50 protein-coding genes and 4 pseudogenes (1 of these 54 cut by a window edge) are annotated in these 56,755 nt (G+C 66.8%); 29 read left to right on the top strand and 25 right to left on the bottom strand.

Annotated features, from left to right (window positions below):
- Both ABD378_RS25560 and ABD378_RS25555 read right to left on the bottom strand, forming a co-directional pair.
- Positions 1 to 443, bottom strand: the 5' portion of a protein-coding gene (locus ABD378_RS25560) for an SMI1/KNR4 family protein (protein ID WP_344524158.1). 151 nt of this gene lie to the left of the window's left edge; only the first 443 of its 594 coding nucleotides appear in the window; the start codon lies at positions 441 to 443; its stop codon lies off the left edge, out of view.
- Between the two features lie 73 nt (positions 444 to 516).
- Complete coding sequence (locus ABD378_RS25555; protein ID WP_344524156.1) at positions 517 to 2,526, bottom strand: NucA/NucB deoxyribonuclease domain-containing protein; 2,010 nt, start codon at positions 2,524 to 2,526, stop codon at positions 517 to 519.
- A 2,252-nt stretch (positions 2,527 to 4,778) separates the two neighbouring features.
- Here ABD378_RS25555 and ABD378_RS25550 point away from each other — a divergent pair.
- The 3 genes from ABD378_RS25550 (at position 4,779) to ABD378_RS25540 (ending at position 7,173) form a co-directional block, all read left to right on the top strand.
- A complete protein-coding gene (locus ABD378_RS25550) occupies positions 4,779 to 5,075 on the top strand; it encodes a hypothetical protein (protein ID WP_344524154.1) in 297 nt (98 codons plus the stop codon).
- Entirely contained in the window at positions 5,072 to 5,527 is a 456-nt protein-coding gene (locus ABD378_RS25545; protein ID WP_344524152.1) for a hypothetical protein, read from the top strand. The genes ABD378_RS25550 and ABD378_RS25545 overlap by 4 nt, the downstream gene beginning before the upstream one ends.
- Positions 5,528 to 6,084: 557 nt before the next feature.
- On the top strand, positions 6,085 to 7,173 hold the full coding sequence (locus ABD378_RS25540; protein ID WP_386543058.1) for an IS630 family transposase: 1,089 nt from the start codon (positions 6,085 to 6,087) through the stop codon (positions 7,171 to 7,173).
- A 143-nt stretch (positions 7,174 to 7,316) separates the two neighbouring features.
- Here ABD378_RS25540 and ABD378_RS25535 read toward each other — a convergent pair whose 3' ends face one another.
- Complete coding sequence (locus tag ABD378_RS25535) at positions 7,317 to 7,901, bottom strand: hypothetical protein (protein ID WP_344524150.1); 585 nt, start codon at positions 7,899 to 7,901, stop codon at positions 7,317 to 7,319.
- Positions 7,902 to 7,948: 47 nt separating this feature from the next.
- On the opposite strand from ABD378_RS25535, the gene ABD378_RS25530 reads away from it, so the two are divergent.
- Together ABD378_RS25530 and ABD378_RS25525 are read left to right on the top strand one after the other, a co-directional pair.
- Complete coding sequence (locus ABD378_RS25530) at positions 7,949 to 8,131, top strand: hypothetical protein (protein ID WP_344524148.1); 183 nt, start codon at positions 7,949 to 7,951, stop codon at positions 8,129 to 8,131.
- Complete coding sequence (locus ABD378_RS25525) at positions 8,128 to 8,484, top strand: hypothetical protein (protein WP_344524146.1); 357 nt, start codon at positions 8,128 to 8,130, stop codon at positions 8,482 to 8,484. The genes ABD378_RS25530 and ABD378_RS25525 overlap by 4 nt, the downstream gene beginning before the upstream one ends.
- On the opposite strand, the gene ABD378_RS25520 is transcribed toward ABD378_RS25525, so the two are convergent.
- Complete coding sequence (locus ABD378_RS25520) at positions 8,481 to 9,026, bottom strand: HNH endonuclease (protein WP_344524144.1); 546 nt, start codon at positions 9,024 to 9,026, stop codon at positions 8,481 to 8,483. The two genes, ABD378_RS25525 and ABD378_RS25520, sit on opposite strands and share 4 nt — an antisense overlap.
- A gap of 38 nt (positions 9,027 to 9,064) precedes the next feature.
- Here ABD378_RS25520 and ABD378_RS25515 point away from each other — a divergent pair, with 38 nt between their 5' ends.
- From ABD378_RS25515 to ABD378_RS25500, 4 genes and pseudogenes are all read left to right on the top strand, one after another.
- On the top strand, positions 9,065 to 9,193 hold the full coding sequence (locus ABD378_RS25515) for a hypothetical protein (protein ID WP_344524142.1): 129 nt from the start codon (positions 9,065 to 9,067) through the stop codon (positions 9,191 to 9,193).
- Positions 9,194 to 9,201: 8 nt separating this feature from the next.
- Positions 9,202 to 9,486: a minor capsid protein gene (locus tag ABD378_RS25510; RefSeq protein ID WP_344524140.1), complete on the top strand. Its 285-nt coding sequence runs from the start codon at positions 9,202 to 9,204 to the stop codon at positions 9,484 to 9,486.
- A 19-nt stretch (positions 9,487 to 9,505) separates the two neighbouring features.
- A pseudogene (locus ABD378_RS25505) lies at positions 9,506 to 10,127 on the top strand (transposase family protein); the annotation flags it as partial.
- A gap of 236 nt (positions 10,128 to 10,363) precedes the next feature.
- The gene (locus ABD378_RS25500) at positions 10,364 to 14,263 is read left to right on the top strand and encodes a hypothetical protein (protein WP_344524138.1); all 3,900 of its coding nucleotides are present in this window, start codon (positions 10,364 to 10,366) and stop codon (positions 14,261 to 14,263) included.
- Between the two features lie 650 nt (positions 14,264 to 14,913).
- Here ABD378_RS25500 and ABD378_RS25495 read toward each other — a convergent pair.
- The 5 genes from ABD378_RS25495 to ABD378_RS25475 form a co-directional block, all read right to left on the bottom strand.
- Positions 14,914 to 15,753 carry a DUF3800 domain-containing protein gene (locus ABD378_RS25495; RefSeq protein WP_344524136.1) on the bottom strand — a complete coding sequence of 280 codons (840 nt, stop codon included), beginning with the start codon at positions 15,751 to 15,753 and terminating at the stop codon, positions 14,914 to 14,916.
- 734 nt (positions 15,754 to 16,487) lie between these two features.
- The gene (locus tag ABD378_RS25490; RefSeq protein WP_344524134.1) at positions 16,488 to 17,321 is read right to left on the bottom strand and encodes an amino acid ABC transporter ATP-binding protein; all 834 of its coding nucleotides are present in this window, start codon (positions 17,319 to 17,321) and stop codon (positions 16,488 to 16,490) included.
- A 5-nt stretch (positions 17,322 to 17,326) separates the two neighbouring features.
- Complete coding sequence (locus ABD378_RS25485; protein ID WP_344524132.1) at positions 17,327 to 18,112, bottom strand: amino acid ABC transporter permease; 786 nt, start codon at positions 18,110 to 18,112, stop codon at positions 17,327 to 17,329.
- A 41-nt stretch (positions 18,113 to 18,153) separates the two neighbouring features.
- Positions 18,154 to 18,909 carry an ABC transporter substrate-binding protein gene (locus ABD378_RS25480; RefSeq protein ID WP_344524233.1) on the bottom strand — a complete coding sequence of 252 codons (756 nt, stop codon included), beginning with the start codon at positions 18,907 to 18,909 and terminating at the stop codon, positions 18,154 to 18,156.
- Between the two features lie 231 nt (positions 18,910 to 19,140).
- Complete coding sequence (locus ABD378_RS25475) at positions 19,141 to 20,184, bottom strand: helix-turn-helix domain-containing protein (protein WP_344524130.1); 1,044 nt, start codon at positions 20,182 to 20,184, stop codon at positions 19,141 to 19,143.
- Positions 20,185 to 20,372: 188 nt separating this feature from the next.
- Between ABD378_RS25475 and ABD378_RS25470 the strand changes: the two genes are divergently transcribed.
- Positions 20,373 to 20,828 (top strand): hypothetical protein, encoded by a 456-nt coding sequence (locus ABD378_RS25470; RefSeq protein ID WP_344524128.1) that lies wholly within the window; start codon positions 20,373 to 20,375, stop codon positions 20,826 to 20,828.
- A 182-nt stretch (positions 20,829 to 21,010) separates the two neighbouring features.
- Positions 21,011 to 21,406, top strand: a complete 396-nt coding sequence (locus ABD378_RS25465; RefSeq protein ID WP_344524126.1) for a hypothetical protein — start codon at positions 21,011 to 21,013, stop codon at positions 21,404 to 21,406.
- Positions 21,407 to 21,458: 52 nt separating this feature from the next.
- Here ABD378_RS25465 and ABD378_RS25460 read toward each other — a convergent pair whose 3' ends face one another.
- The 4 genes from ABD378_RS25460 to ABD378_RS25445 all read right to left on the bottom strand — a co-directional run bounded on the left by ABD378_RS25460 (position 21,459) and on the right by ABD378_RS25445 (position 26,292).
- Complete coding sequence (locus ABD378_RS25460) at positions 21,459 to 22,166, bottom strand: VWA domain-containing protein (RefSeq protein WP_344524124.1); 708 nt, start codon at positions 22,164 to 22,166, stop codon at positions 21,459 to 21,461.
- Positions 22,167 to 22,245: 79 nt separating this feature from the next.
- Complete coding sequence (locus ABD378_RS25455; protein ID WP_344524122.1) at positions 22,246 to 22,539, bottom strand: putative quinol monooxygenase; 294 nt, start codon at positions 22,537 to 22,539, stop codon at positions 22,246 to 22,248.
- A gap of 35 nt (positions 22,540 to 22,574) precedes the next feature.
- Positions 22,575 to 25,136 (bottom strand): GH32 C-terminal domain-containing protein, encoded by a 2,562-nt coding sequence (locus tag ABD378_RS25450; RefSeq protein ID WP_344524120.1) that lies wholly within the window; start codon positions 25,134 to 25,136, stop codon positions 22,575 to 22,577.
- Between the two features lie 181 nt (positions 25,137 to 25,317).
- Positions 25,318 to 26,292 (bottom strand): carbohydrate kinase family protein, encoded by a 975-nt coding sequence (locus tag ABD378_RS25445; protein WP_344524118.1) that lies wholly within the window; start codon positions 26,290 to 26,292, stop codon positions 25,318 to 25,320.
- Between the two features lie 289 nt (positions 26,293 to 26,581).
- Here ABD378_RS25445 and ABD378_RS25440 point away from each other — a divergent pair, with 289 nt between their 5' ends.
- The 4 genes from ABD378_RS25440 (at position 26,582) to ABD378_RS25425 (ending at position 30,705) form a co-directional block, all read left to right on the top strand.
- On the top strand, positions 26,582 to 27,604 hold the full coding sequence (locus ABD378_RS25440) for a sugar ABC transporter substrate-binding protein (RefSeq protein WP_344524116.1): 1,023 nt from the start codon (positions 26,582 to 26,584) through the stop codon (positions 27,602 to 27,604).
- Between the two features lie 147 nt (positions 27,605 to 27,751).
- Positions 27,752 to 28,765, top strand: coding sequence for an ABC transporter permease (locus ABD378_RS25435; RefSeq protein ID WP_344524114.1), 1,014 nt, complete (start codon positions 27,752 to 27,754; stop codon positions 28,763 to 28,765).
- The gene (locus ABD378_RS25430; protein WP_344524112.1) at positions 28,762 to 29,601 is read left to right on the top strand and encodes an ATP-binding cassette domain-containing protein; all 840 of its coding nucleotides are present in this window, start codon (positions 28,762 to 28,764) and stop codon (positions 29,599 to 29,601) included. Before ABD378_RS25435 ends, ABD378_RS25430 begins: the two co-directional genes overlap by 4 nt.
- A 75-nt stretch (positions 29,602 to 29,676) precedes the next feature.
- On the top strand, positions 29,677 to 30,705 hold the full coding sequence (locus tag ABD378_RS25425; protein ID WP_344524110.1) for a LacI family DNA-binding transcriptional regulator: 1,029 nt from the start codon (positions 29,677 to 29,679) through the stop codon (positions 30,703 to 30,705).
- A gap of 366 nt (positions 30,706 to 31,071) precedes the next feature.
- Here the strand turns inward: ABD378_RS25425 and ABD378_RS25420 are convergent, their stop codons facing one another.
- Positions 31,072 to 32,121, bottom strand: a complete 1,050-nt coding sequence (locus ABD378_RS25420; protein WP_344524108.1) for a zinc-binding dehydrogenase — start codon at positions 32,119 to 32,121, stop codon at positions 31,072 to 31,074.
- A 92-nt stretch (positions 32,122 to 32,213) separates the two neighbouring features.
- Between ABD378_RS25420 and ABD378_RS25415 the strand changes: the two genes are divergently transcribed.
- Together ABD378_RS25415 and ABD378_RS25410 are read left to right on the top strand one after the other, a co-directional pair.
- Positions 32,214 to 32,822, top strand: coding sequence for a TetR/AcrR family transcriptional regulator (locus tag ABD378_RS25415; RefSeq protein WP_344524106.1), 609 nt, complete (start codon positions 32,214 to 32,216; stop codon positions 32,820 to 32,822).
- Positions 32,762 to 32,977 (top strand): annotated as a pseudogene (locus tag ABD378_RS25410) (amidohydrolase family protein); the annotation flags it as partial. The gene ABD378_RS25415 and the pseudogene ABD378_RS25410, both read left to right, overlap by 61 nt.
- Positions 32,978 to 33,047: 70 nt before the next feature.
- Here the strand turns inward: ABD378_RS25410 and ABD378_RS25405 are convergent.
- Positions 33,048 to 33,920 (bottom strand): helix-turn-helix transcriptional regulator, encoded by an 873-nt coding sequence (locus tag ABD378_RS25405; RefSeq protein WP_344524104.1) that lies wholly within the window; start codon positions 33,918 to 33,920, stop codon positions 33,048 to 33,050.
- A 68-nt stretch (positions 33,921 to 33,988) separates the two neighbouring features.
- On the opposite strand from ABD378_RS25405, the gene ABD378_RS25400 reads away from it, so the two are divergent.
- From ABD378_RS25400 to ABD378_RS25390, 3 genes and pseudogenes are all read left to right on the top strand, one after another.
- Entirely contained in the window at positions 33,989 to 34,273 is a 285-nt protein-coding gene (locus ABD378_RS25400) for an Atu4866 domain-containing protein (protein WP_344524102.1), read from the top strand.
- Positions 34,254 to 34,527, top strand: a pseudogene (locus tag ABD378_RS25395) (SDR family NAD(P)-dependent oxidoreductase); the annotation flags it as partial. The gene ABD378_RS25400 and the pseudogene ABD378_RS25395, both read left to right, overlap by 20 nt.
- 153 nt (positions 34,528 to 34,680) lie before the next feature.
- Positions 34,681 to 35,457 (top strand): SDR family NAD(P)-dependent oxidoreductase, encoded by a 777-nt coding sequence (locus ABD378_RS25390; protein WP_344524231.1) that lies wholly within the window; start codon positions 34,681 to 34,683, stop codon positions 35,455 to 35,457.
- A 252-nt stretch (positions 35,458 to 35,709) separates the two neighbouring features.
- Here ABD378_RS25390 and ABD378_RS25385 read toward each other — a convergent pair whose 3' ends face one another.
- From ABD378_RS25385 to ABD378_RS25365, 5 genes are all read right to left on the bottom strand, one after another.
- Positions 35,710 to 36,915 carry an acyl-CoA dehydrogenase family protein gene (locus ABD378_RS25385; protein ID WP_344524100.1) on the bottom strand — a complete coding sequence of 402 codons (1,206 nt, stop codon included), beginning with the start codon at positions 36,913 to 36,915 and terminating at the stop codon, positions 35,710 to 35,712.
- A gap of 15 nt (positions 36,916 to 36,930) precedes the next feature.
- Positions 36,931 to 37,968 (bottom strand): methyltransferase, encoded by a 1,038-nt coding sequence (locus tag ABD378_RS25380; protein WP_344524098.1) that lies wholly within the window; start codon positions 37,966 to 37,968, stop codon positions 36,931 to 36,933.
- A gap of 3 nt (positions 37,969 to 37,971) precedes the next feature.
- Positions 37,972 to 38,676, bottom strand: a complete 705-nt coding sequence (locus ABD378_RS25375; protein WP_344524096.1) for a hypothetical protein — start codon at positions 38,674 to 38,676, stop codon at positions 37,972 to 37,974.
- A gap of 41 nt (positions 38,677 to 38,717) precedes the next feature.
- The gene (locus tag ABD378_RS25370) at positions 38,718 to 39,377 is read right to left on the bottom strand and encodes an iron-containing redox enzyme family protein (RefSeq protein ID WP_344524094.1); all 660 of its coding nucleotides are present in this window, start codon (positions 39,375 to 39,377) and stop codon (positions 38,718 to 38,720) included.
- A 136-nt stretch (positions 39,378 to 39,513) separates the two neighbouring features.
- Entirely contained in the window at positions 39,514 to 40,005 is a 492-nt protein-coding gene (locus ABD378_RS25365; RefSeq protein WP_344524092.1) for a PaaI family thioesterase, read from the bottom strand.
- A gap of 400 nt (positions 40,006 to 40,405) precedes the next feature.
- On the opposite strand from ABD378_RS25365, the gene ABD378_RS25360 reads away from it, so the two are divergent.
- From ABD378_RS25360 to ABD378_RS25350, 3 genes are all read left to right on the top strand, one after another.
- The gene (locus tag ABD378_RS25360; RefSeq protein WP_344524090.1) at positions 40,406 to 41,524 is read left to right on the top strand and encodes a ferritin-like domain-containing protein; all 1,119 of its coding nucleotides are present in this window, start codon (positions 40,406 to 40,408) and stop codon (positions 41,522 to 41,524) included.
- An 11-nt stretch (positions 41,525 to 41,535) separates the two neighbouring features.
- Positions 41,536 to 41,985, top strand: coding sequence for a PaaI family thioesterase (locus ABD378_RS25355; RefSeq protein ID WP_344524088.1), 450 nt, complete (start codon positions 41,536 to 41,538; stop codon positions 41,983 to 41,985).
- A gap of 178 nt (positions 41,986 to 42,163) precedes the next feature.
- Positions 42,164 to 43,819 carry a glycine/sarcosine N-methyltransferase gene (locus ABD378_RS25350; RefSeq protein WP_344524086.1) on the top strand — a complete coding sequence of 552 codons (1,656 nt, stop codon included), beginning with the start codon at positions 42,164 to 42,166 and terminating at the stop codon, positions 43,817 to 43,819.
- Positions 43,820 to 43,930: 111 nt separating this feature from the next.
- Here ABD378_RS25350 and ABD378_RS25345 read toward each other — a convergent pair whose 3' ends face one another.
- Positions 43,931 to 45,820, bottom strand: coding sequence for an ABC transporter ATP-binding protein (locus ABD378_RS25345; protein ID WP_344524084.1), 1,890 nt, complete (start codon positions 45,818 to 45,820; stop codon positions 43,931 to 43,933).
- Between the two features lie 180 nt (positions 45,821 to 46,000).
- On the opposite strand from ABD378_RS25345, the gene ABD378_RS25340 reads away from it, so the two are divergent.
- Positions 46,001 to 48,283: a glycoside hydrolase family 3 N-terminal domain-containing protein gene (locus tag ABD378_RS25340; RefSeq protein WP_344524082.1), complete on the top strand. Its 2,283-nt coding sequence runs from the start codon at positions 46,001 to 46,003 to the stop codon at positions 48,281 to 48,283.
- Between the two features lie 73 nt (positions 48,284 to 48,356).
- Here the strand turns inward: ABD378_RS25340 and ABD378_RS25335 are convergent, their stop codons facing one another.
- A complete protein-coding gene (locus ABD378_RS25335) occupies positions 48,357 to 49,214 on the bottom strand; it encodes a GNAT family N-acetyltransferase (RefSeq protein ID WP_344524080.1) in 858 nt (285 codons plus the stop codon).
- A gap of 333 nt (positions 49,215 to 49,547) precedes the next feature.
- Between ABD378_RS25335 and ABD378_RS25330 the strand changes: the two genes are divergently transcribed.
- Positions 49,548 to 50,936 (top strand): family 2B encapsulin nanocompartment shell protein, encoded by a 1,389-nt coding sequence (locus ABD378_RS25330; RefSeq protein WP_344524078.1) that lies wholly within the window; start codon positions 49,548 to 49,550, stop codon positions 50,934 to 50,936.
- Positions 50,923 to 52,329: a SufS family cysteine desulfurase gene (locus ABD378_RS25325; RefSeq protein ID WP_344524076.1), complete on the top strand. Its 1,407-nt coding sequence runs from the start codon at positions 50,923 to 50,925 to the stop codon at positions 52,327 to 52,329. The genes ABD378_RS25330 and ABD378_RS25325 overlap by 14 nt, the downstream gene beginning before the upstream one ends.
- A gap of 120 nt (positions 52,330 to 52,449) precedes the next feature.
- On the opposite strand, the gene ABD378_RS25320 is transcribed toward ABD378_RS25325, so the two are convergent.
- Positions 52,450 to 52,701 carry a DUF6059 family protein gene (locus ABD378_RS25320; RefSeq protein WP_344524074.1) on the bottom strand — a complete coding sequence of 84 codons (252 nt, stop codon included), beginning with the start codon at positions 52,699 to 52,701 and terminating at the stop codon, positions 52,450 to 52,452.
- 170 nt (positions 52,702 to 52,871) lie between these two features.
- Here ABD378_RS25320 and ABD378_RS25315 point away from each other — a divergent pair, with 170 nt between their 5' ends.
- Positions 52,872 to 54,407, top strand: a complete 1,536-nt coding sequence (locus ABD378_RS25315) for an AMP-binding protein (RefSeq protein WP_344524072.1) — start codon at positions 52,872 to 52,874, stop codon at positions 54,405 to 54,407.
- 26 nt (positions 54,408 to 54,433) lie between these two features.
- Here ABD378_RS25315 and ABD378_RS25310 read toward each other — a convergent pair whose 3' ends face one another.
- Positions 54,434 to 54,763, bottom strand: coding sequence for a Zn-ribbon domain-containing OB-fold protein (locus ABD378_RS25310; RefSeq protein ID WP_344524229.1), 330 nt, complete (start codon positions 54,761 to 54,763; stop codon positions 54,434 to 54,436).
- A 182-nt stretch (positions 54,764 to 54,945) separates the two neighbouring features.
- A complete protein-coding gene (locus tag ABD378_RS25305) occupies positions 54,946 to 55,653 on the bottom strand; it encodes a TetR family transcriptional regulator (RefSeq protein WP_344524070.1) in 708 nt (235 codons plus the stop codon).
- Positions 55,654 to 55,761: 108 nt separating this feature from the next.
- Between ABD378_RS25305 and ABD378_RS25300 the strand changes: the two genes are divergently transcribed.
- Together ABD378_RS25300 and ABD378_RS25295 are read left to right on the top strand one after the other, a co-directional pair.
- Positions 55,762 to 56,547, top strand: coding sequence for an electron transfer flavoprotein subunit beta/FixA family protein (locus ABD378_RS25300; protein WP_344524068.1), 786 nt, complete (start codon positions 55,762 to 55,764; stop codon positions 56,545 to 56,547).
- A gap of 62 nt (positions 56,548 to 56,609) precedes the next feature.
- Positions 56,610 to 56,755, top strand: a pseudogene (locus tag ABD378_RS25295) (electron transfer flavoprotein subunit alpha/FixB family protein); the annotation flags it as partial.

Raw genomic sequence — 56,755 nt, 5'->3', positions numbered from 1 at the left:
ATTTCATCCCGTTTGCCCACCCGCCCTTGTTGCACGCCGGGTTGGGCATCAAGGACGAGATAGCCGCCCCCGTCGTCGCTGGCGCAGGGCACCCATCCCGGGTGCCAGCGTGCGTACTGGCCATCGATTTCGAGCGGGATGTCATTTGCGAGGTACTCCGCCTTTGTCTCGTCCTCGATTTCGGCCTGCAGCCGCTGATGTTCGACGATCGCCTCTGTACTCAACAGCGTGTACACCGGGGGAAGGCGCAACTGGGCGCTGCCATCGTGACAGAGCAGGGACTCGGTCAACTGCTCAGGAAAGCTGAGCCCAAGGCGCTTCTCTGCTGCAAGGATTTCCGCGTGGGTGGCGGGTGGCGGCAGGGCCTCGTACGTGCCTGGCACGCAGTCGCGGAGCCAGGAGTCGATGCGCTGCCAGGAGTGGCTAACGGGTTCGGGTGCCATGCGGTCTCCGTTGGAACTCGCGAGTCGACGGTGGTGCCTCACATGATGGCTGAGGCACCACCGAGTGTCATGGCTACTGGAGCTTGAACTGCCTACTCATGCGCGAGGCACCGGATGCTGGCACCAGCCGGAATGACACGAACCGTGGCTTGTAGATGCTCGTATCGCGGAATAGTGCGCCTTCCGAGGTCCACCGGTTGTCGAAGCTGTTCACGTTGTAGGACATCGTCCAGCGGTCCCCAGATTGCAAAGTGGGGTGGGCGTGAGCGTTGTAGGCGAAGATCTTTGGGTCTCTATAACTCCCATACGGGCCAGTTTCAGGCATTCGGTAGACCTCGTCGTGACCTACCCAGGAGCCGAATACACCGTATGGATCACATCCCGACCAGATGCGGACCTTGTTGCTGAACGCCTGTGTGCTGTCCTGACTGATCACGACGAACTGCCCGTTCCATGGTGTGACGCTGTACTCGTTCGCAATCCCCTCGAGGTACTCGTTCCCCTCCTTCTCTCCTTGCATCCAATTATTGTCCCCAGTTGCGCTCGAATTGAAGAACTGCCAATCGTCCACCTTTGACAAGTCGCTTCCCTTGACACGAGCTATCCGCATCTTCTTGTTCGTTTTGTCGTTGCTGACGCCGTAGATGTAGCTGTAGCCGTCACCGCTACGCGAGGCTGGCATCAGGGCCGAGCCCCATGCCACGCCCGTCTCCGACGGCAGTGGGTCAATCCACTTGGGTTTGGTCAGGTTATCCAGGGCGAATGTGGCGACAACGTTCCTGACGAACTCGAACGGCATGGCACTGCCGTCGTTGGTCCCCCTGTACTCCTGGAACATGATTTGAAGGTGTTGAACGCCATCGATGGTGGAAATCATGCCGTCTCCGAGCCAGAACCATCGATTATCGATTACCGGCGGCATGAATCCTGTCGGGTTTGTTTTTGATCCACCTGTGATGGTTTCCAGTGAGTCGCCGTTCTGCGCTACGAAAGAGCTGTTGATGAACTTCGCCGTGGTCGGCCGGGTGCCGTTATTCTCGGGACCGAGGAAGGTGTCAGAGAATAGGAAGAGGCGGCGGCCGTCGGGGAGCTTGAAAGAGTAGGTGGAGTCTCCTCCGGTCCAACCGTCAGAGGTGCTCTTGGCGTAGTTGTAGAGCAGCTGCTCCGGCGCGGCATGCTCTTGGACTTCCTTTACCTCGGGTACGTCACTATTGGGGCATTGACGATAGGAGACTTTCGCGGCGACACCACTGGGTGCCGTTGGCCCCTTATACTTACTGCCATCGTCGTTACGGAGATCGACGTAAAATCGATCGTTATTAGCGTCGGCGTACAGTATCCTCTGCGCCTTGTAGAATACCTCGAGCCTGCTGCCGGCCTTCTGATTATGCTTCTTATTGAGTGGCTTTACTGCGTAGTGGGATGTGCCAGTTCCGCCAGTCTTGGCCCCTTGCCTAGTGGACTGGAATGGGTACTCATCGCAGTCTAGGGTTTGACCCTTCGTATATCCGTCTCCAAAGTATTTCTTACAAGTATTTACTGCATGGGTGTGATTCTTCTCTTTTTCGGCACTAGGCAGGCGGACCAAGGGGAATCCGCTGCCGACCTCACCCGGTATGGACTTGCTTGACTCAGAAACTGGGAAGGTTTTATCGGGGGTGTTCAGTGCAGACCAGATGAGATCTGCTGAATCCTGGACCTCGTTGTCGACGGTCAGACTGAACTTCTCGATCACTTTATCGAAGACGCAGCCATGCGCCGAGCCGATGTAGGTCGCGGAGTCACACCTGAGGCTTGCGCCATCATAGGTGTTCGAGTCGACTCTGTCCGACGTCACCGTCGCCTTGAAATTGTGTTCGTGGTAAGCGATCTTGTCGCCGGTCAACGATCCCGCATCCGACGTGAAGTCGAATATCGCTGACTGTAGTCCGACGCCGTTAACCCAGTCACTCAGTGTCCGGGTTATCCCATTACGGCCGTCCGGAATGCAAGAGCTTCCCGAGGTGTGGGTTTGACAGGATGCCTGGATGCCCAGTTTATCGGAAAGATTGGGCACGCCGTCTATCTTCGGCTTGTCTGCCATGAACATTACACTCGTCGACCGGTCAGAGGCGGCGGCGCCTTTGTGTCCCATCCCCATGAAGGTAAAACGAAAGGTGACCGTACCTTGGGGTACGCAGCCTGGGCTACATTTGAAGCTCACCACTGGCTGGTTAAACATCTGGCACCAGGACCAGTGGTCCAAAACGACGCTTTGTTTCCCATCGTATGGAGCATCCCAGCAGAACGACATGTTGTCTGGAGGCTCGGATGTCGCTCCCCGAGTTCTGAACTCATCTGATTTCCGCGAAAGTTTAGCGACATAGCTGACGCGTGCCTGAGCTTGCTTCTTTGATTCATTTGGTGCGGGATTACGCAAGGCATCCCCTGGTGAACCGCTAGTGGGGTAGGGGGCTCCCATCTCAGTGACGTAAGCGGGGTCCGCAGCACTGCCCCGCGGGGCAGGAGGGGCCTTGGTCAGGGTGTTAGATGGCGGCGCCGCGGGGCCCTTCTCCTCAGTAGTGTCTCCCGAGCGAGTCTGCTCGGGTGATTCCTTCGACTTGCGAGGGTGTTCCGCCCCTGTCGGTGAAGCCGACACTCCAATGGGGCTACTAGCGGAGGGCTCTGCAGCAGCTTGTGCTGCTGCGGTGGACGGGGCGACAAGCAAGATGCAGATTGCCGCAACCAATATCGCTCGGAGCTGTCTCAACCCTGATTTTCCTTCTCGTTAGACATACTTGAGTAGACTGACGGTGAATCAGCGCAGCAGCTAAATGCGAGGGCACCAAGTTATCCAGGCGCGCCATGGCGCAACTGTGCGATCTCTGTACATGGGATGTCCGGATCGGACGTAGAGAAATCAAGGGCATCGGCGACAGGAAAGTGTCCAGCGGAATCTGACTCAAGCAGCATGCCGCTTAAGTGAAAAACGCTTCAAGCCTCAAGCTCTCATGCGTGGACGCCGTGCTTCTGACACGCCTAACTTGCTGCCCCAGGCGAGGCAAGACCTCAAGATGCCCCCTCTTAACGGAACTCATTGCTCCGATTGCGCACAGCGGTCGTAAGACGCAGACGCGCTAGCGCCCGTGGATCCGTGTGGGGGGAAAGTAGATTAACATCAACAAGCGCCTGGGAGCGTGTACTTGGAATATTGACCCCTCCCTACCTAAGTGGCGCGCCAAAACGCGGACAGATACCCAGTGAGTTGCGGTAAGCATCATTCTGGGAGAACGACCACGAAATCGGGACGCATCGGTGCTCTGCGAGGCCCTTGGCCTCGCCACCTGAAGGCCCTGAGGGGGAGAGTTCCGCCGGCTTCGGATAGTCGAGCGCGAGGCCACTTGACGTGGGCCGAGCGCAGGCTTCATCCATGGCCAGTGGCGGACGAGAGGACGTGCGTGCCGTGGCGTCCTACCTTGCCCCTGCTGCGCACCTCCAGTCGGCCTCCTCAGTTCGCGTGCATGGCAGCCGCGGTAGTCGGACGTCGAGACCACTTCGGCTTTGACTGGCCATGAAATGTGCCTGAGCAGGGGCCTGTTCGAGTTCTTCCCGCTATGGTGCTGCCATGTTGAGGCGGGCAGTTGCGTACGTGCTAATTGCGCCAGTTGCAATGATGGCCATCGGGGGGTGCGGTAGCGAGGTCCGAGCCACGGGCTCTTCCCCGGATGCCTACACGAGTACGGTTCCCGCTCCAAGCGCAGACGGCCGACAGTCGACAGGGTCGATGCTCGACGACATCCCGACCGAAGGCGCTTCGAAAGGACAGCCCTGCAAGGCAGGTGAGGGTGCTCCCGGATTGGATGAGCAGCGTGAACAGTACCGATGCCACAAGGGGCGCTGGATCCACATAGTGTGGGAGCCACCCAAGGTTGGTGGAACCTGCCCCAGCAGTGGCGGTCGATACTTCTATCAGCGGAACACGGCAACACATGAGTGCGTAGAGGGCCGTTGGCAGCTCATGCCCCCTGCTTCTAACTGAGCTCGCCGCGGGACAGCCAAATCCCAGGATGGTTCCGGGCGGAACCGCAACCCCTCCCCCTGTCCAGCAGCCATCGCCGCAAAGGCCCACCCGCCCCGCCCCGGCCGCGTCCTGCCCGAAGTCTCCAGCCTCGCGACCAGGGCGGCCCTTTCCCCGGCCATCCGGTGTATCCGGCCACGTGCTGCATCCCCCTCACGGGCAACTAGCGTGTGAATCCAGGACGCCCTGCCCGCCTGTTTCCGACCTGCAGAGCGGCCGCCCCACCTTGATCGTCTAGCGTGCCGTGCACGTAAGAACTACGGGGGGGTGAAACGCACATGAGCAGGACTACGAGCGTCGTGCGCCGACAGGCGCAGATGATGGCCGTCGCCGCGGCCTTCTCGCTACTGGCCGGATGCGGCGGCCGGGGCTCGGACGGGGACAAGCCGGAAGCGAGCCCCGAGGTCCCGGCCCGGACACTCACCGCCAGACAGATCGCCACTGCCGCGATCGACGGCAGCGACGTACCGGATCACCAGGTGGGCAGCCGGTTGGCGGCCGATCGCTATGAAGAATCCGAGGTGGGCGCGGTCCAGCCCGAGTGCGCGGTGCAGGCCAGGTCGCCCTCGGCATGACCGTGGGCGACCCCGTCTCCGTGGCGGACCGCACCGCGATGGGTAGGCCGTCCGGAGCGGAGAGCGCGGGAACGGGCCTCATCAAGACAACGGTGACCCTGGCGTCATACGAGGGCGAGGAGAAGGCCCTGTACAAACTGGGGACGGCCAGTGCGGTGTGCCGACAGGGGTTCACCATGACGGTCCGCGGCAAGAAGACCGTGATGCAGTTCCCCGCGCAGGAGCCCGACCCACGGGATCTCGATTTCGCCGACGAATACACGTGGTTCACGCTCACCGGCCCACCCGGCATCGACTCCCTCACCCGCAAGGTGCTGGTCGTGCGCACGGGCCACACACTCGGCTTCTTCAGCCGTACGTATCCGGGCTACGCCGCGGACGCGTCACAGACGACGATGCCCTTCCCCCTCGACGTGGCACGCGCCCAGTGGAAGAAGCTCGCCACTCAGTAGTTCCTATAGTCAGGAACATGGCCCGCCCAGAGCCTCAGCCGACTGCGACGCGCCCCCCGTCTGACACCGCTAAGGATCAACTGGCCCTTCGTCATCCAATCGAGGCGTTTGGCAGCGAACCCAGTCGTCTCGGCCTTTCTGACAGTGAATCTAGTCGGAGAGGTGTTCGTGCTGGGGGTGTCGAATGTCGGGTTCAGCAGGGGGGAACGCACTGCTCCCGCATGGCGGAGAGACCTATGGACCACATGCGATGGCGCAGTACAGGTGCCGGGCCGTCTGCGGCTATGTGCGGGATGCAACCTCACGGACGGCCATCCGCCGACCGAGCCCGCTGTCAGTGGCAGGTGATAAACGTGGAAGCGGTGTCATCAACGCCACCAGGGCCGACAGGGTCAAAGGGGGAGGCATTGCATGTCTAGTGCGGCGTCCACGAACGTTCGCCGGGGCGGCGGGAGTTGGCGGGCCCGGCCCTGTTGGGCTCACTCTTGGTGGTGACGTATTCGTTGTTGAGGGTGAGGTCGGGATGGTCGAGCCGGTCAGGGCAAGGCGGTTGAGTGATGACGAGGGACAGAGGTTGCAGCGGATCGTCCGGCGGCGGGGCCCGGCATGAGTCGGTGCGGGTGCGCCGGGCTCTGATCATCATGGCGTCGGCGTCGGGGACTCCGGTGACAGCGATCGCCCGCCTCGTCGCCGCGCATGAGGACACCGTCCGCGACGTCATCCACGCGTTCAACGAGAAAGGTCTGGCCTCGCTGGACCCTCGGTGGGCGGGAGGCCGTCCCCGCCTGATCAGCGATGAAGAGCGGGGATTCATCATCGCGACGGCCACGGCCCGCCCCGTGGCACTGGGGCAGCCGTTCACACACTGGAGTCTTCGCAAGCTCGCCCACTACCTGGCACACAACCGGGGCCGCAGGATCACGATCGGCCGGGAACGGCTGCGACAGATCCTGCACGAGCACGGCATCTCCTTCCAGCGCACCCGCACCTGGAAGGAGTCCCAAGATCCCGACAAGGACACCAAACTGGACCGCATCGAGCACGTGACCAGGGATTTCCTCGACCGGTGCTTCGCCTTCGACCAGTTCGGGCCGCTGTCGATCCGCCCCTGCCACGGCTCCTCATGGGCCCGGCACAACAAGCCGGCCCGCCTGCCGGCCACCTATCACCGCACCCACGGCATCCGTTACTTCCACGACTGCTATTCCCTCGGCGACGACCAGCTGTGGGGCGTGACCCGGCGACGCAAGGGCGGCGACCACAGCCTCGCGGCACTGAAGTCGATCCGTGCCGCACGGCCCGACGGCGCACCCATCTACGTGATCATGGACAACCTGTCGGCGAACAAGACCCCGGCCATCCGGACGTGGGCCGCCAGGAACAGGGTCGAGTTATGCCTGACACCGACCAGTGCATCCTGGGCCAACCCGATCGAGGCCCAGTTCGGCCCCTTACGGAACTTCGTCATGGCAGGCTCCCACCACCCCAACCACACCGTGCTGGCCCGCAAACTGCAGGACTACCTGCGATGGCGCAACGCGAACGCCCGCCACCCCGACATCCTGGCCGCCCAACGCCGCGAACGCGCCAGGGTCCGCAGCGAACGCCGACAACGCTGGGGACGACCACGACCTCAAGCCGCCTGACCAACCCCGGCCAACGTTCGTGGCCACCGCACTAGGGGCGATCAACACAGGCTAAGCGCCGGAAGCGCCTCCAATTTTAGGTCACGAATAGGTAGCGGGGCGAGAGGGTTCGGGGCCCCCTAGCAGCGAGGCGTTCGCTCTACCTAGCGCAGTCCATAGACCTCGCGAGCCACGTACCTACAGGTCTCGACAAAGTCGCGCGCCGCCGCCGGAGTCACTGCCTCTCCATGCACCGCCTGATTCCTCAGCCGTCGCAGATCGTTGAAGATCGAAACCCCACGCGAGGAGAGGCCGATCCCCTCCAGTGCCGGAATCAGCTCAGTCAGGAGGGGAGGAGCCTCGCGCCTGTATCTGCTCTGGGGCATGGCGTCCTTCAGCTGAAGAGTTGTCCTGGTTATCTCTTCGAGCACGAGCCAAGCCGAGATGACCGCCCCGATGGGCGAGGCATCCGCGACGCCCCACGCCTCTTGGAAGACTCCGAGCCGTGCATTGCCGTCGGTAGCAGAGACTTCCTGTTGCGCGCCCCGTGGTTCCGCTAGCCCCTCTGCCTCTCGCCGCATCTCACGGGCATCTGTCGCGAACTCGATCGACCCAGCGGGGGTTTCGAGCCGGGACATGCGCGCGAAGGCTTGCTTAATGTGGTTGCGGAGAGCCCAAGCGACGCCAACCGTCACGGTGGGCCACGCCAGCGCCTGTATGTACTTCAAGACCAGCTCTGCAACTTCCACCCCACCATGCTGACGGCCACCGCGCGCTCGTCGCCCCCTCTCCACGCATGGCCTGGGCGCCGGACGGGCGGGAGTTCACCACGGCGGCGACGTTCATCGCTGCCCCGGATCTCGACTGCCCGCTCGGCTCGCGCATCACGCTGCCCGACGGACGTACCGCGACCACCGTCGCCCGCCACACCGCCCCGGGCCTACCGGTCCCCGCCTGTACGGAGGTGACGACAGAATGAGCCGCGCCGCCCGGACCCGCGTCCGCTGGAACGGCGAGCAGGTCCTCGGTCGCGCCCGGCAAGGCGCGCTGCGCGGACTCCTGCTCGTCGCCGAGCACCTGCTCACCGAGTCCCGCAAAGAAGTACCGATCGCCGAGGGCACCCTCGAACGGAGCGGCGCCACCAGCGTGGACGAGGCGAACCTCGTCGCCGGGGTCACTTACGGCACCCCATACGCCGCGCGTGTACACGAGAACATGTCCGCCCGACACAGCCCCGGGCGTAAAGCAAAGTGCCTTGAAGACTCGGCCAACAGCGAGGCGGGTGCAATCAGCGAGCTGATCGCCGCGCAGGTGCGGAGAGCATTGCGCTAGGGAAGCGGCTCGGCTTCCAACCATCGGGATACAAGTTCGCTTCCCTGCTCCGTCAGATGAATCTTCAGCACGTCGGTGTGTAGGTCCGAGACCCATATGAGCTCGTCAACGAACAAATTCTTAACCGTCCAGAGCATCCCGGAGGGGAGGGAAACCGCCCGATAGAGGATGAAGTTGGGAATGTCGAGCCCTGGAGCGTCGCAGCACGGTTCCCCTTGCTCGCCCATGAACAACTCTTGCTGAGCCAGTGCTTGCAGCAGCTGACGCTCGGTCTCGGTGTATCTGCTGTTCAGGAGGCCCAAGTTCGACTTGTACTGCAACATTGCCCGCCGATCGATTTCGCCTCGGTCAAAGCGGGTGTGGCAGGTCGGGCAGAGCGCGATCAGGTTCTCGAACGTGTGCTCTCGGACCTTTGCCCATGGAGTGATGTGAGCGAGTTCGACGGGAGTCTGCCTGCACGTAGGGATCGCGCATCGGTGGCCAGCCTCGACAAGTACATGCCGTTTCAACGCCATTGGGATGTCCGGTCGCTCCTGAGCCATGCGCCAGAGCATAAGCAGCAGCTAGGACAACCACTGCCGTGCCCCTTGATCCGCTCGACGGCATCGCCCGCTACCTCGACGAGCAGCACCTGCTCGTCTACGACCCGACCGGCACCGCCGGCGACACGTTCACGAGACCCTGCCGCCCGAGCCGGCCGAGGCCGTAGGGCTGTGGTTGTACGGCGCTGCCGAGCAGGACTCGCGCGACGGCTACGACGTCCGCTCGCTACAGGTGCGCGTGCGCGGTACCGCCGCCCGAGGGCTCCCACCGCCGCGCCGAGGCCCTGTCGGCGTCCTGCACGGGCTCGGCGGCCTCGAACTGCCCGATGGCACATGGCTTGTGCTCGCCGTCGCGCAGCAGACCCCCGCCCCGATCGGCACTGACGCCTCGGGCCGGCACGAGCACACAGTGAACGTCCGCCTCGGCGTGGCCAATCCCACCCCACACCGCCCCGACTAAAGGTTGCTGCAGAACGCCAGAGGTAGTACGGGAGCAAGGAGGGAACGCTCCTGGTGGCGGGCGCCCGTGGTGCCTGCCACTGGCGGACCGGGTTCTCCTGGTGGCCGTCTACTACCGCACCAACGTCACGATGCGGCAGCTCGCGCCGCTCTTCGGTATATCCCCGGCCACCGTCTGCCGGGTCATCCAGCGCCTGCGGCCGCTCCTGGCGATCAGGTCGGCGCCGCGGCCCGATCGCGGATGCCGAACGGTTGTGGATCGTTGACGGACCCCTCGTCCCGGTCCGTGACCGTACGGTCGCCGCGTCCTCGAGCAACTATCGGTTCTCGGCGAATGTGCAGGTCATCGTCGATGCGGACAGCCGCCTGGTGATCGCCTCGGCCCGCCCCGTCCCCGGGAACAAGGCCGACGCCCACGCCTGGCGGGAATCGGACCTGCCCGCCATCGCGGCCGGGACAACCGTCATCGCCGACGGCGCCTACCTGGGCACCGGTCTGATCGTCCCGCACCGCAGAAGAGCCGGACGCCCACTCCTGCGCGGCCAGGAGGAGGACAACGCCGAACACCGACGCGTCCGCGCCCGCGTCGAGCACACCTTCGCCCGCATGGAGAACTGGAAAATCCTCCGCGACTGCCGGCGCGATCGGTGCGGGGCAGGACGATGTGCCATTCGACAGCGCTCCTTCGCTCCGTGTCGCCGTGGGCACCGGCACGCTCAGACCGCGGGCCGCGATACACAACGGTCCTTCGCACCACCCAGCCGACGCTGCCGTCGGTTGTCACCGGCCCCGCGACGGGTCGTACGTGCTGATGCCAGCGCGGCACGGCGTGGAGGAGAATGGTCTGCGCAGGTCTCGGTGAGCCGGAAGGGCGAGGGGTGCTGTACGAAACCGCAAAAGTTGCGCTGGAACAGCTCACGGATGATCTTGTTCTGGAGCGGGTGGCGCTACGGGTGCTGCGGGAGCGGTACCCCAGCCTCCGGCCTACCAGCGCCACAGGTGATACCGGTCTCGATGGCTACGGCCGGCCCTTGTTTAAAGACGAGATCGACGTGGCGTTATGGGTCAGCCTGCAGAGCACATGGAGCGCGAAGCTCACTATCGAGTTGGAGAAGCACAAGAAGCACGAGCGTACGGCGCCAGCCGTCTTCGTGATGAACCGCTCGACGACCGAGATCAAGAAGGGGCAAGAGCGGGAACGGGCAAATACGGAGTTCGGGGTGGACCTGGAGATCGTCGACCTTGCCGAGCTCGTCACGGAGCTGGAGTCGGACAGTCTGCGATGGGTTGCCGAGGCCGAACTGGGTGTCCGTCCACGCCAGCCCCGGGCCCTGTCCACTGCGGAGATGTACCTGGAGCGGCTCTCCGGCACCGTCCCGGGGATGACTGCCGAACTCCACGGCACAATTGAGATCCAGGATCGGCTCCGTACCGAACTCGGCGCAGAAGGCCCCACAACCAGGATCGTCGTCGTGGAGGGCCCTGGAGGCAGCGGGAAGACCCGGCTTGCAATCGAGACGGCCCGATCCGTCGCCACGACGCTCGTTGTCCCCTCCGGCGCACCTCTCACAACGGAGGCGTTCAACGAGGTGGGACTCGACGGTCCCCTGATCCTCATGGTCGACGACGCCCACCGCAGCGAGAGCCTGAGCGCGGTGGCCGCCATGCTCGCCGATCCCCGGTTCGACCGGGTCTGCCTCCTGTTCACCCTCCGCCCCGGCGAGCGCGAGCGGACGCTCTACGCCGCCGGCGCCGAGCAGAGGGCCGGTGCCCCGGTCGTTCTCGGACGCCTGGAAAAGCCGGAGATCGACGGGATCATCACCGACTACGGCATCCAACACGAGGAGTTCCGTAACAGCGTCATCAATCTAGCTGGCGGCAACCCGCTGCTCGCCCATGCTGCGTGTCAAGTGGCCCTGACGAGCGGAACGTTCGGCTGGGGTGATGCATCGGAACTGTTGCGGAACTTGGTGGCCAACCGGCTTGTGGCGATGGAGGATCCCGGCCTGCACCGCGCGGTCGCAGTCGCCCTCGCCCTGCTGACCAGGGCCGGCGACCTGGCTGGACACCATGGCGGCAGAGACGTTGCCGTCCTCCACGGTGCGGTTTCTGGCCTTCCGTCTGAGCCGGACCGTCTCGACTGGCTTCTGGACAACCTCGTCGACGCGGGCTTGGTGGACGCGCCTCCCTACACCTTCCGCCCCGACCTCGCCGCCGTCGTTCTTGTGGCCGACGCACTCACCCCGGGTGGACCCGTCCGACTGGACACCCATACCGCCCTGCAGCAACTGGCATGCCAAGCAGGAATTTCCTCGAGGAACACTCCGCAGGAGAACGCGGAAGCACTGGGCAGTGCGACGCAGCGCCTTGGCCCGCAGATTGCTGTGCTGGCCGATGCCGCCCGGAGCAGCGGTAACCAGGCAGCAGCCGCGGCAATCGCGCAATTCGTCCTCGGCTTGCTGCCCGAGGACGCTTCTCTCGGACACTGGACCATTGTCGTGCACCTCGCGTCCCGGGCTGCCTCTGCCGGTCAGACGCTCCTTGTGCAGCTTGCCGCACGGCTGGCCCGGCAGTGGCCGGTATCTGCCTCCGATCATCTCTGGAGTAACGAGGACGCCTTCGCGCACTACCGGTTCGAATTGGACAAACTCTGCGAGGAGTTCGCCCGACTGGCACGACGCACTGATCCGCTGACAAACCCGGCGGCGGTGGCGGCCGTCCTGGACATCGCCTGGCTGGTGGACGCTGCCCAACCTGCGTACCGCGACGGGCAACCTGGTGCTCTCCTCCGTACGTTCGAGACATGGGGTGCCCCAAGCTGCTCGCACACTGGAGGCTGCGAGGCACTGACAACGAGCCGCGGTGCCCTTCTTGACGCGATCTCCTGGTGGGCCCGGGACCGTGCGGCCGAGCCGCCGCTCGGGCTCGACCCGGAGGACGCCGCGAAGCGGGGACCCCAGTCCTTTGTCCGCGTGCTTCTCGCAGCCCTGCAGCCATTCCTGAATGTCACCGCGGAACGGGTGCGGTACGGCACGCCGGAGCAGGCAAATACCTTCAACATCCGGATCACGGTGCTGCCCGACGTAGCGGAGACCCGGGATCAGCTCAACCAGGCCCTCGAACTGCTCGCACCGCTACTCATGGAGCAGGTGCTGCGTGAGCCCGAGCACCGTTCCCTCCTCAATGCCCTGGTCGCCCTGCCCCGGCAACTGCGCCAAGCGGCGGCCCTCGGCCTGCTTGGTAGTACCCAGCAGCCGTTGCCCGAGTACGCCGAGCAGACCCTGACGGCAGCTGCATCGCGGTTCGCCAGCAAGATCGCCGAACATTGGACAGGGCTTCCGCTGTCCGTACGACGCCGGGCAGCCGAAGCCGCGCTCGGGATGGGACGTTGGCGTACCGATCTGACCACTGCGGCAGAGGCCGGGGAACCTGTTGCAGCAGCGGCGCTCGCCGACCAGGAACTTGCCAACCTTCTGGTCATTCAACCGCCCCATACCTTCAGCGGCGCCTGGCAGGAGGACATCGCAGCCCAGAAGCCCGCCGCCGTTGCGCTGGCCGGCGCGCTGACCACTGAGCAGGGAGTCGATCTACTGGAAGCCACCGAACCCGACGTCTTCGGCACAGCGCATGCAGTCCTCCCCGCATTCGCGACAGCGGTAGGAGAGAACGCCACCGATGCCGCCTCCGTCCTTGCTCCCCTGGCCCGCGGCCCCCTGGCCGCGGAGGCTGCGCTCCTGGCTGGACTCGCTCGCCGGCACCCAGAGCAGGTGTGGCAGTGGGTGTCTGAGCGCACGAGCGACACCAGAATCGCGGGACTCGCGCTCGCGATGGTGGACGACCATCCCGACCACGAAGAGCCGCTCCTACACACCCTCATGGAAGCAGCCACCGGCACTGGGAACGCAGAGTCGGCCGCAACCTGCGAACAGATCGCCCACCACTTGTGGCACTGCACCAGATCAGCCGACGACCGCTTGGAATGCCTGGCCCAACTGGGTACCGAAGGGCCGGAGCAGGCTGTCCCTGCGGTTCTGCGGGCGATTGGGATGGTCCTCCTCCCTGGGCCACAGGTGGGCGCCGCAGCGGTGGCCGAATGCACCGCCGTGCTGGACCGCATGCTTACGCCCGAGCACCTCAGCCGAATTCACAGCGACTACCTTGCCGCAGATGCGGCGATGCAGATCGCACGCCGGGTACCTGAGCGGTTCGCCGAGGTCCTGGTGGGCCACATCCGCCGGGGCCATCCCTTGCCGACCATTTTGGCGGAGTACATCGAACGCCTCGATGCCGAAGTACGCGATGAGATCACCACCGCGTTCGTCCACCACTGGTCGATCGCACCGATCACCGCGCCCGATGAAGCCGCCGAGTCGCTGATGCGCGGGGCGTTTACCCAGATCGGCAGGGATACCAACGCGTGGTCGCGCACGCTGTCCGAATGGACGAGCGGCGCGCCGAGCACGCGCCGTCGAGCCGCGGAAGCGATCCGCTCTGCCTGGTCGACCGCCACCTGGGAGGAGATCGTTCCGACCCTGTTCACGGCCGGACTGGACGCAGAGATCCGGGAGCAACTCCTGCACGGGTTGACCTCGGTGGACGGTGCCTTCATCAACCCGGACAGTGTGATCAGTCCCCGCCGCGAGGCCGCGCAGAAGCTGCAGACCCACCCGAGCCCTGTGGTAAGGAACTTCGCCGCTACCGCAGTGGCCTACCTCGACAGCTTCGCCTCGACGTTCCGGGACCTACAGAGCCGTGCCCGCAACGGCTACCCCCAGTAGTGGACCGAATTGCCGCCAGTCCGGCGACGCCAAAGCGGGCGTACCGGGCTGGTCGGGTGGCTCGGCGAACAATGCGAAGGAGACTTCCCCGCCGATGCGGGGACCAGGAGCAGAGCGAGATTCGGACGCATGTACAGAGCGACCGCCCTCGCCGCCGATGACGCCGCATATCTGGCCGAGGTGGCGCAGGGCCAGTCGTTACACTGGCGCGCCCGTGCGATCCGCCCCAAGGAGCAGACCGGAAAGGCAACTTCCATGCCCCTGGATCTGCCGGGTCGCCTCCAGGGCAGCCATGCAAGCCGCGGGTGGGACGAGGCACGCAGCCGGCTACTTCAGCCAGCAGTGTTGATCCAACTTTAGGCATGGCCTTGCTAGAACCCAGCTCTCGTCTCCAGTTGGGGAGGATCTGGGGAGTACGAGCGGCCTTGGGGAGCGTCTGGCCGAATCGACTGCACAAAGCAAGGCGATCCTGGAAGGGCCTGAAAGGCTAATCCGCGCAGGTCAGAGGCCATGAAGGTGCCATCACCCCAGGTCAGCGCGGAAACAAAGCCCATTCGTCGCGCCGCAACCGCCACGGGGCAAGCAGCCGTCAGCCCCTACGACACCACGAGTTCAACCTCAGCACCCCCTCTGCAGGGCGCACGCTGGCCCTACTTCGGCAACCCGCTGCTGGTGCTGAAAAGGCTCCCGGGCTGAGAGAACCCAAATCCGGGTCCGATGGGGTAGCGCACGCTGTTTCGCACGTAGTGCGTCTCACCGAAGATCCAGTAGAAGAGGTCGGTCAAGCTCCGCGGCCAAAGCACCAGGCCAGCGCCACCGATGTAGCCGTGAGTGTTACGCCTCGCCAGAGGCTTGAGCAGCTCGACGAGTTCCATACCGGCTTCCCGACCAGCGACGGCCGCTGTCGTCGCAGCAGTTACCAGATCTGCGAGCTGAAGCTGGGGAAGGTGGTCGGAGGGAGCCGTCACGATCGGCATGACCACGCGGTTCGGATTCACGTACGTGGTGCCGACCGTCGTGAGGTCCATAGCCCCAGCCAGCCACTTGGTGTGATCCCGATTGCCGCCGCCGGGGATGTCGGCGATGACGACCCCGCGCTCCTCCCTCGACTCCAGGTGCATCTCGATGCGCTCGTAGAGGTAGCCCAGGATCTCTCGCGCGACCCTCTCCTTCGGCCAACCGATCTGGCCTCGGTCCCAGATCACCACGGCCGTGCTGACACCGCAGCTTGCGGCGATCTCCAGCATGCGACGGCGCGTGCGCTTCACCACCTCGACACCGGCTCCCGCCATGAAGCTGCCCTTCGAGGAGTTCCACTTGAATTCCTCGCCGGCAGGCATGCCGAGCTCAGTCCGGAGCTCGTCGATCTGGCGGCTGTACGCCGCCACCTGGTCCTCCGGAAACATGACGGCGCCCACCGAGGCGAGTTCACCGAGGTGCTCCCGAGGCGGGCTCTGCTGCCCGCTGTCGTCGATGAAAATCAGCTGCACGTGCTCTCTCCCGTCCCCGGCCCAGCCACATCGGCCTGCGTCACCTTCGCGGCGCGCGCAGCCGTGGACCAGGAGCGTACGTGCGGTAGCCGGACTCCTCGCGCTGCTTGCCCAGTGCATCGCGGAAACGGATCGAGTACGGGTGAGGGCAGCGGGTCGGCTTCGCGCAGCCGCAGTCCTTTCAGAAGGGCCCCACGCCGCGGGCGAGCTGTCGGGCCATGTACGCACCATCCGTTCCAGCCCTGGAATCTTGCTCAGGCGCCCGCACTGTCGGTCGCAAGTCAGCAAGCGGGAAAGCGTCTGGGACGCATGCTGACCGTTTGCTGACCTGAGGGAGCCCATGATGCCCCTGACCTGCGGCGACGCCAAATAGCTAGATCTTGGACTTGAACATGGTGCGCAGCATTTTGGACTCCTGAAAGACGGCTCCCTGCCTGCTTTCTGCAGGTCAGGGGCGCCCTTCACTCTACATCGGCACGTCTTCGACTCGAAGACTTCCCAGAACATCGTGCGCTGCGGCGAGCAAGCTTCTCACCTGCACAATCTGGGCTGATCAAGCTGCCGCGAAGCGCCCATCACCGGCTGGTAGGCGGTGTTGTTGCCCTTGAAGCCCAGCGTCCCCAGCAACGGCGGCAGCATTTGGCGGTGGTACGAGCTATCCGTGCAGGTCAGCGGCCCTGCTGGGCGCCCCTCCCGCACGCCCGCACGCCGGGATATTCGGCCCCGAGGCGCACTCAGCGGTCCACGCGCTTCTCGTGCGGTCCTGTGTCCGGGACCTCGCCCACCTCCGCCGCCGCAGGATCGAGTACGCGCGCCAGGAACGTCCGGGTCCGCTCGTGCTGCGGGTCGCCCACCACACGTTCGGGCGTGCCCTCCTCGACGATCACTCCGTCGTCCATGAAGACCACCCGGTCGGCGACCTCGCGCGCGAAGCTCATCTCATGGGTGACTACCAGCATCGTCATCCCCTCCTGGGCGAGCGAGCGCATCACCGCGAGTACGTCCCCGACCAGTTCGGGGTCGAGCGCGGAGGTCGGCTCATCGAAGAGCATCAACTCGGGGTCCATGGACAGCGCCCGAGCGATCGCGACCCGCTGCTGCTGGCCGCCGGAGAGCTGCGCCGGATAGGACTGCTCCTTGTCGACGAGGCCCACCCGCGCGAGATTGGCGCGCGCGATGCGCTTCGCCTCCTCCTTGCCGCGCCGCAGCACACGGCGCTGCGCGATGGTCAGGTTCTCCAGCGCCGTGAGGTGCGGGAAGAGGTTGAAGGACTGGAAGACCATGCCGATCCGACGGCGTACGCGATCGATGTCCACATCGGGGTCGGTGACCTCCGTGCCGGCCACCGTCACCGTGCCCGACGTGGGCTCTGCCAAGAGATTGACGCAGCGCAGCAGGGTCGACTTGCCGGAGCCCGAAGGGCCGATGACGCAGACCACGTCACCGCGCCCGACCGTGAGGTCGATGCCCTTGAGCACCTCCAGATCGCCGAACGACTTGTGCAGATCGCGCACCTCGATCGCCTGGCCCAAAGGTGCGGGCGCGTCGGGTGTCTTGTCCAACTTCATGGTGCTCACCTGGCTTTCGCCGTACGGGCCTCGAGCCGCCGCACCAGATGGCCGAGCGGGAGGGTGATGACGAGATACAGCAGTCCGGCGATCAGGATCGGGGTCAGGCTCTTGTGCTCGTTCAGCGCGTCCCGGCCGAAGTTGGCCAGCTCGAACTGGCCGAGCGAGAGGCCGAGCAGATACACCAGTGAGGAGTCCTTGGTGAGCAGGATCAGCTCGTTGGTCAGCGGCGGCAGCACGATCCGGAACGCCTGCGGCATCACGATCGACACCATCGCACGCCCCGGTGACATGCCCAGCGAACGGGCCGCCTCCGACTGCCCCTTGGGCACCGCCAGAATGCCCGCGCGGATCGTCTCGGCCATATAGGCGGCGCCCACCAGGCCCAGAGACAGCATCACCGTGATGTCCATGTCGAGCGCGACCTCGAAGGCCAGCGGCACACCGAAGCCGAGCGCGATGAATACAAGGAGGGAGGGAACGCCGCGGAAGAACTCAATATAGGCGATCGCGATCCAGCGGTACGGAGGCACCGGGGACAGCCGCATCAGCGCCAGCACGATGCCGAGCCCCAAGCCGAAGCCGAAGCCGAGCAGCGTGTAGTAGGCGGTGTTGACCAGCGCGGTGGTGATCACCTCGGGGAACAGCGCCTTGGCGATCTCCACGTCGAAGAACGCCTGGCGCAGTCTCCCCCAGTCGGCCACCAGCGCGAACACGGCTATGGCGATGAGCAGCACGGCGTACTGGACGCCGCGGAACAGCCGTGCCCGCCGCCGTCGGGACATGGACATACGTGCAGAACTCCTCTGGTCAGCCGTTTGAATGCTCGAGGTCAGCTCTGCGGAGTGGTGCCGAACCACTTCTTGTAGATCTTGTCGTAACTGCCGTCGGTCCGGGCCTCCTTGAGGACCTCGTTGACCTTCGTGCGCAGTGAGTCGTTGCCCGTGCGGAAGCCGATTCCGTACTTCTCACCGGTGTCGAACTCCGCGGTCACCTCGGTGTCCGGGTTGTCCTTGATGTATTCGAAGAGCACGCCGTTGTCGTTGATGCCCGCGTCGACTTTGCCGGCCTTGACCGCCGTGAGCAGCAAGCCGACGTCCTCGTACTCCACGAGCTCCATGTCGAGGCCCTTGCTCTCCTTCTTGGCGTAGATGCCGCCGGTGGTGGCCTTCTGGTAGCCGAGCTTCTTTCCCTTGAGATCCTTGAAGGTCTTGTAGGGCTGCCCCTTCTTGGTGATCAGCGCCTGGGTGGCGTTGAAGTAGGGGTCCGAGAAGTCCATGACCTTGTCGCGCTCGTCGGTGATCGTCATGCCCGCGGCGGCCAGGTCGCACTTGCGGATGTTGAAGTCCTGGCCGGTTTCGATGCCCTCGAAGGGTGTGTTGACGATCTCCTGCTTGACCCCCAGTTCCTTGGCGACCAGGTCGACCAGATCCACGTCGAAGCCGACGATCTTGCCGTCCTTCTTCGACTGGAACGGCGGATAGGGCAGATGCGTGCAGGTCTTGATCGTGCCGGACGAGACGAGCTTGATCCCCGAGGCGCCCTTGTCGCCGTCGCTGTCGGACTTGGTGCTGGTGCAGCCCGTCATCAGCAGGCCGGCGACTGTGGTCAGGGCTATGGCAGCCACCGGGGAACGAACGGACTTCGGGGGACGAGCGGACACAGGACCTCCAGGGCAGGCTCGAACCAGGGCGCGAGCGAGATCAACAGCGCTGTGTGCTGCGCAAGTTGCGGTGCATCCTGCCACCGACCAGGGCTCTTGTCCTGCCCTCGGGATTGCGTATGGGTAACACACTCGATCTCCACTGCATCACCTCCCCTATGTGAGCGGCCACTTACTCTGTGTCAGCTTCCGAGTCGACGCCGAGGAGCGTCGAGTACTGCAATGGGCTTCTTCCAGGAGTCCTGCCGCATGCGCTGTCCGCTGGTACAACACGTAGCGCCCGTCTCTGGCCTTGGTGACGAGGCGTGCGCGGTGCAGGGCGCTGAGGTGGTAGGAGACGGTGCCCGGGGTATATCCGGTTCGGGCGGCGAGTTCCGCGGTGGACCGGGCGGTTTCGAGGTCCGCAAGCAAGGCCGCTCGGGCGTTGCCGACCACTTGCGCGATCTTTCCGGACCTGCGATCCCGGTCGGCTCCGATCCGCTGGGCGGGGTAGTAGAAGACGAATTGCCCGGGGGTGTCGACCTGGATGATGACGGCGGGCCGGCTGAGCACGCTGGGGGTGAGCACCAGGTCCCGGCCGACGACATCGATTTCGGCGTCCCACGGCTTGGCGAGGGTGATCGCGTCGCCTGCCCAGGCCATGTCGGGGTGGAGTGCTCCGAGCGTCCGGCCGACGCCGTGGGTGGCGATGGCTGTCGCGCGGTGGGCGATGTCCTGATGGATGATCGAGCGCAGTTCGGGCCAGCCCTCGGCCAAGGTATCGCGCCAGAACCGGGCGAGACCGTTGGCCAGATGGCGCTGCATCTGCCCCGACTCCGCGATCCGGCGGGTGGTGGCAAGGAGCGGCCTGTTCCAGTGGGTCCGGGTGTGGGTGAAGACCTGGGTTTCGAGGTCGTCCTGCGCTACGGCCTCGATTTGCGCGATCTGCTCGTCGATCAGGTCGCGGCGCTGTGCGTCCGTTCCTGGCTGAGGGGTGAGCAGGTCAGGTCTGTAGGTGTCGCCGTTTTGCGGCAACAGGTCTACGAGCAGGGCAACGTCGGGATGGGCAAGTGATGCTCGGGCGAGTGGTCCAGGATCCCCGAAGACCGGATGCCGTCCCGACGCGGCGGTGAGTTTCAGCCACGCCATGCATTCCGAAGCAGGGGAAGGCGCCAACCGTGTCCTGGACACGGTATTGGCGTCTACACGCAGGGTGAGCACCGCCCGACGCTAGCAGTCGTCGCGATGGATTTGAACGGGCTCGAATGCTTTCCGGCGTGAGGTCCCCGCGTGGTGGAGTCGTGTTGCCGAACAACGGCAGCAACGTTCACTGCCGGATCTGAGGCGGTCGCCTCCGCACGACGGTGAGGTTGCGCATCCGGCACTCGAGGAACCTGGGAGTGGTTGTCATGGTGAGGTTGAAGGACGCATCGAAGGTGAAGAGCCGCACGAGGAAGGTCGGCGTGGCCGTGACCGCAGCCGCGTCGGTTGCCGGGATGGCCTTCGCGGCGACACCCGCGACCGCCGCCGTCGCCGCCGCCGCCGCCGACATCTCGATTGAGTATGGGGCGAGCTACTACAAAGGCACGGCCAGCTGGTCCAACCGGTCGGTCGGCATCGACGCATCGTTCAAGGCCAGCAATTGTCGGCGGGTCTACGCGCGGGCGTTCGCCGGTAGCACCTCACTGGACTTCAAGAGCAGCAGCACTTGGTGCAATCGATCCGGGCCGGCGGACTTCACCCTTGCCGCGAACGTCGTCGGTGGGTCCGACAACATCTGGGTCTACATGACCGACGAAAACCAGAACTACCTCAAGGGACAGACCTGTTACCGCGCCGGCTACTGCATCGACGGCCTGCACTAGTACTGCAGCGGTCTTTGTGGTGATTGTTTGTCAGCTGAGGGTCATGTGGCGGTGCCGGCCGGGACAGCGGCGAACGGACCGCGACTTTGCCGAACCGGTTCGCCACCGCCCAGTTTCACTTCAACCGGTTGGTGCCGCACGCGACTGCGGTCGGGCCCTGTAGTCCCCATCCTGGAGATCGCATGAAGACTCATCTCAGCGCCGCCCTCGGTTCCATCGTGCTGACCGCGGGCGCCTTGCTGGGGGCTCCCGCCGCCGGCGCGCAGCCAGCCCCCTACCCGAGCACCCATTTCGACCTCACGATCGGTGCCAGCTCCGTCCGCGGCACCCTGACTTGGCGCGACCGGTCGGTCGGGGCCGCTGGAACACACCGGGCCGTCGGCTGCAACAGGTTGTCGTTCAGCACGTACGGTCCTTCTGGCAACGAACTGGGCACTTGGAGCAGCGGCACTCGGTGCAACGTGACATACCAGTTCAATACCGCGCTCCCTGCGGACGTGCCCGGCGGGGCGGCGTCCGTCAGCATCTGCCTTGATGCGAACACTGCACTCAAGTGCGAGTGGTACAACCGGCCCTGACCCACCCGACCGGCCGGACGCAAGACCCTCAGCACCATGTGGAGAGCACTGCTCACCCCAGCGCCCGCCGACGGGACTCTCTCGCCCAGCGTGCATAGGGCTTGATCATCGCAAACTGCTGGAGCGTGTCGAGCCCGGCCGATATGTCCATGTTCCATGAGTCGTTGTAATGCGCGTTCGTGATCCTCGGGCGTTCCCGGCGTACATCGTCCAAGCGGTTCAGCACCGACCAGGACATCTCTTCCGGCTGGGCGAGGAACTGCCAGAACAGCGGTTTGCCCGACGCCTTCTCCAACTGCTGGGCGACACGCCTGTCCTCACCCTCCAGCGACTCCACGTGGAAGAGCACAAGGACCGGTACGCGGGAGGTCCCATATTCCTTCCGCAGCACCTCCATCGCGTCGGCGACACTGCCGCCTTTGAACAACCCGTACTCCCGCACCGAACGGGCCAGCGGATTGCCGCTCTCCCTGGATTCGCTGAATACGGGGCTCCTCGCCAAGACTGCCCAGTCCGCGATCCACGTCTCGAGGGAGCCGCTCTGGATCGCAGGGAGGCGGTGGCAGTCGGCCCCGTAGATCCAGACGTCCGGCAGGCTCGAATCCAAGGCTTCCGCGATGCGTACTGCTCGACGCACCGTTCGTCGGATTCGCTCCCCCTCGAACGGACCCCGGTGATGCCCGGACAACACCAAGACGACCTTGGACTGCCCTTTCCTCAGACGGCTGGCCCGAGCCGCCAAGCTCATCGGTATCCCCACCCCCGGAGGCTAGCTCGTCAGCCGGCAGCACGGCCAGACGCACGTCAATGCACCAAATGAGAGGTCTACTAAGTGCCGTTCACGTCACCGGATCGAGGAAAGTCAGCACCGAGGCGTCCTCCTCGATCAGCGGGGCGAGTGCGGTGTTGAACGGGCCGCCGTAGGGGGCCTTCAGATGCGTCTGGAAGGCGTCCTCGTCCTGGTACATCTCGAAGATCCAGTAGGCACGCGGGCTTGTCGCCTTGGTGTAGATGTCAAAGGCGAGGTTGCCTTCTTCCTCGCGCACCTTCTTGGCGTAGTCAAGGAGCAGGCGGGCGACCTCCTCCTTTGCGCCGTCGCGGGCGGTGAACTCGGCGAGCAGGGTCTTGTTCACTGTGTGGTGTCCTTCGTGGTCGAAGACGGTCGGGGTCAGTCGCGGTACGAGTTGAGGTGCCAGACACGGGCCCGGTCCAGCTTCACCGAGCCGTTCTCGGCGAAGACCTGTACGCCCTGGCTGTCGGGGTCGGGGAAGATCTGGTCGGTGATCACTGCCTCGCCGCTGCCGCCGAAGACCTCGACGGACGACCAGTCGACGAGGATCCGCAGCTTCACCTTGCCGTTCTTGGCTTTCAGGGGTGCTCTCTGGACACCGGGGAAGGCGTCGCTGAAGTCCACGGCACCGGAGTTGGTGCGGTCGACGTACAGCTCCTGCGTCGTGGTGTCGTAGCCGATGACGGTCTCCCCGCCGTCGGCGCCGGTGCGTACCTTCAGGCCGAAGCGTTCGGCGTCCTTGAGGGAGAAGGTCGCCTCGATGTCGAGTGCCTTGCCCTTGGCCGCGGGACCGGTCAGGGTCTTCGAGGTGCTCTTGACGGTGATGCCGTCCGCCGTCGCCGGGCGCTCCCGCCGCAGCGACGCCAGGCTGTCGACCGGCTCGCTGGTCAGCTGGATTCGGCCGTTGACGGTGCGCAGGGCCATCTGCCGGGGGACGCTCTGCGCGCCGCGCCAGGGAGCGGTGGGGATGGAGCCGCCATACTCCCAGTTGTTCATCCAGCCGATCATGTGGCGCTTGTCGCCCGGCGCGTTCTCCCAGGACACCGCCGCGTAGTAGTCCTTGCCGTAGTCGGCCCAGTCGGCGCGCTGCACAACGGACTTGGCGGGGGCGTCGGCGGTGGTGAACCGGTCGGCCAAGAGGTGGCCCATGCCCGCGGTGTTCATGTCGACGAGTTGAATCCGCGCCTCCTTGCCCGCGTAGGGGCGCATGTCGAAGGAGGCCCAGTCCAAGGTCTCACTGTTGGAGCCGGTGGCGCTTTGGACGACCTTGCCGTCGACGACCAGGTTGACGGACGTTTCCTGGGAGACGGGCCGGGCCTTGGTGTCGGACAGCATGATGTGGTCGACGTTGAGGTGCCCCCAGCCGCCGGTGTGGTCGTCGACGATCTTGATCCGCGCCTTCTTGCCGACGAGGTCTTTGACGTCCCAGGAAGCCCAGTTGAGCGCCTCGCCGTCCTTTCCGGTCGTGCTGTGCACCACCTTGCCGTCGACGAGGAGTTCGACGGCGGTGGGGTTCTCGGAGCCGGCCGGGTGGTTGCCGCCGCCGACGAGGAAGTTGACGTAGTCCTTGTCGATGGTGAATTCGGGCGAGGTGAGCGTGCCTGTGGTGGAGTCGCCGTCACGGAAGGTGTTGACCAGGCCGCCGCCCAGGAATCCTGAGACTTCCTGCTGGCCGGGGAGGGTGCCGGTGGCCGGTGTTGAGCCGAAGGCGTCGCCGGTCGTCGTCCAGTCGCCGTAGCTGCCGCCTTCGAAGTCGGCGAGGACCGTGCCCGTGGGCGGGTCTCCCTGCTCTAGGACCGTCCCGGGTTTGTGCGGGTGCCGTCCGCCGCCGACCTTGAAGTTCAGGTACTTGCTGTCGACGGTGAACTCGGGCGAGGTGAGGATGCCGGTGGCTCCGTCACCGCCGTGGAAGCTGTTGGCGAGGCCCGTGCCGTCGTAGCCGGTGACCTTCCCCTGTCCTGCCACCGCCCCGGCGGCCGGTTTGTCGCCGAACGCGGTGCCGGTGGTCGTCCACTTGCCGAAGTCCGTGCCCTCGAAGTCCTGCGTCACCGTGCCGGCCGGCGGGGTGTACGAGCCCTTGTCGTCGGCGGTGAACTTCTTGCCGTCGAAGTCGCCGACGAAGTACTGAGCGGCCGAACCTCCGGCGATGCCACCGGGGTTGATGTTGACGACCAGGACCCACTTGGTTCTCTTCTTGTCGCCGTCGACCGGGAGGGGGAACAGGTCGGGGCACTCCCACACTCCGCCGGTCGCGCCGGCCGGTCCGAAATCGCTGAGCAGCTTCCAGTCCTTGAGGTTCTTGGACGAGTAGAACTGCACCTTGTGCTCGGTGGACAGCGATACCGTCATCAGCCAGCTCTTGGTCGGCGCGTGCCACTGGACCTTGGGGTCGCGGAACTCCTTGGAGCCGAGGTCGATGACGGGATTGCCCTTGTACTTGGTCCAGGTGCGGCCGCGGTCGGTGCTGTAGGCGAGCGACTGCGCCTGTATGCCCGTGTCCTTGTAGGCGCTGGTGTAGATCGCCACCATGGGCGGGTTCTTCTTGGTGCCGAACCCGGTCGTGTTGTCCCAGTCGATGACCGCGCTGCCGGAGAACACCGCTTCCTTGTCGTCGTGCGACAGGGCGAGCGGCAGTTCCTTCCAGCGTACGAGGTCCTTGCTCACCGCGTGGCCCCAGGACATGTCGCCCCACGAGTTGCCGTTGGGGTTGTACTGGTAGAAGAGGTGGTACTCGCCCTTGTAGTACACGAGGCCGTTGGGGTCGTTCATCCAGTTCTTCTCCGGGGTGAAGTGGAACTGGGGCCGGTAGGTCTCGGAGTACGGCGAGGTGTCGGCAGCCGTGGCCTGAGGGGCCAACGGGGCTGCGGCCAGGGCACAGACGGTTGCCACCGCCGCGATCATCCGGGTTGGGGCATGCCGGGGTACTCGTCCAGAGCTCATGGTGTCTCCTGTGCTGCGGTCGTCCACACAGCGGTGCATGATGCCCGGGGCGGACCGACCGAGAAGGGCGTCATCGTTGACTTGTGTCATCGATGACATCGAGTGGGGCGATGATGGACGCAGTCCGGCCGCCGCGTCAACGGTTCGGCCGCGATGTCGCGCTCCGCGATCCGTCGGTGCGTCAGGCGCGCTCAGCTGTGGCGAGCTGCTCCAACTGACTCCCCAACTGGCTCTGCCACGGCGGGTTGGGACCGGCGACCGAGCAGGTCAGGGCCGCTGTCCGAGCGGCGAAGACGCACGCTTCCGCTACGTCGTCGAGGCCAAGTTCCGTCAGCCGGCCACCGAGGAACCCGCGGGTGCCGAGGTGGTGCAGCAGTCCTGCCGTGAAGGAGTCCCCCGCCCCGACGGTGTCGACCACGCTCGTCCGCACGGCGGGCACCTTCAGCCGTTCGCCGTCGAGTGAGGCCAAGGCGCCGTCGGCACCGCGTGTGATCACGACGAGCCGGGCACCGGCCGCATGCCAGGTGTCGCATGCCTGCTCGGGCGGGGTGCCCGGCAGCAGCAGTTCCAGGTCGTCCTCGCTCAGCCGCAGCACATCGGCGAGGGCGCACCAGTGCGCCAACCGGGCACGATAGACGTGGGGTTGTACGAGAAGTGGCCGGACATTGGGGTCGATGCTGATGGTCGCCCGGGTGGCCGCAGCCGCCAGGAAGTCCTCGACCGCTGCCGCACCGGGCTCCTGGACCAGGGCCAGGGAACCGGTGTGCACGCAGGCGGTTTCGGACAGATCGACCCGGGCCAACTCCTCGGCCGTCCACTGCCAGTCGGCCGTGTTCTGCGCATGGAAGGAGAACGCGGCCTGACCCTGGGCGTCCAACTCCGCCACGGCGAGCGTGCTGGGCTCCTCGGCCGGGACGGAGCTCGACAGGTCCACCCCCGATGCCTCCAGGTGGGCACGGAACAAGCGGCCGAACACATCGCCGGACAGGCGCGCGAGGAAGCGGGCCGGGGTACCGAGGCGGGCCAGCGAAACCGCCGTATTCGCAGGTCCGCCGCCCGGCAGTACACGCAGGGCGAGTTCACTGGGAGTGCTTGCGGGTTCGGTGAACGCGTCCGCGACGCACTCTCCCAGGACGGTGATCTGACGCGGGCTCATGGACTGCTCTTCTCTGACGGGCGTGTGGGCGAAGCTGACGCATACGTGGGCGAAGCTGGCGGATACGTGGGCGAAGCGGACGTCGTCGCGCACCCGTCGAGCACTGCAAGTGAGGGGCGACTGCGGGAGTTTGCCGATTTGTGACGGGTGCAAGGCATTGACGTTTCCCGGAGGCGGAGTCCATCATCCTCGCCATGAAGTGTCAACGATGACATAAGTCAACGATGACACTCCGGCGGCATGCCTGACCTCCAACCCCGTGCCGCTCGCCATCCCACAGGAGTCGACCATGCCTCGCACCACTCGTCTGCCCTCCTCGCTCCTCCGAGTCGCCGCCCTCACGGGCATCGCGGCCCTCACCCTGACGGCCTGCGGTTCCGGCTCCGGATCGAGTTCCACCAGCGCCGGTTCAGGCAAAGTCAAGGTCGGTCTGATCACCAAGACGGACACCAACCCGTTCTTCGTGAAGATGAAGGAGGGTGCGGAGAAGGCCGCCAAGGAGAATGGCGCCCAACTGTCCACCGCCGCAGGCAAGTTCGACGGTGACAACGCCGGTCAGGTCACCGCCATCGAGAACATGGTCGCCTCCGGCGTGAAGGGCATCCTGATCACCCCGAGCGACTCCAAGGCCATCGTGCCCGCGATCGCCAAGGCCCGCGCCAAGGGCGTCCTGGTCATCGCCCTGGACACCCCGACCGAGCCGCAGAGCGCTGTCGACGCCCTCTTCGCCACCGACAACCTCGATGCCGGCAAGCGGATCGGCCAGTACTCCAAGGCCGCCATGAAGGGCAAGACGGCGAAGATAGCCACCCTCGACCTCGCGCCGGGCGTCTCCGTGGGCGTGCAGCGGCACAAGGGATTCCTCCAGGGCTTCGGCATCGGCGCCAAGGACAAGTCGATCGTCTGCTCGCAGGACACCGGCGGCGACCAGGCCAAGGGCCAGACCGCGATGGAGAACTGTCTCCAGAAGGACCCGGACATCAACCTCGTCTACACCATCAACGAACCGGCCGCGCTGGGCGCGTACACGGCACTCAAGGCGAAGGGCCGGGAGAAGGACGTCCTGATCGTCTCCGTCGACGGTGGCTGCACCGGCACCCGGGCGGTCAAGGACGGCAAGATCGCCGCTACGTCCCAGCAGTACCCGCTGAAGATGGCCTCCCAGGGCGTCGAGGCGGTCGTGACGTACGCCAAGAACGGCAAGAAGGCGTCCGGTTACACCGACACGGGCATCAACCTGATCACCGACAAGGCGCAGGCCAAGGTCACGTCCAAGGACACCGCGTTCGGCCTGGACGGCTGCTGGGGCTGAGCCGGCCCCAGGACCGTACGACTCCGCCTCTCCCTCTCAGCGGGGTGGCCGTCCCTTCCTCCCCGACCGGGGGACGGCCGCCCGCTTGTCCTCTTGTCCCTCCGGCCAGGACGGACAACGACCTCTGTCTTCCGACAAGGACTTCGCATGACAGCCACGACCACACCCCCGGACACGTCCTCGCCGTACGCCGGGCTCAAAGCGCCGACCACGGCCCGCAGACTGCTCACGGCACCGACCACCGGCCCCCTGGTCGCCCTCCTCCTGGCCTGTGCCTTCTTCTCCATCTCGAACGACCAGTTCCTCACCGGCGGGAACTTCTCACTGATCGTGCAGCAGGTCATGGTCGTCGGCACCCTCGCCATCGGCCAGACCCTGATCATCCTCACGGCGGGCATCGACCTGTCGTGCGGTGCCGTGATGGCGTTCGGCAGCATCGTGATCGCCAAGATGGCGGCCGAGGGCTCCCTGCCCCCGCTCCTCGCCATCGCGCTCGGCATAGCCGTCTGCGGCGGATTCGGGCTGCTCAACGGGCTGTTGGTGCAGAAGATCCCGCTGCCTCCTTTCATCGTCACCCTCGGCATGCTCAACGTGGCGTTCGCCCTGACCCACATCTACTCCGAGGAGCAGACGGTCAGCAGCCTGCCCGGCCCGCTGACCGCCCTCGGGCAGACCTTCCCGCTCGGCAACACCGACATCACCTACGGCTCCCTGGTCACCATCGCCCTGTTCCTCTTCCTCGCGTACGCGCTGAGCAGCACCAGTTGGGGCCGGCACGTGTACGCGCGGGGCAACAGCCCGGAAGCGGCGCGCCTGAACGGCATCCGCACCTCCCGTCTGACCATCGGCATCTACACCGTGGCAGGCCTCCTGTACGGCGTCGCGGCCCTGCTGCTCATCTCCCGCACCGGAGTGGGCGATCCGCAGGCCGGCCAGACCGACAACCTCGACAGCATCACCGCAGTGGTCCTCGGCGGCACCAGCCTCTTCGGCGGACGCGGATCGGTCCTTGGCACATTCATCGGCGTCCTCATCGTCGGTGTGTTCCGCAACGGCCTGCAACTGATGGGCGTCGCCTCCACCTACCAGACGCTGATCACCGGGGTCCTGGTGATTCTCGCGGTGACCGTCGACCAGATCTCCCGGAAGAAGAACCGATGACCCCCGCCGCCTCCTCCCCCGTCCCCGTGCTGCAGGCCCGCGGTCTGGTCAAGCGCTACGGCCAGGTCACCGCGATCGACGGCGCCGACTTCGACCTGATGCCCGGCGAGGTGCTCGCCGTCATCGGCGACAACGGCGCCGGCAAGACCAGCCTGATCAAGGCGCTCACCGGCGCGGTGATTCCCGACGCGGGCGAGATACGCCTCAACGGCAAGCCCATCGCCTTCTCCGGCCCGCAGAGCGCACGCGCCCACGGCATCGAGACCGTCTATCAGGACCTCGCCGTGGCCGCCTCCATGGACATCGCATCGAACATGTTCCTCGGGCGCGAACTCCGCCTCCCCGGCGTCCTCGGCAGTGTCTTCCGGATGCTGGACAAGAAGCGCATGCGCCAGGAAGCCGCCGAGCACATGGCCGACCTGAAGATCGGTCTGCGCTCGCTCACGCAGTCGGTCGAGACCCTCTCCGGCGGACAGCGGCAGGCTGTCGCGGTCGCCCGTTCCGTCGCCTGGGCCAGCAGCGTCGTCGTCATGGACGAACCCACCGCGGCCCTCGGCGTCAAGGAGTCCGGCCAAGTCCTCGACCTCATCCGCCGCGTTCGCGACAAGGGCATGCCGGTGGTCCTGATCAGCCACAACATGCCGCACGTCTTCGAGATCGCCGACCGGATCCACGTCCACCGCCTTGGCCGGCGCGCAGCGGTGATCAAGCCCGCCGACTACTCCATGGCGGAGGTCGTCGCCATCATGACCGGCGCGCTCACACTCGATGCCTCCGGGGATACTGTCGTAGCGGATTCCGAGGCGGCAAAGGCCGCGGGAGTCCAGGCCAACTGACCAGACAACTAAAACGCTCACAGGTTCCGGCCGAGGCCGCGGCCGGAACCGACGTGCAAGGGGGCCATCTTCTCCATGGCAGCGAACCGCCGCCCGACCCTGGCAGACGTCGCCCGTGAAGTGGGCGTCAGCGCCAAGACCGTCTCCCGTGTCCTCAACGCGGACGGCCCCGCCTCGGCACAGACCAGGGAACAGGTACTCGCCGCCGTCACCAAACTCGGCTTCCAGCCGAACCTGATGGCCCGCAACATCCGAGTCGGCGGACCCGACACCACTGTCGGCCTTGTCATCCCCGACCTCGCCAACCCGTTCTTCGGAGCCGTCGCAAGGAGTATCGAGGACACCGTCCGAGACCGCGGCCTGACCCTTCTCATGGGCTCCTCCGCCGACGACCCCGACCGCGAGCGCGCGCTGACGGACAAGTTCCTCGCCCGCCGCGTCAGCGTTCTGATGGTCGTGCCGTCGGTCGGCGCCGGCCACGCCCATCTGAAGACCCACCGTGCGACGGGCCTGCCGATCGTCTTCATCGACCGCCCGGGGGCAGGCCTGGCCACGGACAGCGTCGTCAGCTCCAACCGCACGGGCGCTCACGACGGCGTCGCCCATCTCATCGCCCACGGCCACCGGCGCATCGGCTTCGTCGGTGACCTTCCCGCCAAGCTCTACACCCGCCGTGAACGTCTGGCGGGCTACCGCTCAGCCCTGCAGGAAGCCGATATCCCCTACGACCGCTCGCTCGTCGTCAACGCCCACGATCAGCAAGGGGCCGAAGCGGTGGCCGGCCAATTGCTCGACGGGGCCGAGCCCCCCACGGCCCTGTTCGCCGGCAACAACATCATGGCGCTGGGGATCGTCGCTGAACTCGCCCGGAGCGGACGCAAACACGTGGCGGTCGTCGCCTTCGACGACGTATCGCTGGCTGATGCCCTTGAACCGGCCCTGACCGTCGTCGCCCAGGACCCGGAAGAAATCGGCAGAACAGCAGCCGTGACGGCCCTGGCCCGGCTCGACGGCGACCGCTCCCGCGCTCGCACCGTCACCGTTCCCACCCGATTGATCGTCCGCGGATCGGGCGAGCAGTCCGTGGCGGCGGCCCGCACCTGAACGTCACCCTGGCGAGATTTCCGATGACGGAGATCACCACGGGGCACAGCCGGGTGGGCGTCCGGGGCTTGTCCCAGGGCTTGCGCCGGTCGGTGGCGAGTGGGGCGGCGAGGCGGAGTTGGATGTGCGCACCCCTGCCGAACGCGCGGCCGGTTCAGCCTGCCAGCCGTTGGAGCCATTCGCGCAGCAGAGCCGTCTCCGTGTCTCGCAGAGGTACCCCGGCGCCCTCAGCCGTGGGCCCGGTGACGCCGACGGCCATCGACGAGATCCTGCCTCAGGGCGGCTCCGGTCCGGTCCGCTCAGCTCAGTGCAGACGGGGGCGCGGCGGTCCGCTGATGGCTGCGCCCGTGATCCGTCGGATGGAACTCAGGGGCGCATGACGATCTTTCCCACGTGCCCCCTGCGGGAGAGTTCTTCCTGCGCCTGAGCGGCCTGGTCGAGTGGGAAGGTCGCGGCGATGACAGGTTGCACCTCGCCCCGACGCGCCAGGTCCATGAGGAGATCGAAGTGTGTGGGCGTGTGCATCGCAGACCCGATGACCTGGGCGTTGTGCAGGTAGAGACGGCGCACATCGAAGGTCACGTCGTAGCCGCCGAGTGCGCCGGCGATGACCCACCGGCCCCCTTCGCGCAGCAGCGGCAGCCCCTCACTCACCAACTCGCCGGCCACGACATCGAGTGCGACGTCGACGCCCTCCGGGGCGGCAGCGCGGATCTGTTCGGCGATGTCTCCTGCGCGGTCGATGACTTCGTGCGCGCCTGCTTCGCGCACCGCGTCGATCTTGGGTGCGCTGCTGATGGCGAGCACCCTCGCGCCGCGCGCACGGGCGATCTGCACCAGCGCGACGCCGACGCCGCCGGACGCTCCCGAGACCAGGGCGGTTTCCCCCTTGCGCAGTCGGCCTCGCTCGATCATGCCCAGCGCCGTGCCGTAAGCGGTCGGCAACGTCGCGAGCTGCTCGTCGGTGAGCGGAGATTCCGTCACGTCGTGCACACGCTTCGCCGACGCCGTCACGTACTCGGCGTATCCGCCATCGCGTTCGCTCCCCATCAGGCCCACCGGGTTGGCGTCCGACCCGTCGGTGTCGTAGATCGCGGGATCGACGACCACTCGGCGTCCTACGAGGTCCTCCGTTACGCCGGGCCCGACGGCCACGACCTGTCCGGCCACGTCGGCGCCCTGGATGCGCGGGAAGTCGATCGGGCCCCGCCAACCCGACAGTGCCTTCGGGTCGTCCGGACGGCCATAGGCGCCCTCGCGGGTCCACAGGTCGGTGTTGTTCAGTGCTACCGCGCCGACGCGGACCAGCACCTCCCCTGCCTGAGGGGCGGGGACGGCGACCTCCGTCAGCTCAAGGACCTCCGGTCCACCGTGCCTGGTGATGCGCACCGCTTGCATGGAATCGGACACAGCCATCGTTTGAACCTCCTCAGGTATACTGATCTGTGAACCTCATCCACCGTACACCGCTCTGTGAAGGGAGGCCCGTCGTGCAGGAAGGGCGACCTATGACGCCGGCCGGCCGCCGCATCGTGGCGGCCGCCGCGGAGTTGTTCTACAACCGCGGCATCACAGCGGTCGGTGTGGATCTGATCGCCGAGTACTCAGGCGTGACCAAGCGGACCCTGTACAACCAGTTCGGTTCGAAAGACCACCTCGTGACGGCCTATCTCACGGAACGCGACCAGCGCTGGCGGTCACTCGTCCGCGCCGCCGTTGATGCCGCCGACACTCCGGCCGAAGCCGTAACCGCACCCTTCGAGACCCTGCGGACCTGGAGCGAGACCAACACCCGCGGATGTGCCTTCATCAACGCGCTGGCCGAACTCCCGGACCCCTCACATCCCGCATACCGCATCGCCGCGAACCAGAAGCTCTGGCTGCTGAACCTGTTCAAGGAACTCGCCGCCACAGCGGGCTGCTCGCACCCGGCCACCCTCGCCACCCGACTCCTCGTGCTGCACGAGGGCGCTGTCGCCACGCAGCACCTCTCGCTCGACACCCTTCCGGAGAGCGCTGACCTGGCACGAGTCCTGGTCCAAGCCAGCGCATCGCCTCGCCCAAAAGAGCGGCAGCCTTCGTGCCCCGACTGCTCGGCCGTGGCTCCGACTTCATAAGGTTCATGATCGACGACGGCAGCGTGGAGGGGCACCCCGGGCTGCCCGCACTCGGCCAGGCCACCGTGAACGCCGGGGTGGCCGAAGCCAAGAAGTACGGCGCTCTCACCGTGGCCCACGCGCTGACCGTGAACGCCACCAGGATGGCCGCCGAACACTGAGCGCCTTGGCGATCGCCACCTTGCCCTTGCCGGTCCGGCAGGGCCGACCCGCCGCGAAGCCGACCTATCGCCGCCTGTCTCCGCGTTCCGTCGGCTGGTCAGCGGTGGGGCCGGCGCGCCGCGTGGCGTGGATGGAACCGAGCAGATTGAGGGACTGGGCGCTGGGGCTGCCTGGTTCGGCGTGGTAGATGACGAGTTGTTGGCCGGGCGTCTCGCGTACGTCGAATGCCTGGTAGGTGAGGGTGAGGGGGCCGACGTCCGGGTGGAGGAAGTGTTTGGCGTCCTGGGTCTTGCCGCGCACGGTGTGGGAGCTCCAGAGGCGGGTGAAGTCCGCGCTGTGTTCAGTGAGGGTGCGGACGAGTTCGCGCAGCCGTGGGTTGTCCGGGTCGAATCCGGTTGCCTCGCGAAGGTTGGCGACAGTGGCCTGTGCTGCCCGGTCCCAGTCGGTGTAGAAGTTGCGGCCCGCAGGGTCTAGGAAGGTCATGCGGGCCAGGTTGTCCGCCGGTTCGAACGGGGCGTAGAGGGCATCGGCCAGGGCGTTGACGGCGAGGAGGTCCAGGGTGCGGCTCATGACGAACGCTGGAGTGTTCGGGTAGCCGTCCATCAGCTGTCGCAGCGCCGGGCTGACCCGCTCGGCGGCGTGGACGGAGGGCCGGTCGTTCGGCGTGGCCCCGGCCATCCGGTACAGGTGCGCGCGGGCGTCCGCGTCGAGGTGCAGTGCGCGGCTGAGTGCGTCGATCACCTGGGGTGAGGGGTTGTGTTCGCGGCCTTGTTCGAGGCGGGTGTAGTAGTCGGCGTTCACTCCGGCCAGGACGGCGACCTCTTCGCGGCGCAGTCCGGCCACTCTGCGGGCTCCGTAGCTCGTCATGCCGACGTCCTGCGGCTGCAGGCCGGCGCGGCGTGCTCGCAGGAAGTCTCCCAGGTGGTTGTCGTCCATGGATTCAGGCTAGGCGGCGGCCCGGTGCACTGCCTGGGTGTGGCACGTCCAGGCAGCAAGCGTCCTGGTTGGTGGCCGCTGATCTGCCCAGACTCTGTCAGGAGCTGCTGCCGGACGGCCGTCATGCGGAGGCCCGCGGCGAGCGGCGCTGCGCGTACACCGGCCGATACACGGTGACCGGCAGCCACCTGAATTACATCGACGACACCGGGTTCACCGCCACGGGCGACATCCGGGAGCGCCTGGTCGCCGGAAGGCGAATCCGCTGTGGGCGGACCCATAAGTCCCCCCACAGCAGTGAGCCAGCATCAACGAGAAGCAAGGACCATATCCATGACAGGACAACGACTTGACGGCAAGGTCGCGCTGATCACGGGCGCGACCGGCGGCCTCGGCACAGCGACCGCCGGACTCTTCGCCCGCGAAGGCGCCCGGCCTCGATGTCTCCTCCGCGCGGGAGTGGGACGACGTGATCACCCTCGTGCGCGACCGGTTTGCCACGCCGGACGTGCTCGTGAACCTCGCCGGCATCGTGGACTGGCCCGGTACCGAGGACACGCGGGAAGAGGGGTGGGACCGCGTCACCAACGTGAACCAGAAAGGCACGTCACCGGCTCGGAGCTGGTGGTCGACGGCGGCCTCACCGCGCACTGAAACCGCGCACTTGACCCACCTGACTCGTTCACCGCGCCACTGCGCAGCACGCCAGGTGCCCCGCACCGGCGCCTGCCCTCACACTCACCTCTCCAGGGACCACACCATGACACCTGCAACTGCGTCCGCCGAAGCATCCGAGTCCACCGAGTTCGCCGGGAAGACCGCCCTCGTCACCGGGGCCGCGCGTGGCGTAGGCAAGGAGACCGTGGCGCTCCTCCATGCCCGCGGCGCCCGCGTCGTCGCCGTCGACCTACGCCCCGACATCACGACTCTGCCGGACGAGTTTCCCGGCGTACTCGCTGTGCGCGGCGACATCACGCGAGAAGAGACCGCCGCCCACGCGGTGCAATCGGCCCTGGACGCCTTCGGAGGACTGGACATCCTGGTGAACAACGCCGGACGCACCCTGAACAAGCCCATCACCGAAACCACCGCCGAGGACTGGGACGCCGTGATGGCGGTCAACGCCCGCGGCGCCTTCTTCTGCACCCGCGAAGCCTTCCGGGCCATGAAGGACCGCGGCGGCGGCGCCATCGTCAGTACCGGCTCCTATGCCGGCACCGTCGCCCTGCCCGAAGGCGTCGCCTACAGCGCGTCGAAGGGCGCTCTGGCCCAACTGACCAAGGTGCTCGCCGTCGAGGGCGGGCCGCTGGGCATCCGCGCCAACCTCGTTGCCGCAGGCGTCATCGAGACCGATTTCCTCGACACGATCCGCCCCGACAGCCGCTCATACCTGGCGTCCTTCGCCGAGGCGCAGCCCCTGGGCCGAGTCGCGCAGCCCGAAGAGATCGCCGAGGTCCTGTGCTTCCTGGCTTCACCACGCTCCAGCTTCATCACAGGAGCCGTGGTCGCCGCTGACGGCGGCTTCACCGCGGTATAGCGCCGCACCATGGCCGCCCCTGCACGCGCTGCGCGCCTTCTACGAGGCTGACCCCGACATGTCCCGCTCCATCGCCGACGTCGATCAGCCGGCGGGGCACAGTCGCGGTCCTTGAGGAACGACCCCACCCCACGGGCGAGCTGACCCCGATGCTGACCACTTGCTGACCTGAGTGCCCCCATCACGCCTCTGACCGGCACAAATGCCCAGACGCTAGGTCAAGGGCCATGCCCATGGCCTACAACGAGTGCCTCAGATCAGTCCCTCGGCGGTGAGCGGGTTCCTGGTCAGGGCGCGGTCGACGCCCAGCCACAGAGCGCCGGCCATTTCCATGATCTTGGGCTGGCCCATGATGTGCTGGCTGATCGTCGTGAGATCACGCAGGTGCCGCTCGACGGGGCACTTGCGGTAGATCGACGCGCTGCCGACGACGTCCGCCAGGAGTCGCACGCCGTCGCGACAGCTCCTGATGGTGTGCATGTGCGCGCCGACGAGGGCCGCCCGCAAGCGCAGTGACGGTACGTCCCCCTCCTCAAGGACCGACCAGAGTTCCCCGAGGACGCTGTACACGTAGCTGCGCGCCGAGCCCACCATGGCATGGGCCTGGGCGAGGCCGGCCCGCACCCGTGGGTCCTCCTTGGCGGGGCGCATCTCGGGCAGGGTGAGTTTGGTGGCCAGGATCTCCTCGACGTCCCGCAATGCGGCACGGGCGATGCCGAGCGGCACCCCGGGGACGTTCGCGAAGAACATGCCCGTCCAGCCGTAGAGGACACCATCGCGGCGGCGTTCGCGCAGGTCACGGAAGCGGAAGGTCTGCTCGGCCGGGACGAACGTTCCCTCGGTCCGGTAGTCGTGACTGCCGCTGCCCGCAAGACCGGTGGTGTCCCAGGTGTCGAGAATCTCGAACTCCTCGGCCGGGAGCATGGCCACACGTGTCTCCGGCCGCCCTTCCTCGGTCAGCGCCGGCTCGCCGTTCTCGTACACGACGGCGCCGCCGATGATCACGTCCGCGTGCGTGCACCCGCTGCCGAACTGCCATCGGCCCTCCAGCCGATAGCCGCCGTCGATCCGGTGCAGCTTCCCCGCCGGCACGATCCAGCCGGCCGTGATCGCGTCGAGGTTGGGATACAGCTTGCGGCCCACCTCGTCGTCGAGCGCGGAGGTGTAGAACCCTCCGTCGGACCCGATCATGGCGCACCAGCCGGCCGCGCCGTCGGCTGCCGACAGTTCCTCCACGATCTCGGTCTGCGTGCAGATGTCGACCTCCGGGCCGCCCCACGCCCGGGGCATCGGCATGCGGAAGACGCCGGTCGAGCGCAGTGCGTCGACGGCCCGGTCCGTGAGCCGGCGGCCTTGCTCGCTCGCCGCGGCCTCCTCGCGCAACACCGGTGCGACAGCACGGGCATTGGCCAGGATCGCCTGGCCGTCCAGGGAGTTGGAGCCAGATACCAGAGCCATGATCGACACCTTCTGTCAGGCCGGAGCAGCTTCTATGACACGAAAGTCGGAGCCGGGAACGGTCGCCGCGCGGGTCAGCTTGAAGCCGGCGTCTTCGAGCAGGCGTCGGAACTGGCCTTCCGTACGCTCCCGACCGCCGGTGGCAGCCATCATGTGAAGGTCGAGCAGGAGCGCGGTGGCGTCGCTCCGGCTTCCAGGGGTGACCTGTTCCGGCAGCGCGCGCTCCAGGATGTACACCCGTCCGTCGTCGGAGACGGCGGCTCGGATGTTGCGGAGGATGGTGGTGCATTCCTCGTCGTTCCAGTCATGCAGGATCTGCTTCAGGAGATAGGCGTCGCAGTCGGCGGGCACCGAGCGGAAGAAGTCTCCGCTCTCCGTGCGGCCCCGGGCGGCGACACCGGCGTCGGAGAGTGTGCCGGACGCGATCTTCAGCCCGGACGGCACGTCGTAGACGACGCCCTCCAGGTCGGGGTGGGCCCGCAGGACGTGCGCCATGAGCGTGCCGTCGCCGCCGCCGACGTCGACCACGGTCCGGCACCGGGAGAGATCGACGGCCGCCAGGATTCCCGGCACCAGATCGCGCGTGTTCTCGGACATGGCCAGGTTGAATGTCGCCGACGCTTCTGGATGGCTCGCGTAGTACTCGTCCCACCCGACGCCGTGAGCCAGCCTCCAGGGCGTTGTCCCTGTCTGTATGCCGGGCACCAACTCCCCCCAGCTGCGCCAGACTTCGGGTCCGCACATGGTGATCATCAGGCCTTTGACCGAGTCGGGTGCGTCGGTCCTGAGCGGTTGTCCGAGTTCCGCGAGCCCGAAGAGATCGTCCCTGATCGGGTTCACCACTCCCAGGGCCGCGAGGGCCAGCAACAGCCGGTGCAGGGAGGGCGCGTGCGATCCGGTCCGCTCGGCCAGTTCGTCGGTGGTCCGCGGCCCTTCGGCCAGCAGATCGGGAATCCCCAACTCGGCTGCGGAGCATATTGATTTCGCGGCCATGGCCTGCACGACAAATCCCAGGAGGCGGGTCTGTGCGGGCGGCTGCCGATCGCTTGGCACAGTTCAGCTCCCCATTGCCTCGGCCGCGCACAGCTTCAGTTCATCCACATCCGCTGCGATTCCCCGCATGGTGACCTTTCTGTGGAAGTAGTGGTAGCTACGGGAGATCGCGTAGTCGATGTGCTCCTTGCTGTCCGTCATGAAATACGTGACGAAGTCGTGCACGTCCTCGTCCCCCAGTACATGAAAGGGGGTGTGGCGGACGGGGATCGTGCCGAAGTCCGTGAACAACGGCAGGATTTCGTACCTGATGAGGCCGGCGACGAAGTCGTACCCCTTCACATGCGACAGGAGCGCGCAGTTTCTCATGATGATCCCCAGCAGGAGATCGCCCTTGTAGGACTGCTCGACAGCCACATTGTTCACTTCAAGTATCTTTTTTCCGCGGCCTCCGGGGATCGTGCGGTGAAATGCCGATTCGGGGGCTGCGGGCGTCAGTCTGAAGATGGCTACGAGCTGACCGCGGAAGGTGACTTTGTAGCACTCGGACGACGCCCTCGGAAGGAAGTCCTCGCTGAAGAGTCCGAGCGGCTTGAGGGCCCCTCTCAGGAAATCGCCGTACTCCTGGAGCTCGTGTACGTTCGCGATTTCGGAGGTCTGGTACTTGCGCACTTCCCGGAGGACATGGTCATCCCTCGGTGAAGCGACGTACGTGATGGGTGAGTCCATGTCCTGATTCGCCAGAACGTCATCGTCGGTGAGCTGCAAGACCCCTCCAAGGTCATTACTACGCCGGGGATCCGCCAGTACTACGCCGCTGCGAGCACATCCTTGAACATCTGGCTGTAGTAATGAATCGTCATCCTCCGCCCCTGGATCACCTCGTCAAGATCGGATTCCTTGATGAGGAGGTTGTCGACGGCGTCCTTGACTTCCTCGATGTGTTTCGCGTCGAATCCGGCGTGGCTGTGGATGAACGTCACCTGATTGGACTTCAGCCCGTAGGTGTCCTTGAGGATTTCAGCCATCGCACCGCCCAGTTCGGCACCGAGCCCTTCGGTGAGACTGGCCACCCCGAGGATTCCGAGAGGGCTGCCGTAGGTCGCCATGTAGTAGTTCTGCGAGACGAGTCCCCAGGAGCCGGGCTTCGGCGGTACCGCGAGTACCGCATCGGGGTCCTCACCGAGCGCCCTGAGGTCCTTGATGCAGAAGAGGTCGTGGTTGTTCTCCTCCTGGACCTGCTCGAAGAACCAGTCCCGCAGCTTGCGGTAGTCGTCCTCGAGCCTGGCGCCGGCCAGGGACAGCATCCGGGAGGTGTGCCGCACCATGTGGTACGTCTCCCGCAGGTAGCTGACGTAGTGCTCCGGCTTCATCTTCCCGCCGACCACGAGTTCGATCAGCGGGTTCTGCTCGATTTCTGCCTTGAAGTCGTTCTCCGTCGCAGCGAGGAGTTTCTCGAAGTTGGTCATGAGCAGCATGCCTTTCGTCGGGAAGCCGGGCGCACGGGAGTTGAACCAAAGGTCACGCACCGGAGAGCGGGCCGGCGGTCGTTCGCCCGCCGACCCGGCCCCCGGACGAACGTCCTCAGGCCGACCGGAAATCGAATTACTTCTTCACGCCGTCCGGGAAGGGGAAGAGGCGGAAACTGCCGACGGAGCGGGCGAGTACGTTCCCCTCCGGGTCCGTGAGCCTGCCCTCGAGGAAGGCGGATCTTCCGCTCATCGACGTGATACGGCCCTCGCCGAAAACCTCACCGGGGAGAACCGGCCTGATGAAGTCGGTGGTCATGGAGATGGTGACCGGAAGGAACTCCGCCTCGGTCAGGCCGACGACGGCCGATCCCATGCACTCGTCCAACATGGCCGAGATAAAGCCGCCATGAACCGTTCCACCAGGGTTGGTGAAGTTCTTGGCCGCGGTGAAGGAGAGGTGGATGGACTGTGACTCTTTGTCGAGTGACAGCAGAGTCCAATTGATCATCTCGGCCACGGGTGGCCGAGGGCCGAGGCGGTCATAGACCGTTTCGTCTCTGAGGTCTGTTGACAAGTTCGGGACGCTTCCCTTCTCGTCGCCCTCACCGTCGGAGTACGCGATCAACTAGCCGATGCCGACGGTGCGTGGGGGCGGGATACCGCAGCTGGCGGCATTCATGGTTGGCCGTGGCCAAAGATCGTGTCAAGAGCGATCCGAACCAAATTTCGCCCAGGGAAGCAGACCTGCTGATGACAGCATCGAAACAATTCAAGCCGGTAGTTCGGTGGCAGACGGGCCTGCCCCGCGGCGGCGCATGGAGTGGACAACGAAGCTTCCCTGTAATGGCTTTGGCCAGCTTCACCGCTGTTCCGGACACGCCTCGGTTGCCATTGACCGCCGGGAGTCGCTCGCCCTAGCCTCACTTGCCGGACAGCCTCGATCCAGCCCGTCCGGCCAAAGGCCGCAGGGTCCAATTTGCGCCACGAATGCAACCACACGTCTCCCTCTCGGAGGTTGGTTAGTAGTGAGCACCTTTGACTTCTATGTGACACCCACGCCGCGGGAGATCTGGAACGTTCCCATGGCCGGAAACGCGGGCTTCACCTGGGAATACGACGACGGCCGCGACCGGCTGCTCAACCTGTACCAGAAGGGCAAGGACAAGCAGTGGGACGCCCGGTCACGCATCGACTGGGACCTGGAGGTCGACCCGGACGACGCCGCGGGCCTCCCCGAGCAGTTCAACCCGCTCTTCGGCTCGCCGATCTGGGACCGCATGAGCCAGAAGGAGCGCACCGAGTTCACCCGCCACCAGGGATCATGGCTTTTCAGCCAGTTCCTGCACGGCGAGCAGGGCGCGCTGAACGTCTCGGCACGCATCGTGCAGTCCGCCCCCGACATGGATTCCAAGTTCTACGCAGCCACCCAGACCATGGACGAGGCGCGGCATGTGGAGCTGTACTCGCGGTTCCTGCGCGAGAAGGTCGGGATGCACTACCCGATCAACCAGGACCTGGCCAAGCTCCTGGCCGAGTCGCTGGAGGACTCTCGCTGGGACCTCCCCTACCTCGGCATGCAGGTGCTCATCGAAGGCCTGGCCCTCGCCGCGTTCGGCCTCTTCCGCGATGTGTCGACCACCCCGCTGGTCAAACAGCTGCTCGCCTACGTCATGCAGGACGAGGCACGCCATGTCGCCTTCGGGCGGCTCGCGCTGAAGGACTACTACAGCGAACTGACCTCCAAGGAGCGGGCCGAGCGCGAGGAGTTCGTCGTGGAAGGCTGCTACCTGCTGCGGGACCGGTTCAAGGGCAAGGAGGTCTACGAGCACCTCGGCATGCCGCTCGACGAGTGCATGGAGTTCGTCGACAACTCCGAGATGTACCAGCTCTACCAGTCGCTGCTGTTCAGCCGCGTCGTGCCCTGCGTGAAGGACGTCGGCCTGTGGGGCAGGAAGGTGCAGGACGCCTACGGCCAGATGGGCATACTCGACAACGCCAAGGCTGATCTGGAAGCACTCATGAAGCAGGACGAGGACATCGCCGAGGCCGTGGACCAGGAGCGCTACGCGAACGAACTGGCGGTCCGCAAGCGGGAGGTGGACGACGCGATCGCCCTCGGCGGAGACGAGTCCCCGTCCGAGTAGGGTCTGCTCCCATGAACGAGAACGCGGAGCGGAAGGGCCCCTTCTGGGACTTCCTGGCCGGCCGGACACCTGCCCCGGCCGCTGCGAAGACACTGGGGTGGGAACTGATCGCGGTCGACCCCGATGAGGGAACCATCGAGGTGGCCTTCCGGGCCACGGAACAGTTCCTCAACCCCATGGGAGTGGTCCAGGGCGGGTTCCTGGCCGCGATGCTCGACGACACGATGGGCCCTGCCCTTGTGGCGACGCTCCCCGACGGCCAGTTCGCCCCCACGCTCGATCTTCACGTGCAGTTCCTGCGGCCGGCCGGACCGGGGCGGATCGTGGGGCGGGGCCGGATCGTCCAGCGCGGCAAGGAGGTGTGCTTCCTGGCCGGCGAGCTCCTGACGTCCGACGGCAAACAGATCGCGGTGGCCACGGCGACCACTCGTGTCAAGACGGTGTCCGGCGGCGCGGGCTGAGCGCCCGTCGGGGTCGCTTTTGCGGCAACTCCGCATATGTATACGGCCGTTCGACGCATGGAACTCTCAACTCCGGATAGTGATCCGCTCAGACCGCGCGACTCCCGAGGCCAGTGGCCCGAGCCGCGCGGGGCTGCCGCGCCCGGGCGTGATTCCCACAACTGAAGGGTTCCTCCACGTGCAATCGGCCCAAGAGTTCGGCGACAACCCCGTTGAAGTACGAGAGACCGGCCACTACACCGAGGAGTACGTCCCCAGCTTCGTCGAGAAGTGGGACTCACTCATAGATTGGGAGAAGAGGGCGGAGAGCGAGGGGAACTTCTTCATCGACCTGCTGCGCAAGCGGGGAGTGAAGAGCGTCCTCGACGTCGCGACAGGAACCGGCTTTCACTCCGTGCGACTGCTGCAGGCCGGATTCGAGACCGTGAGTGCCGACGGCAGCGCGGAGATGCTGGCCATGGCCTTCGCGAACGGCACCAAGCAGGGCGGCCACATCCTGCGCGTCGTCCAGGCGGACTGGCGCTGGCTCAACAGAGACGTCCACGGCGAGTACGACGCCATCGTCTGTCTCGGCAACTCCTTCACGCACCTCTTCTCGGAGCGCGACCGGCGCAGGGCGCTGGCCGAGTTCTACGCGATGCTCAAACACGACGGCATCCTCATTCTGGACCAACGCAACTACGACGCGATTCTGGACGACGGGTACACCAGCAAGCACACGTACTACTACTGCGGTGACGACGTCACCGTGGAGCCGGAGTACGTCGACGAGGGTCTGTGCCGCATGCGGTACGGGTTCCCGGACGAATCCGTGTACCACCTCAATATGTTCCCGCTACGGAAGGAGTACGTCCGCCGCCTCATGTCCGAGGTGGGCTTCCAGCGCATCGAGACCTACGGCGACTTCCAGCACACCTACCGGGGCGAGCAGCCGGACTTCTTCGTGCATGTGGCGGAGAAGGAGTTCCGGATGGACGACGAGAAGGAGGCGCGGTACGCCGGCGCGGTCAACACCGCCCGCAGCTACTACAACTCGTCCGACGCAGACACCTTCTATGCCACGGTGTGGGGCGGTGAGGACATCCACATCGGCCTCTACGAACGCCCCGGGGAGCCCATCGCCGACGCGAGCCGCCGCACCGTCCAGCGGATGGCCTCGAAGCTGGAGCTGACACCGGATTCCGTGGTGCTCGACCTCGGCTCGGGCTACGGCGGTTCGGCCCGGTATCTGGCCGAGACGTACGGCTGCCGGGTTCTCGCGCTCAACCTCAGCGAGGTGGAGAACCAGCGCCACGAGGAGCTGAACTCGGCACGTGGTCTCACCGACAGGATCGAGGTCATGGACGGGTCCTTCGAGGACATCCCGTACCCGGACGCCTCGGTCGATGTCGTCTGGTCCCAGGACGCGTTCCTGCACAGCGGAAACCGCGTCCAGGTGCTCGCCGAGATCGCGCGGGTGCTGCGGCCGGGCGGCCGTGTCATCTTCACCGACCCGATGGCGGCGGACGGCTGCCCCACCGGTGTCCTGCAGCCGATCCTCGACCGCATCCACCTGGACGACATGGGCTCGCCCTCCTTCTACGCACGCGAGCTGACCCGGCTCGGGTTCACCGCTGTCGACGGCGGCTTCGAGGAGCACCGCGAGCAGTTGGTGACCCACTACGCGCGCGTCCTTGAGGAGACCGGGCACCAGGAGGCCCAAGGGCTCGCGAGGAAGGTCAGCCACGACTACCTCGCCCAGATGAAGAAGGGCCTCGGTCACTGGGTCGACGGAGGCCGTGACGAGCACATCACGTGGGGCATCTTCCACTTCAGGCTCGACGACAAAGGCTAGCCTCGCGCCCTCGCGAGGCGGGATGTCCGAGTCCTGATCGGAAACCACGTGTACGCGACCGGCCCGGCTGGATCTCTCCAGCCGGGCCGGCGCTCGGTACAGAGAACCGCCCTACGCCGCCACCTCCACGGCCACGTCCCCCTTCACCGCGAACTGCGTCCGGTACAGCTCCGCGTACCGGCCCTCCACCGTGAGCAGTTCCTCGTGCGTCCCGCGCTCCACGATCCGCCCTGCCTCCACGACGAGGATCTGATCGGCGGACCGCACCGTCGAGAGCCGGTGCGCGATGACGATCGCGGTGCGTCCCTCCAGCGCCTCGGCCAGCGCTTCCTGCACCGCCGCCTCCGAGGTGTTGTCGAGGTGCGCCGTGGCCTCGTCGAGGATGACCACCCGCTGCTGGGCGAGCAGCAGCCGGGCGATGGTCATCCGCTGGCGCTCGCCGCCGGAGAGGCGGTAGCCGCGCTCGCCGACCACGGTGTCGAGGCCGTCCGGCAGGGAGCGTACGAGGTCTTCGAGGCGGGCCCTGCGCAGGACGTCCCACAGGTCGTCCTCGGTGGCCTCGGGGCGGGCGAGCAGCAGGTTGGCGCGGACCGACTCGTGGAAGAGGTGGCCGTCCTGGGTGACCATGCCGAGGGTCTGGCGCATCGACGCCGCCGAGAGGTCGCGGACGTCGACCCCGCCGATCCGGACGGCCCCGCCGTCCGTGTCGTACAGCCGGGGAAGCAGTTGCGCGATCGTCGACTTGCCCGCGCCCGACGACCCGACGAGTGCCACGGTCTGGCCCGGCTCGGCGCGGAAGGAGAGGCCGTGCAGGACTTCGTCGCCGCCTCGGGTGTCGAGGGAAGCCACCTCTTCGAGGGAGGCCAGGGAGACCTTGTCGGCTGAGGGGTAGCCGAAGCGGACGTCGTCGAACTCCACCGCCACCGGGCCCGCGGGGACCTCGGTCGCGTCCGGCTTCTCGTCGATCAGCGGCTTCAGGTCGAGGACCTCGAAGACCCGCTCGAAGCTGACGAGCGCGCTCATGACCTCGACTCGCGCTCCGGCCAGGGAGGTCAGCGGCGCGTAGAGGCGGGTCAGGAGCAGGGCGAGGGACACGATCGCGCCCGCCTCCAGGGTGCCGTGCAGGGCGAAGTAGCCGCCGAGGCCGTAGACGAGGGCCAGGGCGAGGGCCGACACCAGCGTGAGCGCGGTGATGAACGTGGACTGCGCCATGGCCGTACGGACACCGATGTCCCGTACCCGGCGTGCCCGTGTGGCGAACTCCTGGGACTCGGCGCCCGGACGCCCGAAGAGCTTGATGAGCGTGGCGCCCGGGGCGGAGAACCGCTCGGTCATGCGCGTGCCCATCGCCGCGTTGTGGTGTGCGGCCTCGCGCTGGAGCTTGGCCATCCGGGAGCCCATGCGGCGCGCGGGCACGATGAAGACAGGGAGCAGGATCAGCGCGAGGAGCGTGATCTGCCAGGAGAGTTTCAGCATCACGGCCAGCGTCAGGAGCAGCGTGACCACGTTGCCGACGACACCCGAGAGCGTGTTGCTGAACGCGCGCTGGGCGCCGATCACGTCGTTGTTGAGGCGGCTGACGAGCGCGCCGGTGCGGGTACGGGTGAAGAAGGCGACGGGCATGCGCTGTACGTGGTCGAAGACGGCCGTCCGCAGGTCGAGGATGAGGCCCTCCCCCAGGTTCGCCGAGAGCCAGCGGCCGAGCAGGCCGAAGCCCGCCTCCGCGACGGCGATGGCGGCGATGAGCAAGGCGTACCGCACGACGAGCGAGGACTCGCCGTCCGAGACGATCGTGTCCACGACGCTGCCCGCGAGGACGGGGGTCGCCACGGCGAGCAGCGCGGTGACGATGCTCAGGATGACGAAGTAGACGATGCGGCGCTTGTGCGGCCGGGCGAAGGTGCCGATGCGGCGCAAGGTGGCGCGGGCGAAGGGACGGCGGTCCTGCTCGGCGTGCATGACGCTCTGCAGCTGGCTCCAGGCTGTCGTTTCCATGCTCATGAGAAGAACGTAGAACCTCAAGTTTCCTTGAGGTCAAGCGTCGGAGTCAAGTCACCGGAACGAGGCCCCCGCGCGTCCCTGCCGCATCCCTTGACCCGCATGTAACAGGAACGTACTTTCGCTTCAACTCTTGTGGCCATCACAGAGGTTGTCGACTTCCTGACGCGAGAAGGCGAACACATGCGAGAGCTACGAAGGCGTACTCTGCTGTCCGCGATCGGCGGCACGGCCGTCGCGGGAGGCGGCCTCACCGCCGTCGGCACCGGAATCGCCCAGGCCGCGCCGCAGCGCACGAGCCCCCTCGATCCGGAGATCGAGAAGCTGCTCGACCGTATGACTGTCGAAGAGAAGCTGGGGCAGTTGCAGCAGCTCCCGTGGGCCGTCAGCACGGGACCCGGCGGCAGCGAGACGAAGGACGTCGAGGACGCGGCGCGCGCCGGACGGCTCGGTTCTGTCCTGAACATCTTCGGCGCCAAGAGCAGCAACGCCCTGCAGCGCATGGCCGTGGAGGAGTCCCGGCTCGGCATTCCGCTGCTGTTCGGGCTCGACGTCATCCATGGCCTGTGGACGACGTTCCCGATCCCCCTCGCCCAGGCGTCGAGCTTCGACCCGGAGGTCACCAGGCGGGACGCCGAGGTGTCGGCGAAGGAGTCCCGGTCGAACGGCGTGCACTGGACGTTCTCGCCGATGATGGATGTCACGCACGAACCGCGGTGGGGCCGGATCGCCGAGGGCTGCGGAGAGGACCCGTACCTCACGACGGCGTTCGCCGTGGCCAAGGTGGAGGGATACCAGGGCGAGAAGGGTTCGGGGCTCGACGCCAAGGACCGCATCGCCGCCTGCGCCAAGCACTTCGTCGCGTACGGCGGGGCCGAGGGCGGCCGGGACTACAACACGGTCGACGTGTCGGAGTCGCGCCTGCGCAACCACTATCTGCCGCCGTTCAAGGCCGCGTTGGATGCGGGCGTGGCCACGGTGATGGCCTCCTTCAACACCATCAGCGGCGTCCCGGCCCACGGCAACTCCCACACGCTCACCGACATCCTGTACAAGCAGTGGGGCTTCGACGGCTTCGTCGTCAGCGACTGGAACGGCGTCGACGAGCTCATCGCGCACGGCTTCGCCGAGGACGGCGCCGACGCGGCCCGCCTCGCGCTGAACGCCGGCGTCGACATGGAGATGGCGAGCACGGACCTGGCCAAGCACGGCAAGAAGCTCCTGAGCAGCGGCAGGATCAGCGAGAAGCGCCTTGACGAGGCCGTCGCGCGGGTCCTGCGCCTGAAGTTCGATCTCGGCCTCTTCGAGAACCCGTACGTCGACGAGGACGCCGCCATCGACAAGCCGTCCGCCGGGGCCCGCAAGGCCGCCCGTGAGACCGCCGCCCGCTCGATGGTGCTCCTGAAGAACGACGGCAAGGCGCTTCCGCTCAAGAAGTCGGCGGGGTCGATCGCGGTGGTCGGCCCGTTCGGCGACTCCGACGACCTCCTTGGCACGTGGACGTTTCCCGGCGCGACGAAGAACTTCCCCTCGGGCAAGGTGCTCGCCGCGGTGAAGGCCGCGGCTCCGCGGGCGAAGGTGACGTACGCGAAGGGCGTCGACCCCGAGGGCACGGACACCGGCGGCATCCCGGCTGCGGTCGCCGCGGCCAAGGACGCCGATGTCACCGTCGTGGTCGTCGGTGAACCCCCGGCGATGAGCGGCGAGGCGGCGGCGCGCAGCGACATCAGCCTGCCGGGCGGGCAGGAGAAGCTGATCGCGGCGATCGCGGGGACGGGCAAGCCGTTCGTGGTGGTCCTGGTCAACGGGCGCCCGCTGACCATCGGCGACTGGCTCAAGTCGGCGCCCGCCGTCCTCGAGGCCTGGCACCCGGGACTCGAGGCGGGCAACGCGATCGCCGACGTGCTGTTCGGCGAGGTCGCTCCGGGCGGCAAGCTGCCCGTCTCGTTCCCGCGCACGGTCGGCCAGATCCCCGTCCACTACAACCACGAGTCGACCGGCCGCCCCTACAGCGCGGACAACAAGTACACGTCCAAGTACCTCGACCTGCCCCCGGACCCGCAGTTCGCCTTCGGCCACGGGCTCTCCTACACGGACTTCGAGATCGGCGAGCCGAGGCTGAGCCGCGAGCGCGTCTCGGCGCATGCGCTGCGCGAGGGCGACACCGTGGAGGTCTCGGTCACCGTCCGCAACACGGGCGAGCGCGCGGGCGACGAGGTCGTCCAGCTGTACGTCCACGACATCGCGGCGAGCATCACGCAGCCGGTGCGCAGGCTGCGCGGGTTCCGCCGGGTGACGCTGGAGCCAGGCAGGTCGAAAGTCGTCCGCTTCCAGCTCGGCGCCGATGACCTCGGGTTCTGGACGAACGCGGAGAGCGGTGAGTTCCGTGTCGAGGAAGGGGCGGTGGACATCTACGTCGGCAACAGCTCCGAGGCCGAGGACAAGAAAAGGCTGACGATCACGTAGCGGCAGGGCAGAAGACAGGAGTGCGGGCCGGGTCCGGTGGGGCCCGGCCCTTGCACGTCAGCCGATCAGCCGATCAGCCGAGTTCGAGCGTGGTCACGCCGAAGACCCGTTCCTCGGCCAGGTCCCGCACCGGGCCGGTGTACATGCGGGCGGTCTCGAACGTCGGCTTCATGCCGCGCGCCTCAGCGAGGGCGACGGCATGCGGCTGGGACTCGGGGACGTCGATGACGACGGGCGCGCCGTCCGCCTCCGCCGTCAGCGCGTCGAAGAGCTCCTCCGCGCCTGCGGGCGTATCGGCGAACAGGGGCCCGATGCGCAGGGCTCCCTGGGCCGGGCGGAGCACGCCGTATCCAGTGACCCGGCCGTCGACGATGCGGGCGAGGGCGCGGTGCCCGGGAGCGGTGAGCCAGGACTCCAGGAAGCGCGGGCGGTCGGCGGGGTAGCTCGCGGCGTCGTACGCGGTGATCGCCCGCAGGCCCGCGGCCTCGACCGGCAGGATCTGTGCGGGTCTTGAGGCACCTGAGGGCACGGGGCCCACGTAGCGGATGGTGCGGTGGGCGAGCTCGAAGCCCGAGCGGCGGTAGTTGTCCTGCTGGGCGACCACGCCGTCGAGTCCTACGGTGCGGGTCCCCGCGTGGGCGAGGGCCGCCCGCCAGGTGGCGAGACCGTGGCCGCGGCCGCGCTGGTCGGGGCGTACGAGGTAGAAGCCCAGGAAGGCGTACACCTCGTCGTAGTTCACGACCGAGATCGCGGAGACCGGCTCGTCCTCGATACAACCGATGAAGAATCCGTCGGGGTCCTGCGCGAAGAAGGACAGGGCGTCCCGCAGACCCGGGTTCCAGCCCTCGTCCGCCGCCCATCCGCTGACGACCTGCCAGTCGTCGAGCGTCGCCCGCGAGATGGTGAGCCGCCCAGGGACCGAATCTGTCATCGCTGCACCCTTCGTACGCCGGAGGGGACCGTCCCGCGGCCCGGATCCATCCTGCCCGACTCCCGGCCCCACTACCCGAGCCATAAGCGCTCCTTTCAGGGGTACTTGGCTCCGGTATTGGGGTGATTTGAGCCTGATATCTGCTGTGGAGGGAATTCCCGGAAGAGGCCTGGAAGGCTGGCGCCCGGGTGCGAGGCCGACCGTTCATCCATTTCCGGCCTTTTCTCAACTAGCCCTGATAAACAACTACTTGCAGTCACGGAACAACGCGAAGACGATCGGCGCCGGATGCCGTCACGGCAGCCAGGAAAATCGTTCTTCCAGGAGGTTCCAGTGAACGACCGGCTCACACTCGGTCCGGATGCCGCACGGCAACTCGCGACGACCACCAAGACCACCCCGCAGATGCGCGGCATCACCCCGCGCTATCTGCTGCGCGCCCTGCCCTGGGTGGACGTCGAGTCGGGCACCTACCGGGTGAACCGCCGCCGGACGTTCGTGCTCGGCGACGACCGCATCACCACGTACGAGGAGAGCGGCTCGCAGCACGTCGTGCCCGGCGACTTACGTGAGGTGCCCTACCTGCGCGACGCCGACGACGCGCTGCTCGCGGAACTGGCCGGCGCCTTCACCGAGGTCACCTTCGAGGCCGGGCAGGTCCTCGCCCAGGAGGGCGACCCCGCCGACCGGCTGTGGGTGGTCGTGCAGGGCAGGGCCGAGAAGCGGGTGACCGGGCGGTACGGCGAGGACGCGCTGCTCGAAGTCATCGGCGACGGGCAGTTCTTCGACCTCGGCGCGTGGACCCGGACCGCCGCGATGCCCTACCGCGTCAAGGCGCTCACCCCGGGGGTGGCGCTCTGCGCCGACCGCAGCGCGCTGGCGGCGCTCGCCGACCGGGACGAGGGTCTGGGCGGCGCGATCACCGCGTACTGCGACGGGGACACCATGACGCCCGGCACCGAGGTGCCGGTGGACCTGACCGCGGGGCACGTCGGGGAGCCCGATCTGCCGGGGACGTTCGTCGACTTCGAGGACGCGCCGCGCGAGTACCACATGACGCTCGCGCAGACGGTGCTGCGCGTGCACACCCGGGTCGCCGACCTCTACAACGGGCCCATCGACCAGACCCGCGCGCAGTCCAACCTCACCGTCGCGGCGCTGCGGGAACGGCAGGAGTCCTCGCTCCTGAACCACCCGGAGCACGGCCTGTTCCACAACGTCTCCGCCGGGCAGCGGGTCCAGTCGCGTACCGGTGCCCCTACCCCCGACGACCTGGACGAGCTCCTGACGCGGGTCTGGAAGCAGCCCGGCTTCTTCCTGGCCCACCCCAGGGCGATCGCCGCCTTCGGCCGCGAATGTACCCGGCGGGGCGTGCCCCCGGTGACGGACAACCGGTTCGGGAGCCCGCTCCTGACGTGGCGCGGCGTACCGCTCCTTCCTTCGGACAAGGTGCGGTTCTCGGGCGGCATGGGAGCAGGCCTCGGCACCACCGAGATTCTGCTGATGCGGACGGGCGAGGCCGAGCAGGGTGTGGTGGGGCTGCGTCCCTCCGGCGTCGCGGACGAGGTCGAACCGGGCCTGTCCATGCGGAACATGGGCGTCGACCAGAAGGGGATCACGTCGTACCTGATGACGGCGTATTTCAACACGGCGGTCCTGGTCGAGGACGCCATCGCCGTCCTGCAGAACGTCGAGGTATCGAACTACCATGACTATTCCTGACGTCACTGCGCGAGGGCTCGGCGTTCCGGGGCTGCCCACAGCGGTTCCGGGGTCGACGGCGGTGACGCCGACGGCCCCCGCGGAACCCGCTCCCCCGGCCGCGACCCCGGGCGCGATCCCGGGCGCGGGCGCGCTCCCGCAGCTCCAACCGCCCGCGTTCTCCCCGGAGTCGGCCCGCCAGGACATCCCGATCCTGCACCGCTCCGTCAACGGCCACCCCCTCGTCTGGCTCGACAACGGCGCCACCACGCAGAAGCCGCGCCAGGTCATCGAGGCGCTCGGTGCCTACTACGGCGCCGCGAACTCCAACATCCACCGGGGCGCGCACACCATGGCGCGCGAGGCGACGGAGATGTACGAGGCGGGGCGGTCGGCGGTCGCGGAGTTCCTGGGCGCCGGGTCGCCGGACGACATCGTGTTCGTACGCGGCACGACCGAGGCCATCAACCTCGTCGCCCAGAGCTGGGGGCGGGCCAACCTCGGTCCCGGGGACGACATTCTGGTGGCAGTCCTCGAGCACCACTCCGACATCGTCCCCTGGCAGTTGATCGCGAAGGAGACCCGTGCCCGGGTCGTCCCGATCCCCCTCACGCCCGAGGGCGCGATCGACCAGGACGCCTACGCCGACCTCCTCTCGTCCCGCACACAGCTCGTCGCCGTCAGCCACGCGTCGAACGTCCTCGGCACCGTCCCGCCCGTGAAGGAGATGACCGCCCTCGCCCACCGCTACGGCGCCAAGGTCCTGGTGGACGGGGCGCAGGCCGTCGCGCACTTCCCGGTCGACGTGCAGGACCTGGACGCCGACTTCTACGCCTTCTCGGGGCACAAGCTCTTCGCCCCGACCGGCATCGGCGCGCTCTACGCGAAGCCGGAGATCCTGCAGGCCATGCCGCCGTGGCAGGGCGGCGGCAACATGATCGAGTCGGTCGGCTTCACGCGGACCACGTTCGCGCCGGTCCCGCACCGCCTGGAAGCCGGCACCGGCCACATCTCAGGCGTGGTCGGCCTGCTTGCCGCCCTGAACTGGTTCACGTCCTTCGATCGGGACGCCGTCGCCGCATACGAGACGGCGCTCATGACGTACGCGCAACAGGCGCTGGCCACGGTGCCTGGCCTGGACGTCCTGGGTTCGGCGCCCGAACGGATCGCGGTCCTCACCTTCTCGCTCGCGGGCCACGACCCGGCCGGGATCGCGGACTGGCTCGACCGCGACGGGATCGCCATCCGCGCGGGGCACCACTGTGCCCAGCCCGCGCTCGCCCACTACGGCCTGGAGACCGCCGCCCGCGCGTCACTCGCGCTCTACAACACGTCCGAGGAGGTGGACCAGCTGGTGGCGTCCTTGCGCCGACTCCAGGAAGCGCCGGAGGCCAAGCAGCCTCAGCGGCCCTAGTCGGGAGGGCCCTAGCCGGGAGGGCGTTAGCCGGGACGGCGCCTCCTCGCGCCATGCCGGACGGGCTGGATGTTCCAGCCCGTCCGGCGTGCGCGGACCGGGGTCCGGAGGGGGCGGGGCCTAGTCCCCCCTGGTGCTCAGCACTCCCATCCGCTCCCACAGGTCACGCTCCACCGCCGAAGGCGGCACATCCGCGGCGAGGCACTCGGGATGCCCGGCCGACGGCCCGCACAACTCCGGCTCGCCCACGGTCACGGGCGCCCCTCCGATGTACGCGCCCCATACCCACGCCGCCGCACCCAACGCCGTCGGGTCCGGCACCAGCCACGCCAGCAAGCCGCCCGACGGCCACCGCCAGCTCTTCCGTCCCACCGCGCCCTCCTTCCGTCACGTCGTCCACCGGCATGGATCGTCATCGTGCGGACCGGCACTGAAGGGACGCTGAAGCCTCAACCGGGTAGGGCGGGGTTCATCGGGGTGTCCAGTTTCCAGGGAGCATGGTCGGATAGACGACGTACATCGACTGAGCTTCGGGAGGCAGGATGTTCGTCCCGTTCGGGGCCCTTGATTTTCTGGACCGCGCCACGGCCGTGTACGGGGACCGGGTCGGCATCGTCGACGAGCCCGATCAGCCGGCCGAGGCCTGGGAAGGGCTCACCTACCGGCGTGTGGGTGAGCTGGCGCGGGCCCAGGCCGCCGGTCTCGACGCACTCGGGGTGCCGCACGGCGCACGGGTGGCGGTGGTCTCGCCCAACAGCGCGAGGCTGCTGACGTCGTTCTTCGGCGTCAGCGGCCACGGCCGGGTCCTCGTGCCGGTCAACTTCCGCCTCTCGGCCGAAGAGGTGAGCTACATCGTCGCGCAGTCGGGGGCGAGCGTCCTGCTGGTCGACCCCGAGCTGGAGGACCGCCTCTCGGAGGTTGCCTGCAAGCACCGCTTCACGCTCGGCGCACAGGCTGACGCGGAGCTGTACCGGTTCGACACCGAGCCCGAGCCCTGGGAGCACGACGAGAACGCGACCGCGACCATCAACTTCACCAGCGGAACGACCGCGCGCCCCAAGGGCGTACAGATCACGCACCGCAACATCTGGGTGAACGCCCTCACCTTCGCGCTGCACGCCGGGGTCACGGACCGGGACGTGTACCTCCACACCCTGCCGATGTTCCACGCCAACGGCTGGGGCATGCCCTTCGCCATGTCCGGCATGGGTGCGCGGCAGATCGTGCTGCGCAAGGTGGACGGCGCGGAGATCCTGCGCCGAGTGGCCGAGCACGGGGTCACGGTGATGTGCGCGGCGCCCGCCGTGGTCAACGCGGTGCTTGCCGCCGCGCGGTCGTGGGACGGGGAGATCCCGGGCCGGGACCGGGTGCGCATCATCGTCGCGGGAGCTCCGCCGCCCACCAAGACGGTCGAACAGGTCGAGTCCGAGCTGGGCTGGGAGTTCATCCAGATCTACGGCCTCACCGAGACCTCGCCCCTGCTCACCATCAACCGCACCCGAGCCGAATGGGACGGCCTCACCTCGCAGCAGCGCGCGGAGAAGCTGGTCCAGGCGGGGGCGCCCGCGCTGGGCGTGACGCTGCGCACGTCGGACGAGGGCGAGGTGCTCGCCCGCTCGAACGTGATCCTGGAGGGGTACTGGGAGCAGCCGCAGGAGACCGCTGAGGCGCTGGAAGGCGGCTGGTTCCACACGGGCGACGGCGGGTCGATCGGCGCGGACGGCCATCTGACGATCAGTGACCGCAAGAAGGACGTCATCATCACCGGCGGTGAGAACGTGTCCTCGATCGAGGTGGAGGACGTGCTGTTCAGCCATCCGGCGGTCGCCGAAGTCGCGGTCATCGGGGTGCCGGACGAGAAGTGGGGCGAGACCATCAAGGCCCTGGTCGTCCTCGCCTCCGGCACACACGCCACGGAGGAGGAGCTCATCCGGCACTGCAAGGAGCACCTCGCCGGCTTCAAGGCGCCGACCTCGGTGGAGTTCCGGGACGAACTGGCCCGCACGGCCACCGGAAAACTCCAGAAGTACAAGCTCCGCGGGCCCTACTGGGAAGGCCGCGAGCGAGGCGTCAACTGATCCGAAGCACTACTTGCCCACTAGCGCTACCAGTCGTCGCTCGTGTGCGCCTCGCAGAGCTCGAAGACGGCCTCCCCGGTCTCCGGATCGGACCCGGCCACGGGCCGCACGCGCGCGCCGACCCACACCAGATGCGGCGATGCACCCACGACACGGCAGCGGAAGACGAACCCTTCGGGGAAGCGGACGAGGGACTCGTTGCGTGCGGTGCCTGTGTAGCGGTTGACCACGCTGGACTGGACGACGACGCCTTCGCCGTCGCTGTGCTCGGACGCCAGATCGCTGGACGCGCACACCGGACACAGCATGCGCCGGAAGGACGCGGTGCCGCACCATCGGCAGCGCTGGTAGATCATGCCGGTTCGCTCGTGCTCCGTCGGCGCGACGCTCAATTCCTGCTGGGACACGTCTCGACCCCCTGCATTCGGCTCGGATGCGCCGCGCTCGGCGTCGACGCATCCGCACCATATGGCACTGAGTGCCAGGAGGTAAAGGTGCTGGGAGGTACTGAGTGCTGCTTGCTCAGTCCTCTACCTGCTCAGTCCTGGCCGAGGGCGGACTCGACGCGCTGCACCACGCGCCACATGGGGGCTCGCTTCGAGACCACCATGACGACGACGTCGTCATCGACGTCAGCGCCTGCGTCCCCGCTCGCGGCGGCGCTCCCCCACCCGTTCCGCACCAGCTCGAGCGCGTGGTCCACCGCGGCCTCCGCGTCGCCCTCGCCGCCCGAACGCAGCCAGGAGCGCAGGGCGTTGTTGTGCGCGGCGACCACGGCGGCGGCGATCACCTCGGCGCGCAGGGAGCCGTCCTCGGCGTCGGCGTAGCGGCGGCGGAGGTAGCCGGCCATGGTGCGTTCGTAGCGCCGCACCACGGAGAGTTCGTACGTACGCAGACCGGGGACCTCCTGCGTGAGGCGGTAACGCTGCACGGAGAACTCCGGGTTTGTTGCGTACATACGCAGCACGATCCGGGCCGCGTCGCACACCGCGTCCACGGGTTCCGCGTCGTCGGCCGCTTCGAGGAACGCCGTCATGTCGGCCAGGCAGCTCTCGTGGTCGGGGAAGACCGCGTCCTCTTTGGACGGGAAGTACCGGAAGAAGGAGCGGCGCCCGACCCCGGCCCGCGCCACGATGTCGTCCACCGTGGTCTGCTCGAAGCCGCGCTCCAGGAAGAGCTGGAACGCCGCTTTGGCGAGCACCTCCCGCATCGGGGCCTTCTTCGCTGGTCCGCGCGCCTCAGTCATGCGGGGAACGTAGCACCGTAACGGCCCGTCTGGCACTACGTACCTTTACAGGGGGTACTGAGTGCCATACCGTCGTCATAACGAACCGCACCAGGTAGGAGAGCCGGCGTGAGCTTGAGGATCGTTGTCACCGTGAAGTACGTGCCTGACGCCACCGGCGACCGGCACTTCGCCGATGACCTGACCGTCGACCGGGATGACGTCGATGGCCTGCTGTCGGAGCTGGACGAGTATGCGGTCGAGCAGGCGTTGCAGATCGCGGACGAGGCAGACGACGCGGAGATCACCGTCTTGACGGTGGGTCCGGAGGATGCCAAGGACGCGCTGCGCAAGGCGCTGTCCATGGGCGCGGACAAGGCGATCCATGTCGAGGACGACGACCTGCACGGCACGGACATCATCGGTACGTCGCTGGTGCTGGCCAAGGCGATCGAGAAGGCCGGCTACGACTTGGTGATCTCCGGTATGGCGTCCACCGACGGCACCATGGGCGTGATCCCCGCGCTCCTTGCCGAGCGCCTCGGCGTCCCGCAGGTCACGCTGCTCTCCGAGGTTTCCGTCGAGGACGGTGTGGTCACGGGGCGTCGGGACGGCGACGCCGCCTCCGAGCAGCTTCAGGCCTCGCTGCCCGCCGTCGTGTCGGTCACCGACCAGTCGGGTGAGGCGCGTTACCCGTCGTTCAAGGGCATCATGGCCGCCAAGAAGAAGCCGGTTCAGGCCTGGGACCTCTCCGACCTCGGCCTGGAGGCCGAGGAAGTGGGCCTGGAGGGTGCCTGGACGAAGGTCGACTCCGCCACCGAGCGCCCCGCGCGGACCGCGGGCACGATCGTCAAGGACGAGGGCGAGGGCGGCAAGCAGCTCGCCGAGTTCCTCGCGGGTCAGAAGTTCATCTGAGCTTCAGCCGTTCCCTTCACCAACCGCCCCACTTCCTTGTAACCGCAGGAGATTGAAGTCCCATGGCTGAAGTTCTGGTCTACGTCGACCACGTGGACGGTGCCGTCCGCAAGCCCACCCTGGAGCTGTTGACGCTGGCCCGCCGCATCGGCGAGCCCGTCGCCGTCGCCCTTGGCAACGGCGCCGCCGACACCGCCGCCGTGCTGGC

Origin of the sequence: Streptomyces rectiviolaceus (genome assembly GCF_039533825.1) — a bacterium.
GTDB lineage: Bacteria > Actinomycetota > Actinomycetes > Streptomycetales > Streptomycetaceae > Streptomyces > Streptomyces rectiviolaceus.
The sequence above is the reverse complement of the archived record's forward strand: the minus strand, read 5'-3'. Positions and strand labels throughout refer to the sequence as shown.

What these genes read in the sequence shown, in the direction of transcription:
- ABD378_RS25555 (WP_344524156.1), bottom strand. Translation starts at nt 2,526, where the DNA reads ATGGCAGACAAGCCGAAGATAGACGGCGTGCCCAATCTTTCCGATAAA.
- ABD378_RS25550 (WP_344524154.1), top strand. Translation starts at nt 4,779, where the DNA reads ATGAGCAGGACTACGAGCGTCGTGCGCCGACAGGCGCAGATGATGGCC.
- ABD378_RS25545 (WP_344524152.1), top strand. Translation starts at nt 5,072, where the DNA reads ATGACCGTGGGCGACCCCGTCTCCGTGGCGGACCGCACCGCGATGGGT.
- ABD378_RS25540 (WP_386543058.1), top strand. Translation starts at nt 6,085, where the DNA reads ATGACGAGGGACAGAGGTTGCAGCGGATCGTCCGGCGGCGGGGCCCGG.
- ABD378_RS25530 (WP_344524148.1), top strand. Translation starts at nt 7,949, where the DNA reads ATGGCCTGGGCGCCGGACGGGCGGGAGTTCACCACGGCGGCGACGTTC.
- ABD378_RS25525 (WP_344524146.1), top strand. Translation starts at nt 8,128, where the DNA reads ATGAGCCGCGCCGCCCGGACCCGCGTCCGCTGGAACGGCGAGCAGGTC.
- ABD378_RS25520 (WP_344524144.1), bottom strand. Translation starts at nt 9,026, where the DNA reads ATGGCTCAGGAGCGACCGGACATCCCAATGGCGTTGAAACGGCATGTA.
- ABD378_RS25490 (WP_344524134.1), bottom strand. Translation starts at nt 17,321, where the DNA reads ATGAAGTTGGACAAGACACCCGACGCGCCCGCACCTTTGGGCCAGGCG.
- ABD378_RS25485 (WP_344524132.1), bottom strand. Translation starts at nt 18,112, where the DNA reads ATGTCCATGTCCCGACGGCGGCGGGCACGGCTGTTCCGCGGCGTCCAG.
- ABD378_RS25480 (WP_344524233.1), bottom strand. Translation starts at nt 18,909, where the DNA reads ATGACGGGCTGCACCAGCACCAAGTCCGACAGCGACGGCGACAAGGGC.
- ABD378_RS25470 (WP_344524128.1), top strand. Translation starts at nt 20,373, where the DNA reads ATGGTGAGGTTGAAGGACGCATCGAAGGTGAAGAGCCGCACGAGGAAG.
- ABD378_RS25465 (WP_344524126.1), top strand. Translation starts at nt 21,011, where the DNA reads ATGAAGACTCATCTCAGCGCCGCCCTCGGTTCCATCGTGCTGACCGCG.
- ABD378_RS25450 (WP_344524120.1), bottom strand. Translation starts at nt 25,136, where the DNA reads ATGAGCTCTGGACGAGTACCCCGGCATGCCCCAACCCGGATGATCGCG.
- ABD378_RS25445 (WP_344524118.1), bottom strand. Translation starts at nt 26,292, where the DNA reads ATGAGCCCGCGTCAGATCACCGTCCTGGGAGAGTGCGTCGCGGACGCG.
- ABD378_RS25440 (WP_344524116.1), top strand. Translation starts at nt 26,582, where the DNA reads ATGCCTCGCACCACTCGTCTGCCCTCCTCGCTCCTCCGAGTCGCCGCC.
- ABD378_RS25435 (WP_344524114.1), top strand. Translation starts at nt 27,752, where the DNA reads ATGACAGCCACGACCACACCCCCGGACACGTCCTCGCCGTACGCCGGG.
- ABD378_RS25430 (WP_344524112.1), top strand. Translation starts at nt 28,762, where the DNA reads ATGACCCCCGCCGCCTCCTCCCCCGTCCCCGTGCTGCAGGCCCGCGGT.
- ABD378_RS25425 (WP_344524110.1), top strand. Translation starts at nt 29,677, where the DNA reads ATGGCAGCGAACCGCCGCCCGACCCTGGCAGACGTCGCCCGTGAAGTG.
- ABD378_RS25420 (WP_344524108.1), bottom strand. Translation starts at nt 32,121, where the DNA reads ATGGCTGTGTCCGATTCCATGCAAGCGGTGCGCATCACCAGGCACGGT.
- ABD378_RS25415 (WP_344524106.1), top strand. Translation starts at nt 32,214, where the DNA reads ATGACGCCGGCCGGCCGCCGCATCGTGGCGGCCGCCGCGGAGTTGTTC.
- ABD378_RS25405 (WP_344524104.1), bottom strand. Translation starts at nt 33,920, where the DNA reads ATGGACGACAACCACCTGGGAGACTTCCTGCGAGCACGCCGCGCCGGC.
- ABD378_RS25390 (WP_344524231.1), top strand. Translation starts at nt 34,681, where the DNA reads ATGACACCTGCAACTGCGTCCGCCGAAGCATCCGAGTCCACCGAGTTC.
- ABD378_RS25385 (WP_344524100.1), bottom strand. Translation starts at nt 36,915, where the DNA reads ATGGCTCTGGTATCTGGCTCCAACTCCCTGGACGGCCAGGCGATCCTG.
- ABD378_RS25370 (WP_344524094.1), bottom strand. Translation starts at nt 39,377, where the DNA reads ATGACCAACTTCGAGAAACTCCTCGCTGCGACGGAGAACGACTTCAAG.
- ABD378_RS25355 (WP_344524088.1), top strand. Translation starts at nt 41,536, where the DNA reads ATGAACGAGAACGCGGAGCGGAAGGGCCCCTTCTGGGACTTCCTGGCC.
- ABD378_RS25345 (WP_344524084.1), bottom strand. Translation starts at nt 45,820, where the DNA reads ATGAGCATGGAAACGACAGCCTGGAGCCAGCTGCAGAGCGTCATGCAC.
- ABD378_RS25340 (WP_344524082.1), top strand. Translation starts at nt 46,001, where the DNA reads ATGCGAGAGCTACGAAGGCGTACTCTGCTGTCCGCGATCGGCGGCACG.
- ABD378_RS25335 (WP_344524080.1), bottom strand. Translation starts at nt 49,214, where the DNA reads ATGACAGATTCGGTCCCTGGGCGGCTCACCATCTCGCGGGCGACGCTC.
- ABD378_RS25325 (WP_344524076.1), top strand. Translation starts at nt 50,923, where the DNA reads ATGACTATTCCTGACGTCACTGCGCGAGGGCTCGGCGTTCCGGGGCTG.
- ABD378_RS25315 (WP_344524072.1), top strand. Translation starts at nt 52,872, where the DNA reads ATGTTCGTCCCGTTCGGGGCCCTTGATTTTCTGGACCGCGCCACGGCC.
- ABD378_RS25310 (WP_344524229.1), bottom strand. Translation starts at nt 54,763, where the DNA reads ATGATCTACCAGCGCTGCCGATGGTGCGGCACCGCGTCCTTCCGGCGC.
- ABD378_RS25305 (WP_344524070.1), bottom strand. Translation starts at nt 55,653, where the DNA reads ATGACTGAGGCGCGCGGACCAGCGAAGAAGGCCCCGATGCGGGAGGTG.